Origin of the sequence: Bradyrhizobium sp. HKCCYLRH2015, from assembly GCF_051168215.1 — a bacterium.
Taxonomy (GTDB): Bacteria; Pseudomonadota; Alphaproteobacteria; order Rhizobiales; family Xanthobacteraceae; genus Bradyrhizobium.
Map to the genome: position 1 here is coordinate 286,199 of NZ_JBNPUO010000008.1, position 56,197 is coordinate 342,395.

A 56,197-nucleotide genomic window follows, 5' to 3' on the forward strand; every position below is an offset into this window, starting at 1 on the left:
TCGACGGCCCGCAGATAGGCCAGCGTGGCCGAATAGGTGCCGGCCTGACTCATCGAGGGCACCTTGCCGTTGTTGCGCTTGGCGAACCGCTCAGCGAAGGTCCGTGTCTTGTCGTTCAGATCCCAGTAATAGGCTGTGGTCAGCATGAGCCCGTTGGCCGCCTTCAGGCCGAGCGCATGGATGTCGTTGATGAAGAGCACCAGGCCGACCAGCTTCTGCCCGCCGGCGACGATGCCGAACTCGCCGGCCGTCTTGATCGCGTTGATCGTATCGGTGCCGCCATTGGCGAGGCCGATGATCTCCGCTTTCGAAGCCTGGGCCTGCATCAGGAAGGACGAGAAATCCATCGCGTCGAGCGGGTGCCGGACGGAGCCAAGAACCGCGCCGCCATTGGCTTTGACGACGTCTCCAGCTTCCTTCTCCATGGTCGTGCCGAAGGTGTAATCGGCCGTGAGAAAGTACCACCTCTTGCCGCCGTTCCTGACGATGGCCTCGGCCGTGCCGTGGGAATTGGACCATGTATCCCACGTCCAGTGCAGCGTGTTCGGCGTGCAGGATTTTCCGGTCAGCTCGGAGGTGCCCGCCGTGGTTGCGATCAGGACCTTGTTTCTGTCCTTCACGAGGCCCGCAAGCCCGAGGGCGATGCCGGAGGTCGGGATGTCGATGATCATGTCGACGCTTTCGGCATCGATCCAGCGGCGAGCGATCGCGCCGGCGATGTCGGTCTTGTTCTGCGCATCGCCCGAGACGAGCTCGACGGACAGTTTCTTCGAGCCCGCGTTGAAGTCCTCGATCGCCAGCTTGGCTGCCTCCAGAGACCCTGGGCCGCTGAAATCGGAATAGGGCCCCGACATATCGCTGAGCACGCCGATCTTGACCGGTGTCTGGGCGACTGCGCCCGAAGCGCCGAGCACGAGAGCGAGCAGTACGGCACTTGCCTTTAGAACAGTGTTCATAGGTTTCCTCCTGCAATTTGGTTGTTGGTTGATCTGACTGGGGCCAGCGCCTCGGAGGCGTTCAGTTGAATGCAGCGATGCCCGTGATCGCGCGCCCGACGATAAGCGCGTGAATGTCGTGCGTTCCCTCGTAGGTATTGACGACCTCGAGATTGACGAGATGGCGGGCGACACCGAACTCGTCGCTGATGCCGTTGCCCCCCATCATGTCGCGTGCGGTCCTGGCGATCTCGAGCGCCTTGCCGCAGGAATTGCGCTTCATGATCGACGTGATCTCTACGGGGGCGGCCCCCTCGTCCTTGAGACGGCCGAGTCGCAGGCAGCCCTGGAGCCCGATGGTGATCTCCGTCAGCATGTCCGTGAGCTTCTTCTGGACCAGCTGGTTCGCCGCGATCGCGCGGCCGAATTGCTTGCGGTCCATCACATATTGCCGGGCGCGCAGATAGCAGTCCTCGGCAGCGCCGAGCGCTCCCCAGGCGATGCCGTAGCGCGCGCTGTTGAGACAGGTGAACGGTCCCTTGAGACCGCGCACCTCGGGAAAGGCGTTCTCCTCGGGACAGAAGACGTCATCGAGCACGATCTCGCCGGTAATCGAGGTGCGCAGCCCGACCTTGCCGTGAATGGCCGGCGCGCTGAGGCCCTTCCAGCCCTTCTCCAGAACGAAGCCGCGAATGGCGCCGTCATCGTCCTTTGCCCAGACCACGAACACGTCGGCGATCGGACTGTTGGTGATCCACATCTTCGCGCCGGACAGGCTGTAGCCACCGGCCACCTTGCGCGCCCGCGTGATCATGCCGCCCGGATCAGAGCCGTGGTTCGGCTCGGTCAGGCCGAAGCAGCCGATCCATTCACCGGACGCGAGCTTGGGAAGATATTTTTGCCGGGTCGCCTCGGTGCCGAACTCGCAGATCGGAACCATGACCAGCGAGGATTGAACGCTCATCATCGATCGATAGCCTGAATCGACCCGCTCGACCTCGCGCGCAATCAGCCCGTAGCAGACGTAGTTCAGGCCCGCGCCGCCATACTGCGATGGGGTCGTCGGTCCGAGCAGCCCGAGCTCGCCCATGCTTCTGAAAAGACGGGGGTCGGTCGTCTCATGGCGGAAGGCGTCCAGCACCTGCGGCAGCAGCTGCTCCTGGCAATAGGCATGCGCGGTGTCGCGGACGGCGCGCTCCTCATCGGTGATCTGCCCGTCGAGGGAAAGAGGATCGTCAAACTGGAAGATCTGGCGGGCCGTCATGGACATCGAGCGCTCCTGTCGAATGGAATGGAAGGGATCACATGGCCCAAAGCTAGCGGTGGACGAAGACGGGCTTGCGCTTGTCCAGGAAAGCCTTCATGCCTTCGCGCGCATCCGCAGTTGCAAAGCGGGCGTGGAGTTCGCGACGTTCGAAGAGCGTCCCTTCGCTCAGCGGCTGCTCGAAGGCGCGGTTCACGCATTCCTTGAGCGCCATCAGCGCTGGCGCGGAGAACGAGGCGATGGTCGACGCGAGCCGCATGGTCTCCTCGCGAAGCCGTTCGTCGTCGACGACGCGGGCGACCAGGCCGTAGCGATCGGCTTCGTCGGCGTCGAGGGTGCGGGCCGACAGGCACATGTCCATGGCCTTCGCCTTGCCGATGGCGCGAGGAAGCCGTTGCGTGCCGCCCGCGCCGGGCAGGAGACCGAGCTTGATCTCCGGCAGCCCGAATTTGGCGCTGCGGCCCGCGACGATGATGTCGCAGGCCAGCGCGAGCTCACATCCGCCGCCGAGCGCCAGCCCGGCGACGGCGGCAATGACGGGCTTGCGCACCCGGCGAATGGTTTCCCAGTTGCGCGTGATGAAGTTGGAATTGTAGACGTCGCTGTAGCCCCAGTCCGCCATTGCTGCGATGTCGGCGCCAGCTGCGAATGCCGTTGCCGACCCCGCGATCACGATGGCGCCTATCGCGTTATCGGCGTCGAGATCCAGCAACGCTGCGCCGAGCCTGTCCATCAGCTCGTCGTTCAGCGCATTCATCACCTTCGGACGGTTGAGCGTGACGAGTCCGACACGTCCGTTGCGTTCGATTAGTATGACTTCGTCTTGCACGCGCGTTCTCCATCGCGCCGCCGGCGCGTTTCGATTGACAGATTCGAGAAGTGCAGCCGGGACGCGCGGGGCGCGTGAGCGAGCCTAGAGCTCGCCGGCCTTCAGCATGTCGCGCAGCCTGAATTTCTGGATCTTGCCCGACGGCGTCGACGGCATCGCGTCGCGCACGATGAGCTTCTCTGGAATGTACTGGATCGCGAGCTTGTGCGATTTGAGAAATTCGACCATCCCGGGGAACTCGATGGTCTGTCCGGCCTTGGGTACGATGACGGCGCATGCCCGCTCGCCGAGGCGCTCGTCGGGATAGGCTACGATCGCGACCTGTGCGACTGCGGGATGTTTGTAGAGCAGCGCCTCGAGCTCGACGACGGGAATGTTTTCTCCGCCACGAATGATGACGTCCTTCGAGCGTCCGCTGATCCGGATGTAGCCGGCGGGCGTGATGTAGGCCAGGTCTCCGGTATCGAACCAGCCTTCGGCGTCGGTGCCGTTCCACTGCGGCCGCTTGAGGTAGCCGCCGAAGTTCGAGCAGGCGCGCACGAGGAGCTTGCCGGACTGTCGCGGCGGCAGCGGCTTGCCGTCGGCATCCACCACCTTCAGCTCGACGCCGGGGAGAGGGCAGCCATCGGTGGTCGAGGCGAGCTTGTCGTCGTCATCCAGGTTGATCAGCGTGACCGCGCCATTCTCCGTCATGCCCCAGGCCGAGACGATCTTGGCGCCGAGGCCCGCCTGGGCCTGCTCGGCCAGCGGACCTGGGATCGGCGCCCCCGCGCACAGGAAGCTCCTGAGAGAGGGCACCGGCTTGCCGGTCTCGGTCACGGTGCGGGTCAGATCCGTCAGGAACGGCGTGGATGCCATCGTGAAGGTCGCCTTCTCGGCGCGGATCAGGTCCACCGCCCGGTTCGGCTCCCAGACATCCTGCAGGACGGCGCTGGCCTTCAGCATGATCGGCATCATCAGGCCGTACATGAAGCCGGTCTGATGGGCCATCGGGGAGGCCATCAGGACCACGTCGTCGGCGCCGAGCTTCAGGCGCTGGGCATAGGGAATGATGTTGGCCATCAGCGTGTTCGCGCTGTGCATCACGCCTTTCGGCTCGCCCGTCGTTCCCGACGTATAGATGAGCTGCGTGATGTCGTCCGGGCCGGGGCGGGCCGAGCCGAGGATGGCCTTCGCATCCGTCGCCGTCTCCCATTCCGGCAACGTCAGCAGCGCGTCGAAATCGTCGGCACCGCCGCCGCCGATGACGACGAGGCGCGTAAGCGACGGAAGCTCGGGCATGAGGCCCCTCAGCATCGCCTCATGGTCGAAGTTGCGGAACGCCTTAGGGACGATCATCACCTTGGCTTCGCCGTGCCGAAGCATGAAGGAGAGCTCGCGCTCCCGGAAGATCGGCATCAGCGGGTTGATGACGGCGCCGATCCGGCTGCAGGCAAGGTAGAGCAGCGTGAACTGCCACCAGTTGGGAAGCTGCATGGCAACGACGTCGTTGCGGCCGACGCCGAGGCGCGACAACCCGATCGCCATCCGGTCCGCCAGCGCTGCCATCTCGCGATAGGTGAAGCGACGCACGGTGTCGGTGTCGGTGTCGAGGCGGACTGCGGTCAAAGCGATCTTGTCCGGGCACGTCGCCAGACAGGCGTCAAGATCGTCGTTGATGGTTCGGTCGTGCCAGTGGCCATTGGCAATGCTGGCCGCGCGGCGCGGCCCGAGCAAGACGGCATCGAATTCCATGGCTTCCCCTCCCGTTCGTTCGTTGTTTGATGTCAGGCAGGCACGGCCGAGCGTCCCGCGCGCGCGCGTGCGATGATCGTTTTCATGATCTGCGCCGTGCCGTCACCGATCTGGAAGCCGAGGACGTCGCGCAACCGCTGCTCCATCACGCCACGGTCGTAGCCGCCATGGCCGTGCATCAGCAGGCATTGATGGATCACGTCGTAGGCGAGTTTCGGCGCCCACCATTTGCACATCGCCGCCTCGGCGCTGTGGGGGAGGCCCTTGTCCTTCAGCCACAACGCTTGCAGGCAGAGCAGTCGTGCAGCCTCGACCTGCGTATCGAAATCGGCGAGGGGATGCGAGACGCCTTGGAAGGCCGACAAGGTCTTGCCGAACGCCTGCCGCTGCGCGACATACTGCCAGGTTTCGTCGAGCGCCGCGCGCGCCACCGCCAGCACCTGCAGTCCGATCAGCGCGCGCGAGAAGTCGAACCCCTGCATGACCTGCACGAAGCCTTTGTTCTCGTCGCCGAGGCGATGCGCGCCGGGTACACGCACGTTCTCGAAGAACAGCGACCCGCGTCCGATGGCGCGCTGGCCATGACAGTCGAACCGCGAGCGCGTGATTCCGGGCAGGTCGAGCGGGATCAGCAACGCGGTGATGCCATGTGCGCCGGCTTCGACCGTGCCGGTCCGTCCGAATACGACGGCCGCATCGGCCTGGTCCGCAGCCGAGATCGAGGTCTTCTCGCCATTGACGATGTAGTCGTCACCATCGCGCTCGATCCGCAGCCGCAGATTGGCCGCGTCGGATCCGCCGCGCGGCTCGGTGAGCGCAATCGCGAACAGGGCCTCGCCGGCCATGAGGCGCGTGAGCCAGGGTGTCACGATCTCTGGCTTGCCGTGCTGTGACAGGATCTGTCCGTTCAGCGAGGCCAACAGATTGATGTAGGACATCGAGAGGTCGGCGCGGGCAATCTCCTCGTGGATGACGCCGGCCGCGAGGGTCGCCATGCCGAGGCCGCCATATTGCTCGGGTAGTTCGGGGGCGATGAAACCCATCGTGCCCATCTCCTTCATCAGGCCGCGATCGAGAACGCGGGTGCGGTCGCGCTCCTGAAATCCCGGAACCAGCCTGTCTGTCGCGAAGCGGCGCGCCTGGTCGCCAAGCGCAACGAGGTCTTCGTCGAGATACGGATTCATCGGCACGTCCTCCCGGATCTGGTCACGTTCGCATGGCTGCCCCTCGGAGACGTCTCCGAAGGGCAGACGGCACGGCATCGCCAGCAGCGATGCCGCCTGTGCTGCTACTTCACGAACTTCCGGAATTCCGGCTTCCGCTTCTCGGTGAGCGCCTTCACGCCTTCGCGGGATTCTTCGGTGTCGTAATAGAGCTTCAGGGCATACATCCCCATGCCGGCGATGCCGGCCTGGTGGGCGGTGTCCATGTTGAAGGAGCGCTTGGCGATGGCGATAGCGGTCGGGCTGCGTTCACAGAGCTCCTCGCCCCAGGCCTGCACCGTCCGGTCCAACTCGTCGTGCGGCACGCAGAGGTTTGCAAGGCCCATCGCCTCGGCTTCCTTGCCGGAATAGCGCCGGCACATGTACCAGATCTCTCGCGCCTTCTTCTCGCCGACGACGCGGGCGAGGAAGGCGGTGCCGTAACCAGGATCCACAGAGCCCATCTTGGGACCGACCTGGCCGAAGATGGCCTTCTCCGAGCAGATGGTCATGTCGCAGATCGTCGCCAGCACATTGCCGCCACCGATCGCAAAACCCTGCACGCGGGCGATGACAGGCTTGGGAACGTCACGAATGGCCGTATGCAACTCCTCCATCGGCAGGCCGATCGTGCCGCGCCCGTCGTAGTTGCCGTCGTGCGCCGATTGGTCTCCGCCGGTGCAGAAGGCGCGGTCGCCGGCGCCGGCGAGCACGATGCAGCCGACATCCTTGTCGTACCCTGCCTTGTAGAGAGCCTTGATCAGCTCGTCGCAGGTCGTGCCGCGAAAGGCGTTCATCTTGTCCGGACGGTTGATGATGATCCAGGCGACGCCGTTGCGGACCTCATAGATCAGATCCTGAAACTGCATGGTATTCCTCCCGTCTTTTCCTGTTCAGCCGTTCATTGTCAGTCCGCCGGACACGCTGAGCACCTGTCCGGTCACGAATGCAGCGTCATCGCTGGCGAAGAAAAGAATGGCGCCGGGAAGATCATCCGGCTGGCCAATGCGGCCGAGCGGGATCGAGCGCGTGAAGGCCTCGACCAGCTTCTCCGGATTGCCTGCGCCCCGCTTGTAGTCGGCGAACAGAGCCGTATCCGTCGGTCCCGGGCACACCACGTTCACCGTGATGTTGTGGCGGGAGTGCTCGCGCGCGATCGTCTTGGAAAACGCGACGAGCCCGCCCTTGCACGCGGCATAGACCGCCTCGCCCGACGAGCCGACGCGCGCAGCGTCCGATGCAATATTCACGATCCGGCCGGACCGGCGGGCCGCCATGCCGGGCAGGACGGCATGGTGCATGTGCAGAGCGCCGGTCAGATTGATCGCGATCAGGCGCTCCCAGTCCTTCGGCTCGGTCTTGGTGAACGGCTTGAAGATATCCCAGCCTGCATTGTTGACGAGGACATCGATCGGGCCGAGCTTTGCCTCGGCGGCAGCGAGCGCGGCATCGACGCTCGCGCGGTCGGTGATGTCGCAGCGAAAGGCCTCGGCGGTCTGTCCAGCGCCGCGAATGCCGGCCGCGACCGTTTCGGCGGCTTCCGGGTTGAGATCGAACACGGCGACCCTTGCGCCTTCGGCCGCAAACCGGCGGCATGTCGCGCCCCCGATTCCACCGCCGCCGCCGGTCACGATGACCGTCCTGCCGTCGAAACGTGCCATCCTCGCATCCTCCCTGTCGAAATTGCCGGAGTCGCCTTTTTGAGCGATCTTCGCTTGAGCAGTGACTATTTATGCAACATATTGTCTTAAATAGCATGCGATGACCGAGGATGCAAGTGGAGCAATGATGGAAAACCCTGTGCTTTCAGGCGAAAAATCTCAAGACACCAAGATTCAGCTGGCTAACCGATTGTTTTTTAGGCTCTATCAATGTGCTAATATGTTGCATAAAACGGGGTCGAGGGCCGTGCAGGAGGAGGGGCTGACGACCCAGCAATGGGCCGTGCTGGGCGCGCTGTCCCGCCCCAAGGCGCAGAGCGGGATGAGCATCGGCGACCTTGCCGAGTACCTCATGGTCAGCCGACAGAACCTCGCGGGACTCGTCGGCCGTATGGAGCGCGACGGACACGTGACAATCGCTCAGGACGAGCGCGACCGTAGATCAAGGCTCGTCACGATGACGGAGACCGGGCGCCATGTCTGGCAGACGCTCGCGCTGCCGAAGATTCATACCTATTACGATCACGTGCTGGCGGATTTTTCCGTCAACGATACGGTGCACGCTCTGCACTATCTGCTGAAGATTCTTGAAAGCATGAAAAGGCTCGATGAGGGCGACAATCAATCCGAAGACGAGCAGGCCTGAGACAACATGGATCGAACCGCTGCGCTATCCTTCAGAGCCCGTCGGAGACAAATGCGGAGAAAAAACGATGAGCCTCGCTAGGAACGCGGAACCTCTGAGCGAAGCTGCTAGTAGTCATTCGGCTGGGTCTGCTCATAGCACCCAGCTTCCGGTCCTCAATTCCGCGATGGGGCAGAGCGACCTTCCTGCTCTCGCACCACTCAATTGCGCTTGAAATCCGGGATCGGACGCCCTGGCCATACCCTACGGGTCCGTATCGAGGCACAAGCGGCCATTGCGCCGCAGGACCAGGTTTAGGTTCGTGTTGTCAGCGTCGATAACTGGTCGGTATCGTAGCGGTCTCGCAGCTCGGAAAGCGCCTTCGGATCGGGGGCGCCGTGAGCAGTGAGCTTCGCAAGCTCTTCGAAATAGCGCTCGTGACCAGGCGGAGAGACGGTCATCAGCACCCGGGCCGGTTTGTCGCTCACATTGGTGATATTGTGCGGTACGCCCGGAGGGATGAACAGATAGGTTCCCGGCGTTGCACGGATGGTATTTTCACCGGCATGCCACTCGCATTCACCTTCAAGCAAGTAGAAGGTCTCCTCCTGCACTCGGTGAACATGCAGCCCGGTGGCGAACCCCGCCGGGATTGTCCAGTCAAACATGCTCGTGTGTTTTGTATCCTCGCCGGTGACGAGGAATACCATCGGATGGCCACGCAACATGACGCCCTTGGTCTCGCCGACCATGCGGATGACTGGTTTCGCGCTCATTTGTGCTCCCTCCGCGGGCCGCGCCCTTGCGCCGGCAACCGCCGCGACAATCTGCCGGGTCTGCCCCGGAGTCGTGAAACAGCTGCCAAAAATTTGCTAAAAGCTTCGCATGGCAGTGAGCGACGACGTCTACAAATTCGGTCCGTTCCGCCTCGATCCGGAGGCTGGCATCCTCTCGTATGGAAGCGAGCCGATCATGCTCGGGCAGCGCTCCGTCGCGCTGCTGCGGCTGCTGCTCGACCTGGCGGGCGCGCCTGTGTCCAAGGATGCGCTGATCGAAGCCGGCTGGGGCGGACGAGCGGTTGCCGACAACAACCTCACGGTTCAGATCGCGGCCCTACGCCGGGTGTTGGCCGAGGCGGCGGACGCCGAGAGCTGGATCGAAACGCTACCGCGCCGTGGCTATCGCTATATCGGTCCCGCGGTCACACGCAGCGACCCGCGCGGTGGGCAGATAGGTCCGGCGCTCGTGCCGCCCGAGAAGGCATCCGTGGCCGTGCTTCCATTTTCGAACCTGAGCGGCGACCCCGAACAGGGATATTTCGCAGATGGCATGGTCGACGACATCATCAGCGGTTTGTCGCGCATCAAATCGCTGTTCGTGGTCGCTCGTAATTCAAGCTTCACCTATCGGGGGCAAGCAGTCGACATCGAGCGGGTTGGGCGCGAGCTCGGCGTGCGCTATGTGCTCGAAGGCAGCGTGCGGAGGGCCGGCGGCAGCTTGCGCGTGACCGCTCAGATGATCGACGCATCGACCGGCGCGCATCTGTGGTCCGAGCGCTACGACCGCCGCTTCATCGATATTTTCGCGCTGCAAGACGAGATCGCGCTGTCGGTTGTTGGGGCGATCGCACCGAGTGTGCGGCGTGCCGAAATTGATCGAGTGAAGCGCAAGCGTCCCGAGAACCTCGATGCCTATGACCTCGTATTGCGGGCCCAGTTGGACGTCGATTCCGGGATGCCCGAGCGGGTGACGCGTGCGCTCGTGCCGCTCGAACGTGCAATCGAACTCGATCCTGCGTACGCACTGGCATACGGTAACGCGGCAATGTGCCACCATTGCCTCTTCCTACGTGCCGGCCTGCAAGAAACAAATCGTGCCGCCTCAATACGCCATGCTCGTTCCGCGATCCTCCACGGTCAGGATGATGCGACAGCGCTGACGCTTGCAGGATTTTCGATCGGCATGGATGGGCATGATCGAGGCGCTGCTTTCGCCGCCTTCGAAGCCGCGCTTGCCATCAGTCCGTCATCGGCGCTGACCTACATTCTCGGTAGCGTGATTCTCGGATGGAGCGGAGAGGCAGAGCGGGCCATCGAGTGGAGCGAGCAGGGCATGCGGCTTAGTCCGTTCGATCCATGGGCTTTCGCCGCCTTCGATGCGCAGGCGATGAGTTATCTATTGCGGGGCCACCACCAGGAGGCTTGTCGCGCTGCCTACAAATCCGTTCAGGCCAATCCAGCACACAGCATCACCTATGTGCAGTTGGCTGCTGCGCTCGTCAGACTCGGTCAACTAGAGCAGGCGAGGGTCGCTGCTGCGCGAGTGCTCGAACTTCATCCGACCTTTCGCTACAGCCGCCAGTTTTCCGGCGTGAACTGTGCACCAGAGCTGGCGGACGTTCTTGGCGCTGCATTGCGGGCCGTAGGGCTGCCTGAGTAGTGCGACGTTGACGCTCACCATTCTGATCGACAAGCATGTAAATGCCTGCTCGACATCGAACCATCGCCAGGGAACGGCAAGCAAGCCGACCTCGTAGACAAGAGCGGGCCTTGCGGGCGTCAGGTCGATCTTTCTTCCAGTACCTTCCCATCGCGGACACAGAGCCGGCGATCTGGTTTAGAGCTCCGATCAAATAGCGTCCATTGCGGATCTCCGTCGGCGGTCATGAAGGAAACGATTCTATGCCCATTTGAAAGACCGATCGCTATCTCGGCAAGCTGTCCAAACAGCTGAAGTTCGATTGCCTTGGCATTCTTGAGGCCGAAGAAGATCGGTTCCCAAAGGGAGTCGTCATTCGAACTTCCGCACAGGATAGAGTTGCCCCGTTCAATCCTCCAACTCCACTGGATCATGACGCCAAACTCGCCCCGCCTGGGCTACGTGGTTCGCCGTTTCTATGTGTCCGCTCCCGGAGTTCGCCGAACTCGAGAAAGATCGCCGAGCCGTAGCCGCGCCACACGTGGGCCAGATCCAAGCCAATCAACCGGCATCGGTAGTGCTCGATCAACGTATGCATATAGACTCATCGGTCGAAAATGGATCCTGATAGGGTTGCACCGAATTTCGCAATCAGACAAGAGATCGCTCATCATCATGATGATCCCGGAATAGGCGGTCTCGCGGCTGGCATCTGACGAGTGGAGATGTGCTCGGGACTTGTCTTCAGGTCAATCATCGCGCCGCAGAAGCAGCGCGAGCGGCCTGACTTGGTCTGGGTGGGCAGAGGACATCCGGCCTCCCACATCTGATCCTTCCAGGCGACGAAGGCCTGATGCTGGCGCCATTCGTCGAAATTCTTGCTGTGACCGATTCGATAGGAAGACGTTCCATGCGGCCTGGAACGCGTCGCGCGCCTGCTCATAGGTGCCGGCGCGGCCGAGTTGTTGCTCGCCTGGATGACTGCCTGGATAGAAGCCGCAGAACCCTGCCAGACGGGCGAACCGGAGGAGCTTCTGGCCGCTCCGCGATCGTTCCTGCCTCGGCTTCGCCGAAGCATATGCGCCAGGTCTCGTTTGGCGAGCGCGGATCGCGGCGACGGGTGAGTATGGGCATGGCGCATTGATTCCAGTCCGGTGGCTGAAAGGAAAGCCGCTACGCCTTGGGTGCAACTACATCGCCGTCCTCAATCTCTGGGCCGGGCGGTTCGGGAACCTGAATGGCAGCGCTTGGTCTTGAGCTCGATCGATAGCTTGGATTGCACGGCGGTGTGCATTCCTGCCCGGCGGCGAGAGATCCGGGCTATTCTGCCGCTCACGGAACTCGCACTTGGGTTTGCGGTTCTCAGATACCGATCGCCAGTCCTCTGTGGTGTGGGAATTCGACGCGAGCGTCCCGCGCGCTTTGGCACCATCGGCCGTGAGTACTATTCTCGGGATGAAATCTGGACCTGCGTCGGCTACACGAATGCAGGCTACGAGCCAAGCGTGAGCGAGCGCTTGCAGCAAAACGCCTTGAATTAGACGCAAGCGCTTCATGGTGGCGGCAAAGACGCGTCGAATTGTCTTCTCAAACAGCTCCGGCTTTGCCGGCATTTCAACACGGACATCTTTCTCTCATGCGGGAGCGACAGCTGAAGACGTTTGGAAAGCGGTCTCGGGCCCGGATCTCGACGGGGTCCGTGCGGCTTTTTCAGGTCGACAGGTTGTGTTCGCTCCGAACAGGTTCTGACCAATGCCCATTCCGCCGCTCGATCCCACTGTCGCCGACCTCGCGCCGACTGATTCCGTTCTGACAGCCTACGATGAAGAACATGCTGTGACCTATCTCCGCCTTCTGGATGCAGCATCCGAGGGGGCGGACTGGGAGGAGGTTGCCCGCCTCGTCTTGCACATCGATCCGGTCAACGAACCCCAGCGTGCCCGCCGCGCCTTCGATAGCCATCTGGCGCGGGCGAGGTGGATGTCTGAGAAGGGTTATCATCATTTGCTACGCGGATCGGATCAGACGTAGCTCTGAGCTCCTGAGACTACGGCAGTCCCGCTTGGCTTGGAAACGAGCCGCGGTCCGTCGCGAGCATGGATTGAGCGGGCTTGCGAGATCAGGCAACCGAACTCAAGTTGCGGTAGAAGCGATCGAATATGCGGCGCAGCTTTAGCAAGCTTCGAAGCCGCCTTGCGGCATGCGCCGCGATCCACGGTCTTGGCCGTCACTCAGATCGTTCTCCAGGCGACTGAGGGCGTGGACAAGAGATCAGGGCGGAAGCCGCACGCGGAGCGTTCCTGGGCCGCGCCTGAGGCGTCATCTGGCTGCCGCTCGCACTTGATCCTGCCGGTGGTCTGCGAGTTCGCCCAATGGCAGCGGGCGGGCGATCGCTAACAAAGAATTTTCGGAACTGCCCTTGAGCGCGGCATTCAGCATGCCACCGATCGGCCTCCTATGCCCAGCCGCACCAGTCACCGGTGAAAAGACGGCTCGTGGCCGATAGGGGCTGTCACTGAGGCTGTGCCCGCCGCGGCAAAGACGAGTCGCTTCCTTGAGGCGAGGGGGTGCCGAAATCGTGCCCCTCGATCTCCGGCATCCCCCCCGGCTCCCCTGCGCGTCGATCATGTCCGTCGACGCGCCGAACGACCCGTGAGGGCGCGAACCTGTCCCGGAGGATGCTCGATGCCCGATCAGATAGCCGGTCCCCCGCCGCGCTTTCTTCGTACACCCGAAGCTGCGCGTTACCTTGGACTGTCCGGCCGCACCCTGGAAAAGCACCGCACCTACGGCACCGGCCCCTTATATCGCAAGATCGGCGGCCGCGTCGTGTACGCGCTCGACGATCTGAAGGCCTGGGCCGATCGCGGTACCAAGACGTCGACGGCTGATCCTGGCCAGGGCACCGTTCTGCCGGCGAAGCGACATCCAGGTCTCATTCCCTATGCAGGGCAGGAGCGTCGCGCGTCGCGGGCTGGGCGGGCTTGAACGTGCGAGGTTTGCGCAAATCCGAGCGCGATCAGCTCGATCTGTTTCGCGCGCTGCCTGGCGACCTGGCGCCGCGCGATGCGCAGGATCTGATGGCCTATCCGTTCTTCTCACTGGCCAAGAGCAAGCGAGTCGTGCCGATCGACTTCCGCGCGGGGCCTGTCGCCATTCGGGTCGAGGCCGTCGCCGAACATGGCATGGCGACGATCTGGGATGCGGATGTTCTGATCTGGGCGGCGTCACAGATCGTCGAGGCTCGCGACGCCGGACTGAAGACGTCGCGCCTGATGGCCGCCACGCCGTATGAGATCCTGACGTTTGTCGGTCGCGGCACCGGCGTGCGTGACTACGACCGTCTGAAGGCAGGACTCGATCGGCTGCAGTCGACGACCGTGCTCACCTCGATTCGTCAGCCGGCTGAGCGGCGGCGGCACCGCTTCTCCTGGATCAACGAGTGGAAGGAGACGGCGGATGCCCATGGCAGGCCGTCCGGATTGCAGCTGATCCTGCCGGACTGGTTCTATTCGGGCGTCATTGACGATGCGCTCGTGCTGACGATCGATCGGGCTTATTTCGCGCTGACAGGCGGGCTGGAGCGCTGGCTTTATCGGCTCGTGCGCAAGCATGGCGGTCATCAGGATGGCGGTTGGAGCTTCGATCTCGGCTATCTGCATGCCAAGTCCGGCAGCCTCTCGCCGCTGAAGCATTTCGCCTACGACCTTCGCGAAATCGTCCGCCGCCAGCGCCTGCCGGGCTACGAGCTGGTCCTCACCCGCGATCCAAACGGCACCGAACGGCTGAACTTCGCAGCCGCCGTTACTGACCCGGTCGCGAGGCGTTTCGCCAGGCATCGCCCGTCGAGCTCCGCAGGGGACAAGCTGTGAATTGTCTCGTGCTATCGGGGACTGGAGGACGCGTGCCATCGAGGACCGGATCATCGTGCCATCGGGGACCGAAATCGACCCTAAGCCTTTGCTCTGGCGCGTCCTTTCCGCCTTCTAACTTACCTAACTGCAAAATCCTTCGGATTTTGTCTAACGGGCCCGCGCTTTGGGGCGCCGGTGCACGCTGGCTTCTCCTGCTGTCGACAGCGGAGACCGCTCAACACGCCTCCGGGTTCCTCATTCCCGGCCCGCAGAGCCGTCCAGATTTCGTCAACCTCAGAGTTTGCCAATGAGCGAGCTGACGCGTGTCCAATTGCTATGGCTGCAGGGAAAGATCGAAAACCGCATACGCTTCGGTCGAACCGTGCGGGAGCTCCGCCTCGACCAGTATCGCCGGGAGGTCGCGTTCACGCCGGGAAGCATCTTTGCCTTCGTGCGCTGGTCGTCGAACGACTACGGCACGGTTCTGTCGCGGATCAACGTTCTGCAGGCCGTTGGCCCCGGAGAAGCCTGTGCGACCGTGCCCTTCGTCGCTCCGGGAGCAGCGATCCTTTTGCAGGTGTTTGGCTGGCCGAAGGTCGAGCGGGTGCTGAAGCAGATCGACGCGATCGAGGCGCTCGGCATCGATCCGGCGGATGTCGCACCGGATCATTGGTGGCACGTTCAGAACCGCATGGCCGCCGGACAACCGCCGCGTCCCTACACGGATTTGCGCCATCGGGCCTGGCTGCATCGAAGGACGATCATGCCATGACGAAAGGGCTTGCCATTGGCGTCGCGATGCTCGCTGGGGTTTGGCTCGTGACGGAGGTCGGGCGACCAAGGTTGCGTCCGCTGCTCATCTGGAATGTCTCCGGCAGCGTTCCGATCGGCCTCTATCTGGTTCGGCCGGTCCGGCAATGGGTCACCAACGAGATCGTCGTTGTCCTGCCCCACGGCGTGTTGGCCGGATGGCTTGCGGATGAAGGCTACCTGCCCAGGGGCGTACCGATGCTGAAGCGCATTCTTGCTCTTCCAGGCCAGGCCGTTTGTCGTCGCGAGCATGTCATCCTGATCGATGGAGTCGAAGTCGGCATCGCGCAAGAGAGCGACAGACGGGGCCGGCCGCTGCCGGATTGGCGTGGCTGCCGCATCATCGGCGGGGACGAGCTCTTTCTGATGAACAGGCAATCGGATAGTTCGCTGGATGGACGCTATTTCGGTCCGACGGCGACATCGGACGTCATCGGGCGTGCCATTCCCGTGTGGACGAGGCAGCCGTGATGATGCACGCATTCTGCGCACGACCTGCGAACGTCATGCCGACTTTGATGAGCAGCCGCTGCGATCGGAAACGGTCGTCATTGAGGTTGGCACGAGAGGCTTTGAATGACAAAGCCGACCGCAGCGGAGTTCCTCGTGACGTTGTCGTGCGGTGCGATGCGTCGGCCTCGATGATGATTGTCCGTCGCAGTCCTCACGGCCGCCGCTGCTTCGCTGTTGTTTCCGGCACGCCGGCGCGGGGCGTGAAACCAAGAGCCGAGGCGAGGGTCCAAAGTCAGCCGCAAGCTGCCGACGGTCGATCGCAAGATAAAAGCGGCTCGCCTGTTGATCAGCAAGCCATTGACATGGCTCGCGTTCAACCGTGCCGTCCGGTCGGAGCGCGTGTCGCGCTGATGCTCTTTCTCAACAACATCAATGCTGCCTTCGGCACTATAGCCTCAATCCTTGCCGCGGGATGCCGCGCATGAGCACCAGAGAGCGCGAATTCCGCATCCGCCCGGGGCGCATACGCCAGGCGCGTGAGAGGAAGGCCAGGAGCTTCATCAATCGCGTCCTGCGCGCGGCGAACGCCGCGGGGCACGTCACACTGCCCTCGGTGATCGACGGACGCCGGCCGGCCCGCACCCATTCGACCTTCGGCCGCGGCCGTCTCGGCTTCAGTCGCGAGCGCCTCTTTGCCTCGGGCCGCCGCGTCACGGTGAAGGCCCGCATCGCAAGGCACAAGGGCCACGCGTTTCGGTCGGCGCCGCTGGCGATGCATCTGACCTATCTCAGGCGGGAGGGGGTCACCCGCGACGGCGAGCCGGCAAGGATGTTCGATGCGCGAGCTGATCACGCCGACGAGGCCGCCTTTGGGGCGCGGAGCAGCGACGACCGGCATCATTTCCGGTTCATCGTCTCGCCGGAGGATGCAGCCGACATGGTGGACCTCAGAGCGTTCACGCGCGATCTGATGCGACAGATGGAAGCTGATCTGTCGACGCGTCTCGAGTGGATCGCGGTTGATCATTGGAATACGGACCATCCGCACGTTCATCTGCTCGTCCGTGGCGTCGATGAGACCGGTGCTGATCTCGTCATCGCCCGCGACTATATCGCCCGTGGCCTGCGCTCTCGGGCCGAGGAGCTGGTGGCGCTCGAGCTCGGTCCGAAGCCGGAGCATGACATCCGCAACGTCCTCGAACGAGAGATCACGGCAGATCGCTGGACACGGCTCGATCGTGAAATCCGCATGGCGTCCGATGAGGTGGGTGCCATCGATCTCCGTCAGCACGTGGCAGGCCGTCCAGATCCCGAGGTCCACCGCCTGATGCGAGGGCGCCTGCAATATCTCGAGCGCCTGGGACTGGCAGCGGCGGCCGGACCCAACGAGTGGATGGTCGAGCTTGGCGCAGAGCGACAGCTTCGCGAGCTCGGCACGCGTGGTGATATCATCAGGACCATGCATCAGGCGTTCGCTCGCCGTGGTGAGGAGCGGAGCGCTGCGGACTACGTCATCGATGGGATCAACGGTTCATCATCGATCATGGGGCGGTTGGTCGACCGTGGACTCCACGACGAGCTGACCGGCGAAGCCTATGCCGTGATCGATGGCATCGACGGCCGCGCCCACCACGTTCGCTTCCGCGGGCTCGAGGCCTTTGCGCAGGCGCCTCAGCTTGGCGGCATTGTCGAGATCAGGCGCTTTGGCGCTGCGGACGAGGCGCGGCCGACCCTGGTCCTGGCGACGCGCTCGGACCTGGCCCTGGTCGATCAGATCAAGGCCGAGGGAGCGACCTGGCTCGATCATCGGCTGGTCGAGCGTGAACCTGTCTCCCTGGCCCTCGGCGGATTTGGCGCGGAGGTGAGGAGCGCGCTGCGCAGCCGGGCAGAGTATCTCGCGGACCGGGGACTGGCGCAGAGACATGGCCAGCAGATCGTCCCGCAACGCGATCTTCTGAAGACGCTGCGCAGGCAGGAGCTTGAATCCGTGGGCGCGCGGCTGTCGGCGACCAACGGCGCGCCGCAGCTGAAGGTCGACCCCGGCCAACAGATTGCGGGCATCTACCGCCAGCGGCTTGTCCTGGCCTCCGGCCGCTTCGCCATGATCGACAATGGTCTCGGTTTCTACCTCGTCCCGTGGTCGCGCGACATCGATCATCGCCTCGGTCAGAAGGTCACGGGCCTCGGCAAAGCCGGTGGCATCGAATGGCAGCTTGGTCGCAAGCGCGATCTCGGTCTTTAGCAGTCGGGAGACACCACATGCCAGCGACGCGAATCCAATGGACCCAATTGCTCACTGTCTTGCTGATCAACCTGCTCGCGATCTGGGCGGCGACCGAGTGGACGGCCTGGCGACTCGCCTTCCAACCGCGATTGGGGATGCCGTGGTTCATGCTGGCCGGCTGGCCAATCTACTTCCCACCGACGTTCTTCTGGTGGTGGTTCATCTACGATGCCTATGCGCCCTCCATCTTTGCCGAAGGTGCGGCTATCGCGGTCGGTGGCAGCCTCGTGTCCATCGCGGTTGCGATCAGCATGTCGCTCTGGCGATCACGGGAGGCGAAAGCCGCAGCCACCTACGGGTCCGCGCGCTGGGCCGAGCTGGGCGAGGTGCGCAAGGCGGGGCTGCTCGGTGCGGATGGCGTGGTCCTGGGACGCTTGGGAACGCGCTACCTGCGCCATGACGGACCCGAGCATGTGCTCTGCTTTGCGCCGACGCGGTCGGGCAAGGGCGTCGGTCTCGTGGTCCCTTCGCTTCTGACATGGCCGGGCTCGGCCATCGTTCACGACATCAAGGGCGAGAACTGGCAGCTCACGGCGGGATTCCGCGCGCGGCACGGCCGCATATTTCTGTTCGACCCGACCAACCCGAGTGCCTCAGCCTACAATCCGCTGCTCGAGGTCAGGCGAGGGCCCTCCGAGGTGCGTGACGTCCAGAATGTCGCCGACGTGCTGGTGGACCCCGAGGGATCCCTCGACAAGCGCAATCATTGGGAAAAGACCAGCCATTCGCTTCTGGTCGGTGCCATCCTGCACGTTCTCTATGCCGAGCCCGACAAGACCTTGGCCGGCGTTGCCGCGTTCCTCTCCGACCCCCGGCGCACGATCGAGGCGACGTTGATGGCGATGATGGCGACGCATCATCTGGGCGCAGCCGGGCCGCACCCGGTGGTGGCATCGACAGCGCGCGAGCTTCTGAACAAATCCGAGAATGAGCGCTCGGGCGTCCTTTCAACCGCGATGTCATTCCTCGGTCTTTACCGGGATCCGGTGGTGGCTGCTGTCACGGGGAGATGTGATTGGCACATTGCTGATCTGGTTGCAGGGGAGGAGCCCGCGACGCTGTATCTCGTCGTGCCGCCATCCGACATCTCACGTACGAAGCCGCTCATTCGTCTGGTTCTGAACCAGATCGGCCGGCGTCTGACCGAGGATCTCAAGGCAAAGCAGAGCCGTCATCGCGTCCTGATGATGCTGGACGAGTTTCCGGCGTTAGGCCGGCTCGACTTCTTCGAATCCGCTCTCGCCTTCATGGCTGGGTACGGCATCAAGAGCTTCCTGATTGCGCAATCGCTCAATCAGATCGAGAAGGCCTATGGGCAGAACAATGCCATTCTGGACAACTGCCACGTCCGCGTCAGCTTCGCGACCAACGACGAGCGAACCGCCAAGCGCGTCTCGGACGCGCTCGGCACCGCAACCGAAATGCGGGCCGTGAAGAATTATGCCGGGCATCGCCTGGCGCCATGGTTGGGTCACCTCATGGTGTCGCGCCAGGAGACGCCGCGTCCGCTCCTGACGCCGGGCGAGGTGATGCAATTGCCGGCGGCTGATGAGATCGTGATGGTCGCCGGCGCACCACCGATCCGCGCCAGGAAGGTGCGATATTTCGAGGATGAGAGACTGGTCTCGCGCATCCTGCCGCCGCCGGACATCGCCAGGACCAGAGCGTCTGTGGGTGCGGATGACTGGTCATCGCTTGCGCCCCTGACGCCCGTGCTCGCCGGATCCCGGCTGACGGTGCCCACCGAGACAAGGGACGAGCAGGCCAATGGCGGCTTGCGACGCGAGCCGGAGCTGCCGCCGCACGAAGCGATCGCGAGCGAAACCACGAGCGTAGATCCGGCGGACGAGTTTTCTGTCGTGTTCGATGACGATGATGGGACGCCGCAGCTGGTCGGCTTACGCGATGCCAGCACGACGAGGATTGCGCGTCAGGCTGCGCTCGACCCGCGCGATGACATGGGCTTGTGAGGACAGACCAATGCGGGATCGAATGAATGTCTACTTCCCGCCGGAGCTGCTGCGGCAGATCGTAGAGCTCGCCGATCGCAGGAAGCTTTCGCGCTCGGCCATCGTCGAGGCGGCGGTTCAGTCGTTCCTGTCGCCGGATGCGGCTGATCGGCGCGAGGCGGCGCTCACACGCCGGCTCGACAGGCTGTCGCGGCAGATGCAGCGGCTCGAACGTGATGTCGGCATCCTTGCCGAGACGCACGCATTGTTCGTTCGCTTCTGGCTGACCGTGACGCCCCCGCTGCCATCCGAAGCGCAGGCCACAGCGCAGGTCAAGGGACGCGAGCGTTTCGAAGGCTTTGTGGAGGCGCTCGGCCGCCGGCTGCAGAAGGGGCAGAGCTTCCTGCGCGAAATCCCGGAGGATTTCGTCAGACCGCCGTCGAGCGAGCCCGGCTCCTGACGCGGAGGAAGCGTCGATCGGGACCGTTCCAGCGCGCGGGGGGCTGAGCTTGGAATCTACGCCAGAGTTTCTTTTCGCGCGCTGGGCTGCGAACGATCGAATCTTGCGCGTGCCAGGCCAGGGAAGCTGACCTAATCGGCGGACCAGATGAGGTCCGAACGATGAAGAACAAAGTCACTTTCCAGCTCTCCAGCGAAATTCTCGCTCGCCTCGCCGGCGCGGCCGAGGAAAGATGCGTGAACCGCGCGATCGTCGTGGAAAAGGCGCTCGAACGCTTTCTGGCCCAGCCGCTGGACGGACCGATGCCGGCGCAAGATCGCCTGCAGGGCCTGGAACAGCAGCTGCAGACGATTCAGCGCGACATTGCGGCCCTCAATGAGACGGTCGCCCTTCATGCACGATACCATCTGGCGTTGACGTCGCTGGCGGATCAGGAGAGCACGGCCGCAGCAAGGGGCGGCGATCGTGATTTCGACCAGGCGATGCGGATTGGCGCGATCCAACAGCTGCAGCGTGACTTGTCGGAAAGGCAGCGACAGACGCGACCCGACGGCGCTGCGCGAGCCAGTCAGGTGAGCCAGCCATCTCCGGCTCAACTTCGCCGTGCCGAGCCTCCAATCGCCGAGGTGTCTTGGGGCGTGCCTGCCGCCGGGGAGGGCGGCGAGGATCCCTTTCGCCTCCCGGCTCAATCAAGCCGTTGAGCGATCCCGCGAGCACGCAGATCACGGCAGTTCGTTGTCGGCCTATGCGTTCGGCCGAAAGGGCACCCAAGCCGGAGACCAAGGCCATCCCGAGATCGCAGGCTGGCGGCTCGCCGCCCTGGTGTTTGTGCCCTTCGCAATGGGCTATTTCCTGTCCTATCTGTTTCGCACCATCAATGGACTCGTCTCTGCCAGTCTTGCCTCAGAGCTCGGGTTGAACGCGGCCGATCTTGGTCTGATCACGGCGGCCTACTTCCTGGTCCTTGCGGCTGCCCAGATCCCGGTCGGCATGATGCTCGACCGCTATGGCCCGCGCCGGGTTCAGAGCGCGCTTCTTGTCGTCGCGGCCTTTGGCGCGGAGGCCTTCGCAAGGTCGTCGGGGCCGCTCTCGCTGCTCCTCTCACGCGCTCTGATCGGGCTCGGGGTCGCTGCGGCTCTGACGGCGGGCCTGAAGGCCATTGTTCTGTGGTTTCCGCGCGAGCGGGTGGCATTGGTCAATGGGTACATGGTCATGCTCGGGGCGCTTGGCGCTGTCAGCGCGACGCTGCCCGCCGAAGCGATCCTGGTGAAGACCGGATGGCGCGGCCTGTTTGACATTCTGGCGATCGCGACAGCTGCAGCGGCGATCCTGATCTATTGCCTGGTGCCGGAGCGCGAAACGCAGGGCTCGTCCGCGTCGGAAGCAGGTGGCTTGCGGAGCATTCTTCGCGACCTCCGGTTCTGGAGGGTCGCGCCGCTATCCGGTGCCTGCATCGGATCGGCGTGGTCGCTCCAGGGCTTATGGGCATCGGCGTGGCTGGCCGACGTGGAGGGCATGACCCGCGCCCAAGTCGTGACAGCGCTGTGTCTGACCGCCCTGATGCTCAGCGTCGGTGCGTGGATGCTCGGTGCGCTGGCCAACTGGACACGACGCAGGGGAGTAGGTCCAGAGCATTTGCTGGCTTTGATCGCAGTGCTCTCCATGGCGGCGCAGCTGGCCCTGGTATGGCGGCTGCCATTGCCGGCGATCGCGCCATGGCTGATCATCGCGATCGTCGGCGCCGCCACCGTGCTCAGCTTTGCGATCATCTCGGACTATTACCCAAAGGAATTGGCTGGCCGCGCCAACGGGGCCTTGAACGTGGTGCATTTCGGGTGGGGGTTTCTGGCCCAGTACGGGATCGGTGTCTTGCTGGCCCAATGGCCGCAATCCAATGGGCACTATCCTGTCGTCGCCTATCAGGTTGCCTTCGGAGTGAACCTCGCGCTGCAGGCAGCAGCGCTGATTTGGTTTGCCGCTCCACGAGAGCAGAGGCCGCGATCATCGGAGGCGAGCAGCGGGACCGAATTTGTCATGGCCGACCTCGCCGCGACCTCAAGCGATCGCCCGGCTCTCTCCCGCGAGCCGCCAAGCCATGCCAGATGGTGAGCCGACGCCGCGGCGCCGGTGGCGACCTCCGCCTTCGCTAGAGCAGAGTTCGCCGTCGCTCTCGGCAGCGAGGGGGCGGTGCTGCGGGCCCACGACCCGCGCTCTGAAAGCTGCTGCCCCGCCTTGGTGATCTGCTTGTCCCGCCCGAAAGAGCCCTCCTGTCTCTACGCTTTCCTGCGCCAGGCTACACCCGAAGCTCCGTTGGTCTTGCTGCTGCAGGAGGTCTGCATCTTTGATCATCACAAGCGTTGCTGACCGCGCTTCAATGATCGGAGATGAGAGTGACCGGCTTCGTCCAGACACAGCGCATCACGCGTGGCGCCCGCATGCTGCGGACGGCATTGGGGCCTGCCATCGCGCGTCATCTCGACGATCGATCCGTCGTGGAGATCATGCTCAATCCGGATGGCCGGCTCTGGGTCGATCGGCTCGCGTCTGGCTTGGCCGATACCGGTGAGAGCCTCGCTGCCGGTGATGGCGAGCGCGTCGTCCGGCTGGTCGCGCACCACGTCGGGCTCGAGGTCCACGCGGGCTCTCCGCGCGTGTCGGCGGAGCTGCCGACGACGGGCGAACGTTTCGAAGGCCTGCTGCCGCCGCTCGTTGCAGGCCCGACATTCGCCATCCGCAAGCCGGCCATCGCCGTCTTCACGCTCGACGACTACGTGGCTTGCGGGATTGCGACCGCTGAACAGGCCGGCGTGTTGCGGCGGGCTGTTGCCAACCGCTGCAACATTCTGGTGGCCGGCGGCACCTCGACCGGCAAGACCACGCTGGTCAATGCCTTGCTGGCTGAAGTGGCGATGACCGGCGATCGCATCGTACTGATCGAGGATACGCTCGAGCTGCAATGCTCGGCGCCCAACCTCGTGACGCTTCGAACCAAGCAGGGTGTCGCGTCGCTTTCGGATCTGGTGCGCGCCGCGCTTCGGCTGCGCCCAGATCGCATTCCGATCGGCGAGGTCCGCGGGCCCGAGGCGCTCGATCTCGTCAAGGCCTGGGGCACCGGCCATCCCGGCGGCATCGGCACCATTCATGCCGGGTCCGCGCTCGGCACCCTCCGGCGGCTGGAGCAGCTGATTCAGGAGGCCGTCGTGAGCGTCCCACGTGCTCTGATTGCCGAGACGATCAACGTGATCGCCGTTCTCGCCGGGCGCGGCTCGCAGCGGCGGCTCGGCGAGCTCGTGCGTGTCGAGGGGCTCTCACCTTGCGGAGACTACATCCTCGTTCCTTTGGGAAATCAGCGATGAAGGCGCGACTGTCCTGCTGGTCCGTCGCCACGATTGCGATTGCTGCAGCCGCAGTGCTCGTGGCGGTGGCGCCGGCGCATGCGGCGGGCTCGAACATGCCTTGGGAGCAGCCGCTCAACAAGATCCTGCTTTCGGTCGAGGGACCGGTCGCCAAGATCATCGCCGTGATCATCATCATCACGACGGGTCTGTCACTGGGGTTTGGCGAAACCTCCGGTGGCTTCCGGCGGCTCATCCAGATCGTCTTCGGTCTCTCCATCGCCTTTGCCGCCTCGAGCTTCTTCCTGTCGTTCTTCTCCTTCGGCGGCGGCGTGGTGTTCTGATGGATGGCGAGATCAAGGGCTTCAGCGCGCCTGTGCATCGCTCGCTGACCGAGCCCATTCTGCTCGGGGGCGCGCCGCGATCGGTCGCGATTGTGAACGGCACCGTGTCGGCGGCGCTCGGCCTCGGTTTGCGGCTCTGGCTCTTCGGCCTGCTGCTCTGGTTCGTCTGCCACATGGTCGCGGTCTGGGCGACACGGCGCGATCCGTCCTTTGTCGAGGTCGTGCGCCGCCACCTGCGGATTCCCAATCATCTCAGCCAGTGAGGCTCTCATGTTCAATTTGGCCGAATACCGCCGCACCAATATCCGGCTTGCAGACTTCCTGCCCTGGGCGGCGCTGGTGGACGAGGGCGTCGTTCTCAACAAGGACGGCTCGCTGCAACGGACGGCGCGTTTTCGCGGGCCTGACCTGGAGAGCTCGGTCGCATCCGAGCTCACGGCAGTCGCCTTCCGTCTCAACAACGCTTTGCGGCGCCTGGGGTCGGGCTGGGCGATCTTCGTCGAGGCGCAGCGGCATTCGGCCGGAGCCTACCCAACTTGCGTGTTTCCGGATGCCGCGTCCGCCCTGGTCGATGCCGAGAGAAAGGCACAGTTCGAGGAGCAGGCGGCGCACTACGAGTCGAGCTATTATTTGACGTTTCTGTACCTGCCGCCGCGAGAAGACGTCGCCCGCTCCGAACGAGTGCTCTATGAAGGCGCGCCGCAGCCGGAGGGCTCGCGCGGCCGCGACATCCTGCGCAGCTTTGTCGATCGCACCGACCGCATTCTGCAGCTCGTCGGCGGCTTCATGCCGGAATGCGGCTGGCTCGGCGACGACGCCGTGCTGAGCTATCTGCACTCGACCGTCTCGACCAAGCGCCAGCGGGTCCGCGTCCCTGAAATCCCCATGCATCTGGATGGGCTGCTCGCCGACCAACCGCTGACCTGCGGCCTCGCGCCGATGTTGGGGGCGGTCAATCTCCGCGTGCTCACCATCATCGGCTTTCCCTCTGCGACGACGCCAGGAGTGCTGGACGAATTGAACGGGCTTGCGTTCGCCTACCGCTGGTCGACCCGCGCCATCATGCTCGACAAGCAGGATGCCGTGAAGCTCGTGACACGGATCCGCCGGCAGTGGTTTGCCAAGCGCAAATCTCTGGCGGCGATCCTCAAGGAGGTCGTGACCAACGAGGCGGCAAGCCTTGTTGACAGCGACGCCCACAACAAGACCGCTGACGCCGATGCGGCGCTGCAGGATCTCGGCTCCGATGAGATCAGCCAGGCCTATGTCACCGCGACTGTGACGGTGTGGGATCCTGATCCGGCGAGAGCTGACGAGAAGCTGCGCCTGGTGGAGAAGGTGATCCAGGGGCGCGATTTCACCTGCATGACGGAGACTGTGAATGCGGTTGAGGCCTGGCTCGGCAGCCTTCCGGGGCACGTCTATGCCAATGTGCGCCAGCCGCCGCTGTCGACGCTGAACCTTGCGCATCTCGTCCCGCTCTCGGCGGTCTGGGCAGGCGAGGTGCGTGACCATCATCTGAGGGCGCCTGCGCTGCTGTTCGGCCGCACCGAGGGCGCGACGCCATTCCGGTTCTCGCTCCATGTCGGCGATGTCGGCCACACGCTGGTGGTCGGACCGACCGGAGCCGGCAAATCGGTGCTGCTGGCGCTGATGGCGCTGCAGTTCCGCCGCTATCCGAATGCGCAGATCCTTGCGTTCGATTTCGGCGGCTCCCTGCGGGCCGCCGCGCTTGCCATGGAAGGTGACTGGCATGATCTCGGTGGAGCGCTGTCGGCCGATAGCGAGACCTCGATCGCGCTGCAGCCGCTGGCAGGCATCGGTGATGTGATGGAGCGCGCTTGGGCGGCGGATTGGATCGCTGGCCTGCTGGCTCGCGAGAAGATCGTGGTGACGCCGGACGCCAAGGAGCATCTCTGGTCGGCGCTGACCTCGCTGGCTTCCGCGCCAGCTTCTGAGCGGACTCTGACCGGCCTGTCGGTGTTGCTGCAGTCGAACAGCTTGAAACGGGCCCTCAAGCCGTATTGCCTCGATGGCGCTCACGGACGACTGCTGGATGCCGATCATGAGCTCGTCGGCGATCGGGCGGTGCAGGTGTTTGAGACCGAAGGGTTGATCGGGACCGCTGCAGCTCCGGCTGTCCTCGCTTATCTGTTCCACAAGATCGCCCGGCAGCTCGACGGCCGCCCGACACTTCTGATCGTCGATGAAGGATGGCTGGCGCTGGACGACGCCGACTTCGCGGGCCAGCTCAGGGAGTGGCTGAAGACCCTGCGCAAGAAGAACGCCTCCGTCGTTTTCGCGACCCAGTCGCTATCCGACATCGACGGCTCGCCGATCGCACCCGCCATCATCGAGAGCTGCCCGAGCCGCATCCTGCTGCCGAACGAGCGGGCGCTCGAGCCACAGATCATGGGCATCTATCGTCGCTTCGGTCTCAATGATCGTCAGATCGAGCTCGTCAGCCGTGCGGCCCCCAAGCGCGACTATTACTGCCAGTCGCGCCGCGGCAACCGCATGTTCGAGCTCGGTCTCGGCGAGGTCGCGCTCGCCTTTGCCGCGGCGTCGTCCAAAGCCGATCAGGCCGCGATCTCGGACGTTCTGAAGTCCGCCGGCAGGGACGGCTTTGCGGCAGCGTGGTTGCGGCACCTCAAGCTTGGCTGGGCAGCCGACCTCATCCCCGGCCTGGACAATCTGGAAACGCGGCAATGATCTCTGGCAAGCGATGGGCCGCGGCGTTGGCGCTGCTGGTTCTGACCTCGGCGGGTCCGGTGCGGGCCCAGCTCGTCGTCTTCGACCCCAACAATTATGCTCAGAACGTGGTGACCGCAGCGCGCGAGCTGCAGCAGATCAACAATCAGATCCTGGCCCTGCAGAACCAGGCCGAGATGCTGATCAATCAGTCGCGCAACCTCGTCAGCCAGCCGTATTCGTCATTGACGCAGCTGCAGCAATCCATCGAGCGGACCCGGGAACTGCTCAAGCAGGCTCAGCGCCTGGCCTACGACGTGCAGCAGATCGAGCAGGCGTTCAAGACGATCTACGCGCCGGCAGCCGCCGGCGCCAGCGCCGCTGACCTCGCAGACAATGCGCGCTCACGCTGGCAGACGTCCGTAGCCGCTCTGCAGGATGCGCTCAAGCTTCAGGCAGGCGTGGTCGGCAATCTCGACACCATCAAGAGCCAGTCCGCCGCGCTGGTTGCCGCGAGCCAAGGAGCCGCCGGCGCCTTGGCTGTCAGGCAAGCCGGCAACCAGATCCTGGCGATGCAGGCGCAACAGCTTGCGGATCTGACGGCGGTCGTGGCCGCCCAGGGACGGGCCCAGAGCCTCACCATGGCGGAGGGCGCGGCGGCAAAGGATCAGGCACGCGAACAGCTTCGCCGCTTCCTGACGCAGGGTCAGGGCGACCAGCCCTCCAACGTACGAATGTTTCACTGATGATGAAGAGAGTTCTGGACAAAACCTGCGGATTCGCTGCTGCCGCGCGGCAGCTCATCGCTGAGATGGCCCGATGACAGGAACGGGGATCATCGATCAGTTCCTGGAGACCTTTACCCGGACCATCGACAGCGGCTTTGGTCTGGTGGGCGGTGAGGTCGGATATCTCGCAACCACGCTCGTCGCCATCGATGTCACGCTGGCTGCGCTGTTCTGGGCTTTCGGCGGCGAGGACGATGTCATCGCCCGGCTGGTGAAGAAGACCTTGTTTGTCGGCGTGTTCGCCTACCTGATCGGCAATTGGAACAGCCTCGCCCGCGTCGTCTTCGAGAGCTTCGCAGCACTTGGCCTGAAGGCGGCTGGCTCGGCGCTGTCGGCAGCGGACTTCCTGCGCCCGGGCAGGATCGCGCAAGTCGGTCTCGACACCGGGCGGCCACTGCTCCAGGCGATCTCGGGCCTCCTCGGCTATGTGAGCTTCTTCGAAAACTTCCTGCAGATTGCGATCCTGCTGTTTGCGTGGGTGGTCGTGCTGCTCGCCTTCTTCATTCTGGCCATTCAGCTCTTCGTCACCCTGATCGAGTTCAAGCTCACGGCGCTTGCTGGATTTGTGCTCATCCCGTTCGGTCTGTTCGGCAAGACCGCCTTCGCGGCCGAACGTGTGCTCGGCAATGTCATCTCCTCCGGTGTGAAGGTCTTGCTGCTCGCCCTGATCTCAGGAGCCGGCTCATCGCTGTTCGGGCAGTTGACCCAGGTGACGGCTGCCGATCCTCCAACGGTGGAGAGCGCCATGACCCTGGTCCTGGCGTCCCTGTCGCTGCTCGGCCTTGGATTGTTCGGGCCCGGGATCGCCAATGGTCTTGTCAGTGGCGGACCGCAGCTTGGAGCAGGGAGCGCGGTCGGAGCGTCGCTTGCAGCGGGCGGTCTCGTCGTTGCCGGCGCCGGCATGGCCGCTGGTGCAGCGGGGCTCGCAGGCGGCGCGATCTCTGGTGCGAGCCGTGCAGTCGCGCCGCTTGGCGCTGTGGCGTCCGGCGGAGGGCGCGTCGGTGGCGCTGCCGTCGAGGCCGCAGGAGCGAACGCGAGTCCCCTGCGTCCAAAGGCGAATGCCGAGGCCGGCGGCTCGGATCAGCCGGGTCAGGCCGACGGCCCTGGCTCTCCAATGTGGGCGCGGCGCATGAAGGCTGCGCGCGCCGTCCATCAGGGCGCATCTACAACGGCACAGGCCGTTCGCCATGCCGAGCACGGCGGGCAGGGAAGCGCGGTCGATCTCTCCGAGGGGAAATCCTGACATGTTCAAGCGATCATCTGTTCATTACGGCCGTACGCCCGAGCCGGTGACGCCCTATCAGAAGGCAGCACAGGTCTGGGATGAGCGCATCGGCTCTGCGCGCGTGCAGGCCAAGAACTGGCGGCTGATGGCGTTCGGCTGCCTCACACTCGCCGCAGGCCTCGCGTCCGCCCTGATCTGGCAGTCGGCCCGCGGTACGGTGACGCCCTGGGTGGTCGAGGTTGGCCATCTCGGCGAGGTCCAGCGGGTGGCGCCTGCGGTGGCTGACTACATGCCAACCGATCCGCAGGTCGCCTTCCATCTTGCCCGGTTCATCGAGGACGTGAGAGGTCTGCCAGCCGATGGCATCGTACTGCGCCAGAATTGGCTGCGCGCCTACGACTTCACGACCGATCGCGGCGCGGCTGCCCTGAATGACTATGCCCGCTCCAACGATCCTTTTAGCAAGCTCGGGAAGATCCAGGTCTCGGTCGAGGTCTCCAGTGTGATCCGCGCCTCGCCGGACAGCTTCCGGATCGCCTGGGTCGAGCGTCGCTACGAGAACGGCGCCTCGGTTGCGACCGAACGCTGGAGCGCGATCCTCACCCTCGTGCTCGCCATGCCGGACGATGCCGACCGCCTGCGCAAGAACCCGCTCGGCGTCTACGTCCAAGCCATCAACTGGTCGAAGGAGCTGTCGCAATGAGCAAGCCAATGGTCCGGAGGGCTGGAGGGCCAATGATGGCGGGGGCCGCCGTTCTGGTTCTGCTCTGCAGCTGCACAACGACCAATCTGCCGAAGATCACCTATGACAGCGAAGCACCACCCTTGCCGGCGCCGCCAGCCGCGCTGGATGGAAAGGTTCAGCCGCTTCATCTTCCGCCGCCCTGGAAAGTGTCCCTTGGTGGCAAGGCGGGAGCCCAGGAAGAAGCGGAGCCGCTCGACCGCGTCGAGATGGCCAATAGCGCGGCGCGGGTCGAACCGCGCAAGAAGGGCTACTTCAACGCGACGCAGATCTATGCCTACAGTCCCGGCGCGCTCTATCAGGTCTATGCGGCGCCCGGGCAGATCACCGACATCATGCTCGAGGAAGGTGAACAGCTCACAGGGTCGGGACCCGTGTCCGCCGGCGACACCGTGCGCTGGGTCGTCGGCGATACCGAGAGCGGTGCGGGCGAACGCCGCCGCGTTCACATCCTGGTCAAGCCGACGCGTGCCGCGATCGAAACCAATCTCATCGTCAACACCGACCGGCGGACCTATCTGCTCGAGCTGCGCGCTCGTGACAAGCCGTATATGCCCGCCGTGGCCTGGTACTATCCCCAGAATGCCGAGACGAGAGCGCGCCAGCTCGTCTTGAGGCCGGAGCTGCCCAATCCGGCGCTGCGACGCTTCCGCTATCGCATCGAGGGGGATGATCCGCCATGGAGGCCGGTCAACGCCTATGACGACGGTCGCAAGGTCTATATCGAGTTTGCCCCTGGCATCGTGCAGGGTGAATTGCCGCCCTTGTTCGTCATCGGGAGCGATGGTGCGCCCGAGATCGTCAACTACCGTGCCTTCCGCAACATCATGATCGTCGATCGGCTGTTTGCCGCAGCCGAGTTGCGCCTCGGCGGCGAGGAGCAGCGCAAGGTCAGGATCGTCAGAACCGATGGAGCCTCAGGGTGAAAAACGAGGAGGATGAGGCTTCTGCGTCTCAGGCTCCGTCTGCAGCCGAGAAGGCTGAGCGGCGCACGAAAAGAATGCACCTGAACGGAGATCTTCCCCCCGTCACGCGGCTGTCGCGCAATGTCCTGGCCGGCGGCAGCGCAGTGGCGCTCCTGTTGATGGGAGGCGCCGTCGTCTGGACATTGCAGACCAACAGGCCGAGCAAATCGGGCCCATCCGAGCTCTACAGCACCGATCATCACGACGTCGCGGACGGGGTTTCGGCCCTGCCGCGTGACTACGCCAGTCTTCCCAAGAATCTCCCGACAAACGTCCCAGTGATCGGACCGCCGCTGCCCGGGGATCTCGGCAAGGCGATTGTCGCTGCGCAGGGCCAGGCACTTGCGGTCACCCCCGATCAGGAGCAGCTCCGCCATGAGCAGGAGCGGGACGCCGCTCGCTTGAGCCGCCTGTTCGCGACAGTCAATGTTCGTGGCACCGAGGCCGCGGCGAGCGGGCCTCAGACCAGCCAACGCGGGGGCGCGATGTCCAGTCCCGACGACGCGTTCACCCAGAATGGCCAGGACCGCAAGCTCGCCTTCGTCAATGCCGCGGTCGATCGCCGGACCACGAGTCCCGACCGTGTCAGCCGGCCGGCCTCCCCCTATGTGGTTCTGGCCGGGACCGTCATTGCGGGGGCTCTGATCACGGGCATTCGCTCCGATCTGCCGGGACAGATCACCGCTCAGGTCACGGAGAACGTCTTCGATTCCCCGTCAGGCCGCTTCCTGCTTGTCCCGCAGGGAGCACGGCTGATCGGGATATACGATAGCCAGGTGACGGCCGGGCAATCGCGCGTGCTCCTGGTCTGGACCAGGCTGATCATGCCCAATGGCCGGTCGATCGTCCTGGAACGGCAGCAGGGCGCCGACGCTGCCGGTTATTCGGGTCTCTCGGACGAGGTCGATAACCACTTCAGGCAGCTGGTTGGCGCAGCGCTGCTCTCGACGCTGCTCTCGATGGGCAGCGAGGTCAATGCGGGCGCCAATCAAAATACGAACAATGCCGCGATCATCCAGGCGCTCCGCCAGGGCTTCGGCAGCTCCATGAGCCGCACAGGTCAGCAGCTGGTTGCTCAGCAGATGAACGTCCAGCCGACTCTGACAGTGAGGCCGGGCTTTCCGGTCCGCGTGATCGTCAATCGTGATCTCGTGCTCGAGCCGTATCAGGGGTAGCAGTCATGGCGAAGCTGAAGATCTCGGAACTTCCCGATGAGAAGCCGGTCAAGATCACGGTCGAACTGTCAGCGAACGTGTTTCGCGATCTGCAGGCCTACGCCGAAGCTGTCGGCCGCCATTCGGACCAGCCGGCCAATGATCTTGGTCGCCTGGCCTCGGCCATGGTGGCACGTTTCATGGCGACTGATCGGGCGTTTGCCAAGTCGAAGCGAGCACTCGCCATCAAGGCCAGATAGACCCGGAGCCGCGCATCGCGTCGGCTTGCTCCGCAATGCATACAAACCAGGACCGCCTGGCGCTCAAAGTTGATACATTCGGCGTTCATGAAGCAGGAAGCTTGTGAGCGCCAAATCCAGCGTGGCGGGCTTTCTTGAGCGAAGGAGCCGACGCGTTGATCGCCACCGATTGCGGTGATGCCGCATCTTCTTCAGAGACCGTCAATCGCGCTTAGGCCCAAAGCCTGATGCAAGCGCTGATCGGCCCTCGCTGGCGGGCCCTACGGCGGCAAGATGGTCGAAGGTTCGGGATCGCGCTCATCCAGCCTCCACGAGCCCTTCCAACTCCGGGCTGCAGGCCAGTCCTTTGGTCTCCGATGGAGCATCCTCTGCCAAGCGCGGGGACAGTGCTGATGCGGCAGGTCCAGGAGAAGGGCTCTCATGCAGCGCCTTCGGAAGGCCGGTATGCTGGCGAACCAATTCCAGCACGGCTGATGATACCCCGATATAGGCTGCCCCAATGTCATGCCCCGGAAACGGCAGCTTCGCTCCCAGTGGCCTCACCGGGCAGCCATGGGCAGCGATGACATTCTTGAAGATCCAGCTGGGCATGACGCCAAGATAGGACGAGATGCCGTTGGCGAGGCCGAATTCCTGACAGGCCTGTATGAGCTGCCCGATCACTCGGCGCCGTCCGCCGGCGCTCAGCGCACGATCGCAGCCGAATCGCGATGCTTCCCAGATTTCGTCCGAATGCGGCAGCAAGCCTTCAACCAGGTTGGGCCACAAGGACTTGACCATGTAGGGGCGTGTGGTCGGAATCAGCCGTGCAGTTCCAAGCGCCTGATCTTGCTCGTCCACGACCAGGATGTAGGTGGCTGCCGGTGTGTCGAACTCATCATATTCCATGCCCTGATAATGAGGCACGGACCAGCCCTGGCGCTCGACGAACATCCGGTACCGCAACCGATGATGCGAAATCCAGGCTTCGCCATATCGATGGACGGTTTCCCACCTGATCAAAAGGGTACGCATGAGCATCTTCCAATGTGCCACGTGACGGGAAGATGCAGACTAATCGGCACAGCGCCAGCGAGGCAGCTACCCAGTCGAGTAGTTCATGCGTCTATGGAGCGGCTGCGGTCCTACCGGCTGCTCAGAGGAAGACAACTGTCAGACATCGCCCCAATATCACCTACAATCGGACGCAATTCTGGGTTGTATTGGGGTGTAGTTCTTGGCTTTTGCAAGGCTCGTCCAGGCCCGTTTGAACGGGTTCAGTGTGGGATGGCCGCGAGGCCTGACTTGCGCGTGCTGCGTGCCGGGAAGAATGTCCCTAGTGCGCATGATCCGATCGAAACTTAAGCCGGCAATCTCATGCATGCTGACACACGTGCCGAGGAGCGCTTATCAAACAGGCACTTTGCTGCGCGATCTGGTTGCCTGAGTCGGCAAGACCGTCAGGGCCGCCGCTTCCGGAGGAGGGCGATGTTGATGACATCGCGACTTCTGAAAAGATCAATCGAATATGATCGTCAATTGCACGGCGAAGCGTATCATGGTACGGTCTACCTCAGGTTGGGTCGGGGTTTGGACAATCGAGCGCCTGCTTCTCGCCTTGATAGAGGCAGACGAGGGGGCCGAGGGGGCAAGGACGGACCGTCGGCAATCGGGACATTCAGACGGATTCGTTTTCACGATTACATCTGGGCCGAAGTTTGCGCAGCTTTGTCTGCCGTGAGGTAGCAATGGACCTCTTCAGCTTCATCGATTGTGCAAACCGCACGCAGTCGCTGTCCGACCTCTTCGATCTTCTCGTCGGTTCTGCAGCCGATGAGGGGTTTGGCCAAGTGGCTTATGGCGCCCTGAACTATGAAGAGACGGTACGGCTGCCAGAGCATCCTATGCCGGCCGTCGCTCTCAACTTTCCGCTCGATTGGCGAGAGCACTATTTCGAGCGCAAGTATCACGAGATCGATCCGGTCGTCAGGCGAACCCCGTTTCATAGCAGTCCATTCATGTGGGATCAGCTGCTCGAGCAGAAGCAGCTGCAGGACGGTGAGCGGTTGGTCCTTCGTGAGAGCCGCGAAGCCGGTCTCAAGCACGGGGTGAGCGTGCCGCTGTTTGGGCCGTCGGGGCGCATCTCCGTTCTATCCTTTGCATCCAGCTTCGACGATGCCGAGCCGATCCGGCACATGAAGCATCTTCACGCCTTGGCGTGTCAGTTCCATGTTGCTTTTGGCGAGCTTGCCCAGCCAGCGATGGGTAAGAAGGCGATTGGGCTCTCGCAGCGCGAACGCGAATGCCTGAAGTGGACCGCAGAGGGCAAATCCTCCTGGGATATCGGAATCATCCTCAAGATCAGCGAAAACACGATCAATTTTCACCTCAAGAAGGCGATGAGAAAGCTTGGCACGAACAGCCGGACGGTCGCCGTCGTGAGGGCAATAAGGCTTGGTCTCATTGAGATCCCTGGATTATCCGGCTCATCCGTGTCGGCGTGGACCGATACGCCACCGACTGAAGCCGACGCCGCCCAACCGTTGCCGCTTTGACACTCACGAAGAAGCGCCGGTCCTGCGCGGCGCGCAATTGGCGAGACGGCGCGATGGTCGCGCGCAATCGCTAGCTTTGAGATCGATCGCTTCCGTAAGCCAACCACGGCGCGTTCTCCGCCGATGCGCGCGGCGGTGTGGCGGCACTCGGTTCCGCGTGCCGCCTGTGACGGAGCTATGCTCATGCTCTCGTGCGGGGCCGTTCCGGATGGAGGCGGCGCGCTCCGGGTAGACGATTCGCCGGGTCTGCAGTCACTGCCGCCGCCTGGATCCTGGTACTCGAAATTTCCTGCCGCGGTTGAGCTTCGCCGTTAGCCCATAACGCCCAAGAATAGGTCTCCTTGATTTCGGACTTTGACAGAGACGCGGGACTCTTCCAGCCTGACGCGTGGGCAACGGGCGAGGCACCGGATGAAGTACGTCTCTATGAAGTACGTCTCTATTTTGGCTTTCTGCATCGCCGTCACGGTGCATGCGACCAGTGATGTGTCTGCAGCGGAAGCCCCGGGGACCACCCTGCAAATCGGGGCCGGTGGATCAGACATTACCACGCTTGACCCCCATCGTGCGACGACCAGCACCGACAAGCCGCTGATCGGCCTGATGTTCAACGGCCTGGTTCGATTCAAGCCAGGGAGCGCGGACCCCAAGGATCTCGAACCCGATCTCGCCGAGCGCTGGGAAACGTCTCCAGACGGACGAGTCTGGACCTTCTTCCTCCGGAAGGGCGTCAAGTTTCACGGCGACTGGGGCAGCCTCACCGCAGATGATGTCGTCTACTCGCTGACACGTGCCGCAGACCCCAGCCGATCGAGTTTCGCTGCAGACTTCTCCGCGGTGGATAGCATCGCCAAGGTAGACGGGTCCACCGTTCGCATTGCCCTGAAGTATCCAGATCCGAATTTCCTCGGCCGCTTGTCCAACTATCACGGTGGAAACATTGTCTGCAAAAGAGCAGTGGAGGAGCTCGGAGACAAGTTTGCCTCCAACCCCGTTGGTACGGGTCCGTTTGCGTTTTCAGAGCATGAAACGCAGCGGCATGTGAAGCTGGTCGCAAACGAGGGCTATTTCCGCGGCCGGCCGCAGATCAGCAATATCATGTACCGTACGATCCCCTCCGACAGCGCCCGCGAGCTCGCCTTTGCGTCCGGAGAGCTCGACGTCATCCAAGGCCGGCGCGAGCAACGCTGGGTCGATATGACCCGGCAGCGCGGCAACATGGTCGTTGATGTCTTCCGTCCAGGAGAGTTTCGAACGCTTCACATCAACAGCAGTATTCCGCCGCTCGATGACCTGAAGGTCCGACAGGCAATCGCCGCTGCGGTCAATCTCGACGATCTCGTGCAGTTTGTCGGTAAGAGCGTGAGTCTGAAAGGCTGCTCGGTCGTGCCCCCGGGCTACATCGGAGAGGATTGTTCATCTGGGGCTTATGCTTACGATCCGGTGAAGGCCAAGGCGCTTCTGGCCGAAGCGGGCTACCCAAATGGCCTGACGCTCAAGGTCGTGGTGTCCAATATCTCGGCTATCCTGCCGACAATGGAAATTATTCAGCGCCAGCTCGCAAAGGCCGGTATCAAGCTGGATATGAGCGTTGTCGATCACGCCACCTATCAGAGCCAAATTCGCGGCAATGCCAGTGCTCTGGTGTTTTATGGCGCCGCCAGATTTCCGGTCGCCGACACTTATCTGACCGAGTTCTATCACTCGAGCTCGAGCATTGGAAAGCCGACGGCGGTTGCAAATTTCTCCCATTGCGACGTTGCGGACGCCGACATACAGGCGGCGCGGGTGGAAGGCAGTGTGGAGCGGCAGCAGGAGCTGTGGAAGGAGGCTCAGCGCAAGATCCACGACGCCGTCTGTTCTGTTCCGCTGTTTGAGCTTCAGCAGGTCTGGGGGCACAGCAAGCGTGTCAACTACGGCTATGAGCTCAAAGGAGCCATGAATCTCGCTCCGCCGATCACCGAGGCGACGACGCTTATGCCGCGCTGAGCGACTCCTGGGAAAGCCGTGCGGCCGTCGTGCGCGCCTGCTGCAGGAAGGCGTCGACCAGACTTGCATTGCGGCTGTCGCGCATTCGACAGAGCTGGAAGTCGTAAGACAAAGCGGGCTCGAAGCGTCTGATGGCCAGACGATCCTGAAGCCCGCTGAACATCAAAGGGTGCACCAGCGCGACGCCGAGGCCGGCTGCCACGAATTCGCACAGCGTCGGCGAGACATTGGCAACGAGCACGGTGTTGGGTCTGACGTTGTAGGCGTCGAACATCGTCGCAATGCACTGACCGGCCTGGCTCTCAGGATCGAAAGACACGAAGGGAATGTTGTCGAGATCATCCGGCTCCACAACGTTCTTCATGGCGAGGGGATGATCGGTCGGCATGATGCAGACGAGCGGGTGCTGGGTCAGCGGTTCGGCGATCACATAGGGATTGTCGATCCGCGAGCTGACAAGGCCGACATCGAGCTTGCGTGTGACCAGCCAGTCCACGATCCATTCCGAGCTGCGTGACTTGACCGAGCAGAACACGTTGGGATGCTGCTGAAGGAAGCCCATCGTCGCCTGCTGGATGAACGAACGCGACAAAGCCGGCATGACTCCGACAAGAAGCTGCCCCTGCTCCTCGCGGCGGATGGCCTCGACGGCATTCTCCACCTGGCGGACACCTGAAAAAATCCGATCAATCTCCTTGTAAAGCCGCATGCCGCGTTCTGTCGGAGCAAGGCGCCCCTTGACGCGATCGAACAGGCTGAGCCGGGTATCCTCTTCGAGATGAGCGATCAGTTTGCTCATCGCGGGCTGGGAGATGTTGAGGATCAAAGCGGCTCGGCTGATCGAGCCGCTCTCGATCACCGCTTTGAACGCCTCAACCTGTCTGAGATTGATCTGACGAGCCATCCCATAACCCTGAAGAATACAGCCAGAGATTTTCGACTTTGACCAAATATCTCTTTTTGTCGTCATATTGGGCAAGAGGAAATCTGATGCATCCTGAGATAATAGTTATCGGTGCGGGCACGGTTGGTGCTGCGATCGCTTATGGACTTGCGCGAAGACAACGCCGAGTACTCGTGCTCGACGGTGACGATCGCGACCATCGTGCGGCGCGGGCCAATTTCGGCCTTGTTTGGCTACAGGGCAAAGGCCAGAACATGCCCGCCTATCAGCAGCTGTCACGCCGTAGCGTCGGCATGTGGTCCGACTTTGCGTCGGAACTCACTGATCTGGCCGCGTTGGATCTCCAGTATGAGCAGAATGGCGGTTTGGCGTTCTGCCTCGGAGATGACGCGTTCGAGAAGCGCCGCTTGGACCTTCAGCGGCTGCAGAATCAGCTCGGCGGAGCGGAGGCGGATTGGCGGATGCTCGATCGCGCTGAACTGGGCAAACTGCTTCCGAAGGTTCGATTGGGGCCCGACGTGGCCGGCGCCAGCTTCGGCCAGCGGGACGGGCATGCCAATCCGCTCCAGCTCCTTGCGGCTCTTCATGCCGGAATCCTGCGTCTGGGTGGGGATCTGCGCCGAAACGCTGCGGTGCGGCAGATCGTGCCCAGCGAGGCGGGCTTTACGGTGACGTTCGGAAACGAGACCGTCAGTGCGCCGCGCGTGCTGATCGCTGCGGGTCTCGGGTCTCAGGCGCTTGCGCGGCAAGTGGGTCTTGAAATCCCGCTGCGGCCTCAACGCGGGCAGATCCTGGTGACCGAGCGCCTCGAACCATTTCTGCCTCTGCCGACGAGTGGCTTGCGTCAAACCCGGGAAGGCACTGTGATGATCGGTGCTACCCATGAGGAGACCGGTTTCGATAGTTCCGCGACCGCGATCGCGGCGGCAGATCTCAGTCGGCGGACGCTTCGCATCGTGCCCGGGCTTGCTGAGGCTAAATTGGTTCGGCAGTGGGCTGGGTTGCGCATCATGACCCCTGATGGGTGTCCCGTCTACGCCCAGTCCCAGAAGCACCGGGGAGCCTTCGTGGCGTTGTGCCATTCAGGCGTCACGCTTGCAGCTCTGCATTCCACCGTCTTGGCCGATGCCATCTCGGCCGGCCAGTTGCCGGATTCGCTCGATATCTTTCATCAGAGTCGCTTTGATGTTCCGAAAGCTGCATGAGCCCGCTGAGACCGTGACTGTCTATGTCGAAGGCAAACCTGTCACGGCGGAGCCCGGCGAAAGCTTGGCAGCTGTGCTGCTCCGGCAGGCTGTCGTCTGGTCGCGCCCCACGCCGGTCAAAGGGAGCGGGCGAGCTCCCTATTGTATGATCGGCGTCTGCTTCGACTGTCTCGCTCAGGTGGATGGAATCGCCTCGGTTCAGACCTGCATGACCCCGGTTCAGGAGGGCATGAAGGTTGAGCGCCAGCAGCGTAAGCGGTGCTTGCCGTCATGAGCACGACCGACCTTCTCATCGTAGGGGCTGGCCCTGCTGGCATGACAGCGGCCATCACAGCGCGCGGCCATGGAATTGACGTCCTGGTTGTGGACGATCAAAGTTCGCCTGGCGGGCAGATCTGGCGCTCGGTCGAAACCCAAGCGGCGACCCCGAGGGGAGCCATCCTTGGAAGGGCTTATCAGGACGGAAAGGCTGCGACCGATGCATTCCGCGCAAGCGGCGCGCGGTACGAGCCTCGTACACAGCTTTGGCAGGTCGAACCTGGTTTTCGTGCCTTCGTGACCCATGATGGCAAAGCCCGGACGATCGAGGCGCGCGCCATCATCCTCGCAACCGGCGCCCAGGAGCGGCCTGCTCCCTTCCCAGGCTGGACACTGCCGGGAGTCCTCACGGTAGGTGCCGCTCAGGTCCTGTTGAAGACCGCCGGGCAGATCCCCTCCAAGCCAGTCTGGGTCGCTGGTTGTGGCCCGTTGCCGCTTCTCTACCTCGTTCAGTTGCTCAACGCCGGAGGTCAGATCGCCGGCTATCTGGACACGACACCGGCCGGGAGTCATTGGGCGGCGCTCCAGCATCTGCCGAAGGCCCTGCGTGCCAGTGGGGCGCTCCTCAAAGGACTCGCGTGGAAGGCCGTCCTTCGACGCCGGCGTGTGCCCGTCGTCCGTCATGTCGTCGACCTCGTGGCGCACGGATCGGACCGGATCGAATCCATCAGCTATCGAGCGGCCGATGCACAAGAGAAGACCGTTTCCGCGGATAATCTGTTTGTGCATGAAGGTGTCGTGCCGAACGTTCATGCACCGCTGGGGCTGGGCTGCGCGGTTGAATGGCGTGACGAGCAGGATTGCTACGTTCCGGTTCTCGATCAATGGGGTGAAACGACCAAGGCCGGTATCTTCATTGCCGGGGATGGCGCGGGTATTGCTGGCGCGAAGGCCGCGCAATATCGTGGGGCGCTCGCAGCACACAGGCTGGCGGTCAAGCTCGGCTATGCGGGCGAGCAGGTCGTGCTCAAGGAAGCGTTGCGCGTTCAAAGGAGTTTGGCTCGCGAACTTGCCTTGCGGCCCTTTCTTGACACCATGTTCAGACCCCACGGCAGGATTTTTAGTCCGTCCGATGAGACTGTCATATGCCGCTGCGAGGAGGTCACGGCAGGAGAGATCCGGGCGATGGCGCAGATCGGCGGCTCCGGCCCGAACCAGATCAAGGCCTTCACGCGTGCAGGGATGGGCCCCTGCCAGGGGCGGCAATGCGGTTATAGCGTCACCCGCATCCTCGCGGAAATCCAGGATTGTCCCGCAAAGGAGGTCGGCTTCTATCGCGTCAGGCCCCCGCTCAAGCCCGTGACGCTTGGAGAGCTGGCCACACTCGATCAAAAGGAGGAGGTGTTGTGAGGCACTTTCCTTGTCTGGAGAGAAGAGTTCAGTCCGAACATTCTGGTTTCTGTTCGCGAATGTGCTGGGTGGTCCAATGATCAGCTTTGCCTTCAAGCGGCTGTTGCTGGCCATCCCCACCTTGCTGGTGATGCTGACAGCAATCTTCGTGCTGGTGCGTCTCGTTCCGGGTGATGCGGCATCCGTCATCCTTGGCGACCAGGCAACCGAAGCCTCGCTTCGCGCGATGCGAGCCCGGCTCGGGCTCGATCAGCCGATCCAGGTTCAATATCTTCACTTTCTCGGTGAGGTGCTCACTGGAAATCTCGGGCAATCGCTCAGCAGCGGCCGGACTGTCGTGCAGGAGGTCCTGCTGGTGTTGCCCTCCACGATCCAACTCACCTTGGCGGCCATCGTGATCGGAATCGTCCTGGGTCTGCCGCTCGGAATTCTCGCCGCGCTCGGCCGCAACAGCTGGATCGACTACGTCTCGCGGCTGGTCTCGTTGGTCGGGCTATCGTTCCCAGCGTTTGTGTCAGGCATTCTGTTGCTCATCGTATTCGCGATCCAGCTGGGATGGTTCCCCGTTCTCGCGTCCGATAGCACTGATCCGATCGAACGGTTACGAAGCCTTGCCTTGCCTGCGCTGAATCTCGGCTTGATCCTGATGGCCTATGTGGTGCGTGTCACGCGGTCATCCATGCTGGGAGTTCTTGGCGAGGATTACATCCGCACGGCGCGCGCGAAGGGAGTGACTCCCACGCGCCTCGTCATGCGACACGCTCTGCGCAATGGCCTCATTCCAGTGGTGACCGTTGTTGGCCTCTACTTCGGTACGTTGATCGGAAATTCGGTGCTCACGGAGATCATCTTCAACCGACCCGGCCTCGGCAAGCTGATCTTCGGGGCACTCAACGCTCGCGACTATACGCTGCTCGAGGGGCTGATGATCATCTTTGCCATCTGCGTCATCGTCGTGAATACGCTGACGGACATTACCTATGGGCTTATCGATCCGCGGGTGAAATACAAATGACGATCGGGGTTGCATCGGTTGCAGTGTCGCAGCCTAGTCGATTGTGGCTGGCCTTCTCCAGAAATCCTCTCTTCTGGCTGGGGGCGCTGCTTCTTGCAATCATCATCGTGGTGGCGGTGCTCGCGCCGCTGATCGCGCCTCATGACCCGCTGGAGCAGAATATCGTGGCCAGGCTCGAGCCGCCGTCAGCGGAGTTCCTGTTCGGAACGGACAATTACGGCCGAGATGTCCTGTCCCGTCTGATCTATGGAGCCCGCATCTCCCTGATGGTCGGCTTCGTCGCCATCCTGATTGCGATGACAATCGGCTGCACGATAGGAATCGTTGCGGGTTATGTCGGAGGAGCGCTGGATCAGCTCGTGATGGGAGTGCTCGATGTCATGCTTTCGTTTCCAGCTCTCCTGCTCGGCCTCATGATTGCGGCGATGCTCGGCGCCAGCCTTCAGAACCTGATCATTGCAATCGCAATCACGGAGATCGCGCCGTTTGCGCGAGTTGCCCGGGCGCCTACGATCGCCTTGAAGCAGCAGGACTTCGTGATCGCCGGTCGAGCGCTTGGGTTCGGACCCGTCCGGATCATGGGGGTTCATATTCTCCCCAATCTCATCTCGGATGTCGTGGTGATGAGTTCACTATGGATGGCTTCCGCGATTCGCACGGAAGCATCCCTGAGCTTCATCGGGTTAGGAGTTCCGCCTCCGACCCCGACCTGGGGCAGCATGATCCGAGAAGGGTTCGACAACATCCTCGACGCCTGGTGGCTCGCGGTCTTCCCGAGCCTTGCCATCTTGGTGACCGTGCTTGCCCTCAATCTCCTGGGAGACGCTCTGCGAGACGCCATCGATCCAAAGTTGCGGGGGGAATAGCAGGCATGACATCGTTTCCTAGGCCAGCTCTCGACCTGCGCAATCTGCGGACCGAATTCCGAATCGGCGGCCATTGGTACCCCGCAGTACGAAACGTCTCGGTATCGCTGATGCCAAACGAGACGCTCGCGGTCGTCGGCGAGTCGGGCAGTGGCAAGAGCGTTACGGCCCTGTCCATCCTACGGCTGCTTCCGCATGCCGGTGCTCGCATCCAAGGCGGAGAGGTGTTGTTCGAGGGGCAAGATCTGGTGACCTTGTCCGAGCGGGACATGAGCGCGATCCGGGGCAATTCGATTGCGATGATCTTCCAGGAGCCGATGACGAGTCTCAATCCGACCATGACCGTGGGAGACCAGATCGCGGAGGCGATTCTCATTCATCGCGGAGGGTCGCGCATGGAGGCCAAGGCCGAGGCGCTTCGGCTCTTGGCGGAGGTCAAGATTCCGTCGCCGAAGAGCCGTCTGGATGAGTATCCGCATCAATTTTCGGGAGGGATGCGCCAACGCGTCATGATTGCCATGGCACTTGCCTGCCATCCGAGGGTTCTTCTGGCCGACGAGCCGACGACGGCACTCGATGTGACGATCCAGGCGCAGGTGCTGACTCAACTCGAAGAGCTCAAACAGGCCTACGGAATGTCGATGCTGTTCATCACGCACAATCTTGGCGTGGTTGCGCAGATCGCCGACCGCGTTGCCGTGATGTATGCAGGCGAGATTGTCGAGCTTGCGACTGTCGACGCGCTGTTCGCAAAGCCAATGCATCCTTATACGGCGGCGTTGCTGCGCGCCATGCCGCGAGCTGACCGGGCCAGCGAGAGTCTGGAGCCGATCCCCGGCAGCGTTCCGGCCCTGTCTGCTGTTCCAGCAGGCTGCGCCTATGCGCCCCGCTGCCCGTTCAAGGACCGCAGCTGTACCGAACTGCACCCAGAGCTCATATCATCAGGTGATCCCGGACATTTGGTGCGCTGTCCCGTCAGACCGGTCGGAGGAGTGCATTGATGACGACATCCCTGGGAAGCGGCGACTTTGTTGTACGTCATCTTTCGAAGACCTTCGTGAGACACGGAGGTTCAGGCGCTAGACGCGTCCGGGCGGTCGATGATGTGTCCTTCCGCATTCCAAAGGGGGCTTCCCTTGGCCTCGTGGGCGAGTCCGGTTGTGGCAAGTCAACCGTCGCGCGTGCCATCCTGCGGCTCATTGAGCCCGATAGCGGATCAATCCTATTCGACGGCATCGATGTCCGCGCCGCCAAGGGGGCCACCTTGCGCGCGTTGCGGCGCCGGATGCAGATCGTATTTCAGGATCCGTATTCTTCGCTCAATCCGCGCCGGACAATCCGCCAGACTCTGGAAGAACCCCTTCGTGTTCATCTGCGACTCTCGTCCAAGGACATCCGCGAGAAGGCGGAAGCCGCCATGCTCGAGGTCGGGTTGCCGCGAGAAGCACTGGAACGTTATCCGCACGAGTTCTCCGGCGGGCAGCGGCAAAGGATCGGCATTGCACGGGCGCTGGTCTTGGATCCCGAACTGGTCGTCGCAGACGAGGCCGTTTCTGCTCTCGATGTGTCGGTCCAGGCGCAAATTCTTCGACTGCTGGAGGGGCTGCGCGAACGCCGCGGCCTGTCGTTCTTGTTCGTTTCACATGATCTCGGGGTGGTCCGCCATTTCTGCGACCGAGTCTCCGTCATGTATCTGGGGCGCATCATCGAAGAGGGGCCGACGGCAGATGTTCTTGACCGTCCGTTGCATCCTTACACCAGGCTTCTGCGCGACAGCTATCCAGTGCCGGATCCGCGGGCCCGCCGGCCTCTGATCCAGATCGTGGGAGAGGTTCCTTCTGCAGCCAATCCGCCTCCGGGCTGTGGCTTTCATCCGCGTTGCGCGCGAGCGGAAGGCCTGTGTTCCGTCGAACAGCCGCAGTTGGAGACGTCGGGGGACGGCCGATTCCGGGCATGCTACTTCCCGGAAACAAGCGAGATCGCGTGGGGAAGCTTGCGCATCGGAGCGCGATGATCAAAGCCCCGCCAAAGAAGTTCATTGGCGAGTATGCCGTGATCGTAATCCGGTCGCCCAATTCCTTGGATTGAAGTCGACCGAGCGGAAGCTTCGCTGGAGGCGAGCGCCAGAGTCGCTCCCTGATCAGCGGCGAGCGGGGTTTATCCGATCCGATCGGTGCAGCATTCGCGCGTTGCTGACCGGCTCAGGTCGGGGAAGGTAGGTGGCAGGTCCGTCCGGGGCGAAGTCGAGCGAATAGCCCAATCCTCGCACCGTACGGATATAGTTCGGCTCGCCACGTTCGCAAAGAGCCTTGCGAATGCGGCTGATATGAACATCGATCGAGCGAACGGCGTTCTCCTGAGTATGTGCTCGGATGCCGGATAGGATCTGCTCCCGAGAAAAGACCTTTCGGGGGCATTCGAGGAGCTGTTGCAAGATCCGATACTCGACGGGGCAGAGGCGAATGCAGCGCGCGCCTCGGGAGACGCGATGCGCGTCGGCCTCCATGACAATGTCGGCAAATCGAAGCACTTTGGGACTGGGACAAGTCGATTCGCGCAGAAGACCATGCAGCCGGTCGATGAAGATGTCCGGAAGAAACGGCTTCAATATATAGCTTGTCCGATCCGTATGGACGCACGCCTCCTCGAGGTGAGGCGATACGCTTGCCATGATCAGCGTCGGGACATTCTGCGTTGCGGGGTCCCGGTGCAACTGTTCGAGCGCGAAGGCCACGCAATCCCCGCACGATACATCGTCCAGGGCAATCAAGCCGGGGCGCGCGGCGGTGGCGGAGGCGATCGCATCTGTCAGGGTGTCTGTCAGCATGCAGTCGAAGCCGTTGCTCTCGAGAATGTATTTGAGCAGGCTCGTAAATCCCTTGTCGCCGACCAGCAGGACGCGTGGTCTCGAAGGCACGGAGACGGAGCGTCCTCCGTCGCGGGCTGCAGGAGCAGACATCTGGCCGCATCCCGCCGCGGGTTGGTTGGCCCCCGAATCCGGTGTCCAGCCGGTCGCGAATGCAAGGCTCTTGTCCTGATTTTTAGCTGAGTTTGCGACACCGCAGAACTCTTCTGCCCGCTCGTCACTGCCAGCTAGGATTGCCCTGTGCACCATTCCCATCTCCATCATGTGTCTGCATCGTCAGATGCAGTAGAGCAGCTTCCGGCGCGCGCGGAAGCTACCAAGCCGGATAGGGGGCCGGACGTGTACGGCTGCCGTCGGCAACCTTGGGACGGGTACGGATCCGTCAATGGTGATGCAATTCGGCATATGCGGTCGTCGCTGCGGAACAAGAAGTCTCCGCTCCGGACCGCGGACCTCTACCAGGGTTGGTAGTGGCAGTGTGTGGTCGGTCGCCCTATGTTTGCGGTGCAGGCTCTCCGTGCCGCAGCCGGTCGCAAGTCATCAAGCTTTGGCGCGTCCAGTCGAAGGATCCATGATATGATTTTCGGAGAGGCGCAGATGGTCAGCCGCATCGGATTCATGCAGGGTGATCTGATCGAGCCGGCTGACAAGAGAGGACGAGGCTTTCTCACGGACTGCTGGCGCGAGGAATTCTCGGTTGCCCAAAAAGTCGGCTTCGAATTGATCGAGTGGAGGATTGGTGAAGAGCCGATCCTGATGAATCCTGTGATGTCTTCCACTGGACGAGATCAGATGCGGCAGCTTAGTCGCGAGTGCGACATCTGCATTCCATCGCTGTCCGCCGACTTCATGATGCAATCCCCCTTCTACAAGGTCACCGGCCGTGAGCATTGGGCGAGGCTCGATCTGCTCGGTGCCGTGATCGAGGCGTGTGCTGAGATCGGCATCAAGCTCCTGGTGATGCCACTCGCGAACGGCGGGCAGCTTTCCTCCCGCGAGGCAGCGGCACTTCGATCCGGACTGGATCGGCTTGCGCCGCTCCTCGAGGCTTGCGGCGTCGTCCTCTCCCTTGAGTCTGATCTCGATCCGCCGCTCTTGGCATCGCTGATCGAACCATGCCCGGCAGACCGGTTCGGCATTACATACACGGTTGGATGTCGACCTTCGACGAGCGCTGATGCGCATGAGGCCCTTGCCGCTTGCGGCAACCGGATCGTGAACGTCCACCTGAAGGACTGGAATCTGCACGTCAACCGCGCTTCGCCGTCTCGTCAGCGAACCAACCTCGCCGGCGCGCTCAATCAGCTGAGACTCGCGGGTTATCGGGGCGATCTTATTCTTCAATCGAGCCCCGGTCACTGTCGAGCAGCATTGCTCGCCCAGTACGGTGCCATGGCTGCGACCTGGTGGAGCTTCGGTGGGCCGGATCATCTCAGTCTTGCTCCAGGGATGGTCGAGGCGAACGAGAACCTGCAACAGCTGTCGCATACGCGGTGAGCTTGGAGCTCGACGCCACGCCCAGACGAATTCCCTGCAGGTTGTGACTTCGCACCTCTCTGCATGAATTGGTGCGTCCCAGAGCTCGCTTTGGACGAAGCAGGATCCTGGCGGTTGTCCTTGGCCGAGCGGAGGATGACGCCTCCGCGCGCGTGAGCCAGTCGTGCAAGGATAAAGGCGATCTATTGCCTGCACAGGCAAGTCAATGCGCGCATCTTTGTGTGTCCTCGCCAGCCCATTATTAGTGTCCGAGGCGCGTACGTGAGCGAGATGCTTCCGTATGTTTACAGGATTATTATGTTGACCGGATCGCGCTGCTCCAAGAATACTTATCTACGTTAGGTTGCGTCATGGAGCAGCGACATGCAGACGTCGGTTTCGATCATTGGTGCCGGGAATTGCGGATGTGCCTTCGCGGCCGATCTTGCCAGTCGAGGAGCGAACGTACTGTTGTACGCGCACCCCGAACATCGCCGGCACGCGGAGACAATCGACCGCAACGGCTATCTGGAAGCAGGCCTCAAGATCGAGGGGCGCTTCCATCCGGATGTCAGCTCGGACATGGCCGACGTCGTCCGGTTCTCCAAGTTCATCATCATCACGGTCCCGTCATATGGCCATGAGGCCGTCCTGAGCGAACTCGCAAAGTTCGACCTCAGCAAGCATGTCGTCATTTCGATCACGGGCAACTTCTTCGCTCTCATGGCGCGCAGACAGATCAATGCGCGGTACATCCTCGAAACCGCCACGGCGCCCTACGCCTCGAGAATGCAGGATGGCAAGGTGACGGTGATGGGCATCAAGAGCATCATGCCGATCGCAGCGATGCCGGTCGATGTCAGTGAAGCGTTGCGCGATGAGATTGGCGCGATCTTCCCGATGCCGCTGGAGTGGCGCAGCAATGTTCTCGAGATCGGCATGTCTTGCATTACCGGCGTGATTCATCCGACGCCGGCGCTGATGAACGCCGGATGGATCGAGACGCGAAGGGGCGACTTCTATTTCTATCGTGAAGGCATGTCGACGTCGGTCGCCCGCGTCATCGACGAAGTCGACAAGGAGAGAATGGCGATCGCCAGGGAATTTGGCTTCAAGCCGCAGCCTGTCGTGGCGATCATGAACAGCTACTACGACAGGGCCTTCACCAGTTTCGGCGAGTTCGCCAGAGAGACGGTCGAGCACAACACGACCAAGATGGCACCTCAGCACATGCGCGACAGGTTTATTGTGCAGGACGTTCCATACGTTCTGGTTCCCTGGTTCGAGCTCGGCGTCAAGGTCGGCCTCTATTCCACCGCGATCAAGTCGATCATCGATCTGGCCTCCATCGTCAACGAAACGGACTATCTGGAGACCGGCCGAAATCTGCGCAGGCTGGGACTGGATGCGGCTTCCAAGGGCCAGGTGATCGAGACATTCAGCGCACCGCTTGCGCCCTGGGACGATGAGCTTCGCCGTATCGCGTAGATCTTGGCCGCTTCTCGACCATGAGGCTTGTATGACGATCGTTAGCAGCCGGCAGGACGTGACAAACAGCTCGGTGTCATCTCACCTGCCGGCAATCGGCTATAAGGTGCTCTCGGCAGCGGTGCTCGCCGTCATGTTCGCCTTGATCAAGAAGCTGGGCGGCGAGTACCCCGTGGGACAGATCGTCTTCGTTCGGAGTTTCTTCGCTCTGCTGCCGATTCTCTGGCTTGTCCGGCGTCTCGGAGGTTATCACCTGCTTCGCACCGAACGGCCGGGCGCTCATCTGCGCCGCTCCGTTGCCGGTCTTTGCTCCCTCTTCTTCAGCTTCACGGCGGTCGGGATGCTGCCGCTCGCGACTGCGACGGCGCTGGGCTACGCGGCGCCGTTGTTCATCACGCTGTTTGCCATTCCCTTGCTCGGGGAGAGCATTCGCCTCCATCGTCTTGTTGGCGTCGTTTTCGGATTTGGCGGCGTGCTGCTGATGGCCCATCCCGATGGCCGGGGGCTCTCCTCGGGAGTCCTGTTCGCGCTGGCCGGTGCGGTGGCTACGGCCCTTGCATTGATCTCCATCCGCAAGATGCGGGACACCGAGACGAGCATGGCCATTGTTTTCTACTTTTCGCTCTCGGGCACATTGGTGAGTGCAGCGACGCTGCCGTTCTCTGCAGTCTGGCCGAGCGTGACTGACTTGCCGATCCTCGTCGCAATTGGCGTTCTGGGCGGCGCTGCCCAGATTCTGCTCACCAAGGCCTACCAGATGGCGCCGGCGAGCGTCGTTGCACCCTTCGAATACGCCACCTTCGTCTTTGCCTTTCTGCTTGGTCTCCTCGTCTGGCGTGAGATGCCGGTCCCGATCGAGCTGGCCGGGATTGCCGTCGTAATCGCCTCAAATCTCTTCATAGCGATGTACGAGCAGCTGGCCGGAGTTTCGTCAAAGCGTCGCCTGCCCGGCAAGTGGCACGACACCGCGACGGCCCGCGCCAAAACCGACTGAAAGGATCGGCGCGGATCCGGCTCAACCCCATAACTCCGACGAATAGGTGCTCACAAAATTCGACTTTGACTTCCTGCTGCCATTCGCGCGGAAGATGCTCAAGGCCAGCTTCGTGCCACTTCGATAGAGTTCGGTTTGCCAATCATGGGTCGGACGGATGCGCTAGCTCACCTCGTCCGATCTGCACACATGTTGAAGAATCCCTGGAGGCCCGCATGACATACACCGCTGCCGAGCTGTTGGCCGAATGGGTCAGCGCGAGCAAAGTTCCAGAAGAAGCCCGGATCAGCGCGGCGAAATGCGTGCTCGATTTGATGACCGCCGCGATAGCCGGCCATGAGACGCCAAATGCGGTCGCCGTGCGCCGAATAGCGAGCGCGACCTGGGGCCATGGACCGGCGGCGATGTGGTTTTCAGGAGAGCGGTCGACCGCTGCGGGGGCAACCTTCGTCAATGCGGCCTGCGCGTGCTCGCTCGACCTGGATGATGGCCACCGCGCCGCTTCGGGGCACCCCGGCGCAGCGATCATTCCGGGGGTATTGTCACTGCTCGGCAGTCCGTCCTTGGATGGGCAACGGGCGCTTGCAGCCATTGCCATCGGATATGAGATCGGCGTTCGTATTTCTGCTGCCCGGGATCTGCGAAGCGTCCCGACGGTGAACAGCGGCCTCTGGAGCGGTCAAGCCGTTGCGGCAGCGGTGGGCTGGCTGAGAGGGCTGTCGCGGAGCCAGATCGCACACGCGATCTCGATCGCTGGGACAACGGCACCGAGCCAGTCGGCTACTCCATACACCCGGTTCAGAGGCAACAGCGTCAAGGAGGGCATCCCATGGGGAGCTGCCAATGGCGTCCTGGCGGCCGATCTGGCCAAGCAGGGCTTCACCGGACCGATCGACATTCTGGACAGTTCAGAACGTTACGATCGCGCGCGGCTTCTCGACGGGCTCGGAACGAGTTGGCTCATCAACAGCACCTATTTCAAGCCCTATAGTTGCTGCCGTTGGATTCACGCGCCGATTGACGCGCTGATCACATTGCTGAACGATCATGACATTCATCCGAAAGCCATCATCAGCATCGATGTGGAGACCTTTGGGAGGTCGTTGACCCTGAGCAACGAGGCGGCGCCGCGTACGCTGGAAGGAGCGCAATACAGCCTTCCGTTCTGCCTCGGTGTCGCCGCGATCAGCGGCGCACCAGCGTTGCTCCCCTTGAGCAACGAGTCGCTGACAGACCAACGAGCCATCGAGATCGCTGGACGCGTCCACATGACGGTCAATCCCGAATTTGAGCTGATGTTCCCGGCTGCGGTTCCTGGGCGGGTTCGCATCACCACGGCTTCGGGCACCTTTGAGCGGACCGTGTTGGCGCCGAAGGGAGAACCTACGAACCCCATGAGCTGGGACGACATCGGGTACAAGTTCCAAGCCATTGCAGCTGGTCGCGCCGATGCTCGTGTCGCGGCTGGGATTCCAAATGCGATCGGCGCGTTGCGAAGGGGAGACGTTGCGCCGTTGCAATCGATGCTGGAAGCAAGGCTGTTCGCCAGCTCGAATGACGCGTCGCCCGTCGAGCGGCTTGCGGTCGCCCAGTAGGCCCAGCGGGCGATGAGACGGCGGCAAAGGTATTCCTGGCAACAGGCCTATACAGATGGCTTTGTCCCATCCCCTGGACGGGAGCGTACGTGTGAAGCCGGCGAGGAGGGACCGGCCACTCAGCTTCTGCATATCGGGAAATCCTTCAGTGCGGTGAAGACGACGCTACGGTCGCCGTCGACGTGAAAGCGCCATACGTCAATCGGATCGACCTTTAGTCTCTGTTTGAAATCTTGTTTTGAGCAGCGAGAAGGCCGGCATGGTCAAGACACCTGTTTTCATCGGACCGAGCGTCGCAATGGATGCTCCCGCCCTTGCACGAGCGGATACTGCCGGTCTGCTCTGTCCCCATCGGGCAGATTGCGGGACGAACTGGCGGGGATCAAAGGCCAACCTTGTGTTCGCAGCAAAGCTGCTCGGCTGCTTGCGCACGGGAACGTCACCGCCACCATCCGCGCTCGAATGGTCCGGGTTTGTTGAGCACTGGACTGTCATCGTTCGCGACGACATATGTGTGCTTGAGGGAACGGTATGGCGTCTCCCATTCTGCCAGGGCAGCTTGGCTGCACCTCTTTTGGCCATTGATCCTGCCGCAGGGTGGGCGCGCGCGCTCGGGGAATGGCTTACGATAGGGGCGCCTCACAGGAGCACCGGCGTAGCCGGACTTCGTCCGGAGCTGATCTCTGATCGTGCGGCACGATGGCTGGAACATCAGCTCGCCCCCGCAGATTGAGCTGCGGCCAGATCGCTTGACCGAAATTGCCAAGGTCGGACGAAGCACTTCTCAAACGGATGTGAGCGCCATTTGAGAGCGCGCGTGAGCTTCGGGCGTAAGCAAACTTGATAGAGTCGCGCGACGGCCGTCGATTCTGCTGAAATCCTTGGCAAAGTGGACCCGAGGCAAGGCCAGTATGGCGCAGACAGCAGCGGGGCCTCATCATCGCTGCCCGGAATCGCGCGATTTGAGTGAAACCGAAAGTCCCAGGAATACGCAAAATCCACCGTGTTGCGCTCGATCGGTGCCAACTCCGCAGATTGATAGCCCCGTGCAGAAGCCCTCGTTGCTAGCCTCTGCAAACGTTGGTGAGAGAGCGGAAATGGCAGGGACGAGTGTGTAATGAGCGAGTTCAACTGGCGGTCGGCCGAGTCCTACAAGAAGCTCGAAACAGCCGATGCGGCCGATTTTGCCTGGGAATGTCTACGTCGTAATCCAGACTATCGGCGAGATTACAGCGATCTGCTTGCACAAGACAAAGACGGCCCGACCCATCCTGAATTCCGGCAGCGATGGGGGCTTTCTTTTCGCGGCTGACCCAATGCGCCGGTTTGATGCTCAGGCCATATTCTGGGCGCCGGAGGTGCTGCCGACCGTGCTTCGCCTTGCTCCAGCCTCGCAAGGCTCGCTTGCGCCATTCTCTCATCTCGACCTTCGCGGATCGCCCGGCGCCGAGCTGAGACGGGCGTCCGATGGCTGGTACGCGGTGCTGCAGTTGGGCGGCGCCACGCACCGGCTGCTGCTCTCCCGGCTTCCGGCGAAGGGGACGGCCGTGGCTGTCGAGCTGCCGCTCGACCGTGATTTCGATTTGCAGACGCGCGCGGCCTATCGGCTTTGGACGGCGCTGAGACGAGGTCCGATCCGGCTGCCGGCTCACACCGGGCCCGTTCAGCAGCGCCGGCGCCTCGTTCTTGCGCTGCGCGCCTTGGATGGCCGCCTCGCGGGCCAGAATTATCGGGCGATCGCCACGGCTCTGTTCGGGGCCGAGCGAGTTGAAGATCGGGGATGGAAAACGCACGACCTGCGCAGCCGGACGATCCGGCTGGTTCAAACAGGTCAGACCCTGATCCGAGGCGGCTATCGAAATCTGCTGCGTAGCCAGCGGCGATCAGCATGATCGGCGCGCTGGTCCGTCTCGCAGCCGCCGCGGACGTCGACCCTTCTGGCAAGGACTGCATGAGGGATGCGAAAACTCAGTCATTCGGCTTGGCCGATGTCCTGAGCGCATTACTCGTCGTCGCGCGAGCGGAGAAGTTCAGCCATCTGCAGCACCTTTCGGCGAAGCCGCTCGTCGGATATGCCGAAATAGAGCTCGAGCAGTTGGCGAGATTCGCGCTTGGTCACAAGCTCACTGAAGTCCGCGGTCTGCTCATGAGACGCCTCTGGCACAGCGGCGCCTGCCTTGACGTCAATCTCGTCAAAGAACCAGGTGATCGGAACAGCGAGCTGGTTTGCGATTTCGTACAGCCGAGATGCGCTGATCCGGGTCTCGCCCGCTTCATACTTCTGAATGAGTTGAGCTGTCACGCCGAGGCGTCTTGCCAGGTCATCCTGGCTGAGATCGAGCAGGTTCCGTCGCAGGCGCAAGCGCGTTCCCACATGCTGATCGACATGATTGGGCTTCTTGGATGACCTCCTGAGCCGCTTGCCTTGGTTTCGGGACACAGCGGGGCGGCCGTCAGGGAGCTGTTTGGAAGTCGCCACGTCCGCTTACCTCATGCCGTATCCAAGATGTTCGTCCATGAAGCATCAATCTCAGCTTGAAACAATCAACCAGAATTATGTCATTCGCGCTACAACTACAGAGGATAGATCAAATGCAATCGTCGCCAGCCACGGTTTGATGTGCGTGACGTAGCAAAGGGCAAGGAATGTCGATGCAGGATTGCTGTCCTCAATCTGGCCGCGTGCCTTCCAATCTGAAGATCGATCATGGTCCGATCGGCCTCCTGGGACGCTTCTTCCTCGCCGCTGACACCGCCGCCCAAAAGCGCGGCGTCAGCGTCTATTTTGCGAGCCTACAGGATTTGCTCGACGTCAACAGCGCAAATTCCGACAGCTGGCGACCGCTGGTGCCGATCTTCCAGCCCGACCTCGGCGGCGCGACAGCTGAGAACACCTTCGTTATGGTCGGAAAAGACAAGAACGGGGAGGTCGTCGCGACACAGGCGGGTCGGTACTACGACTGGACAGCCACGACGCTGTTCGAGGAAGCCATCTCGCTTCGTATGTTCTACGCAGATCCGGCAGCCGCCTTGGCGCGCGGCGACGGTTGTATGATTGCGACCCCGGTGGCGTCGACGATTGCGGGCAGGGTCGTGTTTTCCGGCGCCGGCTGGTACCGGCGCGATTTTCGCGGCAGAGGGTTGGCGCGAATCCTGCCCCGGATTTCGCGTGCCTATGCTCATGCGCGCTGGAATACGGATTTCACGATCAGCATGATGGCCGACGCTGTGATTGCCGGCGGCATGGCGGATCGCACCGGCTACACCCGGATCGAGCGGTCGAGCGTCGAACTGGTCGTATCTCCGCTCGGATCGATGCGCTGTGGTCTTGTCTGGATGCCGGTGCAGGAGATGCTGGCCGATCTGGAGGCCGCCATGGGCGTAAGCTGGCGCGAGGAATCCGATCCGCGCGCAGCGGCGATGTGAGCAGAGCCGGCTCTCAATGGCGGGGGAAAGCATGCAGGGACCGCTGGGTCACCGGGAAGCCGAGGCATATGTCAGGCACCTGTTCGCCTGTATCGACGCTCACGACTGGGCAGGCTTGTCCAGCCTGCTGGATGACGGTGCCGTCTATGAGCGTCCAGGATATGAGCCCTTTGTCGGCAAGTTGGCCATCATGCAGTTCTATCGCCACGAGCGCATCGTGGCCTCGGGAGAGCACCTGCTTGAGCAGGTGCTGAGCAACGGCAAACAGATCGCCTGCTGGGGCAGCTTTGCGGGCCAGGACAAGAATGGGCGTCCCTTGAAGGCCAGATTTGCCGATGTCTATCATCTCAGCGGTGGCCGCATCGGCCTGCGGCGGACGTTCTTCGACAGTCCGGCGCTCTGATCAGCACAGTGGCCACGCGCTCTCGGCAGCAGTGAACAACTGCTCTGCCCAGGGGGCATCGACAGGATGGGGTGCCGCGGTGCAGCCGTCGGGCATTGGCCACAGATGGTTGGTTGGACATCGTTTGGGCCAATGCGTGTACAGCGCGGGCGTCAGGCCGTCATGGCGCGCGTCTCGGAACGCCAGGCTGCCGCCTGCAACGCCTCGCCGTCCATCCCTGTGCGGGGCAGCCCGAGATGGGCCAGCACTGTCGGCGCGATGTCGATAACGCGCGCGGGCGGCTTGCGGATCCGACCCGGACTGAAGCCTTCGCCCCATGCCATCAGGAACGGAGCCTGCTCGTAGGTCCCGAGTCCTCCATGCTGTCCGCATCCAAGTCGGTCGGGCTTGCCAAGGGCAGGCTTGGCCGCGAGGCTCGAACCGCGGATTCCGAAGCGGTTGGGGACGTCGCTGGACCGCATGGACACGGCAAACGCAAGGCCGCCGGTGTGAGCTTGTCCAACGCGGTCGAGCTCGTCCGGCCCGAAGACCTGCCCGGCCCAATCACTGCGTTCCAGAAGCGATCGCACGCTTTGCAGCGGGGGGCCGCGCTGGGAATCGACATAGATCAAGGCCGAGGTCCCGTTCGAGATGGCCAGAATCTCGTCGGACATGGGGTTGGCTTTGAGTCCCGCGGTGATCAGCGCCGCATCGATGTCGACGATGTCCTCGACCGTTTGATGACCATGATCCGATCCGATCAGAAGCAGGATGTCCTCGCCCTGGTCGCGCTGTCTTTCGACGGCTGCGATCACCTCGACCGCCCGACGATCCGCCTCCGCCAGCACGGCAAGATGGTCAGGAGAACCGAGCGGTGCGTTGTGTTGAATATGGTCCGGTTCGCCAAGCCACAAAATGCCGACCGCCGGGCGACGCTTCACCACCACGTCGTCGATGAAGCGGGCTGTCATCCTGGCGTCACCGCCGCTGTCCAGCGTGACGTCCAATCGATCGCCGGCCGCGACTTCGATGCGGCCAGGACCGAACGAGCCGGCCCGGTGATAGACAAATCCATGCCCGTCGGGATCATGGGCGTATGCCGCCCCCGGGGACACGTTGCTGAAGACGATCTGGCCACCCACGGTCTTGACGCGTTCCGCCAGGGTCGGCACTTGCAGTGAGGATCCAGTGACTCGGCGCTTGTGTTGCAGAAACTGCGGATCTCCGGCGTCGCGCAGCACCAACCTGCCGGATTCGATCAGGGCAACGGAATTGCCTTGCAGTCCATGTCTTGCCGGAGTGCATCCGGTCGCAATACTCGCCGACACGACGCGTGTGCACGAAGGAAAGACGGTCCGGTAGTCCTCGAACCATTCGGCGCGCGCGGCGAAATCTGCGAGATGGGGCGTGGTCGCAGGCGAAATGAGGTCCCGTCGAAGTCCGTCGAGGATCATGATGACAACACGCTTCATGGTCAAAGGTCCACCTCATTGAGTGCGACACTGAAAATATCGAAATTGCGCAAAGTGCGCCCATCGGGCGCGCCCGGGCTCGCGCGAAGCCGATGAGACAGGATGAAGGGGACGCGCTGCTCGGCGAGACCGCCATGCGAGCGCAGCCTCGCGCCCGCCAGGTTGGAAAGCTCGTGGTCGCATGCCCGGGCGCCCAGGGCTATTCCCTTTGCTGCGATCACGCAGACGTCGCCCTCGCGGTCGCGCGGCAGCTCGAAGCGGGCGGCCGCATCGTCTCCGGTCAAGGCGAGACCGACGCCCGGAAGCCCCGCGAGAAACGAAACGACGTCTGAGGC

Annotated in this window: 54 protein-coding genes (2 of these 54 cut by a window edge); 39 read left to right on the forward strand and 15 right to left on the reverse strand. The window is 62.7% G+C overall.

Features of this window, described 5'->3' with window-relative positions:
• The 7 genes from ACQR1H_RS22210 to badH all read right to left on the reverse strand — a co-directional run.
• Window positions 1-956 carry the 5' portion of an ABC transporter substrate-binding protein gene (locus tag ACQR1H_RS22210; RefSeq protein WP_434899777.1) on the reverse strand. It extends 253 nt beyond the left edge of the window, so 956 of the gene's 1,209 nt are visible here — the first part of the coding sequence; the start codon lies at window positions 954-956; its stop codon lies off the left edge, out of view.
• 61 nt (window positions 957-1,017) lie between these two features.
• Window positions 1,018-2,199, reverse strand: a complete 1,182-nt coding sequence (locus ACQR1H_RS22215; RefSeq protein ID WP_434899864.1) for an acyl-CoA dehydrogenase — start codon at window positions 2,197-2,199, stop codon at window positions 1,018-1,020.
• A 52-nt stretch (window positions 2,200-2,251) separates the two neighbouring features.
• Entirely contained in the window at window positions 2,252-3,028 is a 777-nt protein-coding gene (locus tag ACQR1H_RS22220; protein WP_315801466.1) for an enoyl-CoA hydratase, read from the reverse strand.
• An 84-nt stretch (window positions 3,029-3,112) separates the two neighbouring features.
• On the reverse strand, window positions 3,113-4,762 hold the full coding sequence (gene aliA, locus ACQR1H_RS22225) for a cyclohexanecarboxylate-CoA ligase (RefSeq protein ID WP_434899778.1): 1,650 nt from the start codon (window positions 4,760-4,762) through the stop codon (window positions 3,113-3,115).
• A gap of 32 nt (window positions 4,763-4,794) precedes the next feature.
• Window positions 4,795-5,946, reverse strand: coding sequence for a cyclohexanecarboxyl-CoA dehydrogenase (gene aliB, locus ACQR1H_RS22230; RefSeq protein WP_315801464.1), 1,152 nt, complete (start codon window positions 5,944-5,946; stop codon window positions 4,795-4,797).
• 104 nt (window positions 5,947-6,050) lie between these two features.
• A complete protein-coding gene (gene badI, locus ACQR1H_RS22235; RefSeq protein ID WP_434867960.1) occupies window positions 6,051-6,833 on the reverse strand; it encodes a 2-ketocyclohexanecarboxyl-CoA hydrolase in 783 nt (260 codons plus the stop codon).
• A gap of 24 nt (window positions 6,834-6,857) precedes the next feature.
• Entirely contained in the window at window positions 6,858-7,625 is a 768-nt protein-coding gene (badH, locus tag ACQR1H_RS22240) for a 2-hydroxycyclohexanecarboxyl-CoA dehydrogenase (RefSeq protein WP_434899780.1), read from the reverse strand.
• 124 nt (window positions 7,626-7,749) lie between these two features.
• On the opposite strand from badH, the gene ACQR1H_RS22245 reads away from it, so the two are divergent.
• A complete protein-coding gene (locus ACQR1H_RS22245) occupies window positions 7,750-8,271 on the forward strand; it encodes a MarR family winged helix-turn-helix transcriptional regulator (RefSeq protein ID WP_434899865.1) in 522 nt (173 codons plus the stop codon).
• Between the two features lie 293 nt (window positions 8,272-8,564).
• On the opposite strand, the gene ACQR1H_RS22250 is transcribed toward ACQR1H_RS22245, so the two are convergent.
• Window positions 8,565-9,026 carry a cupin domain-containing protein gene (locus ACQR1H_RS22250; protein ID WP_434899781.1) on the reverse strand — a complete coding sequence of 154 codons (462 nt, stop codon included), beginning with the start codon at window positions 9,024-9,026 and terminating at the stop codon, window positions 8,565-8,567.
• A 109-nt stretch (window positions 9,027-9,135) separates the two neighbouring features.
• On the opposite strand from ACQR1H_RS22250, the gene ACQR1H_RS22255 reads away from it, so the two are divergent.
• Complete coding sequence (locus tag ACQR1H_RS22255) at window positions 9,136-10,689, forward strand: winged helix-turn-helix domain-containing tetratricopeptide repeat protein (RefSeq protein WP_434899782.1); 1,554 nt, start codon at window positions 9,136-9,138, stop codon at window positions 10,687-10,689.
• Between the two features lie 119 nt (window positions 10,690-10,808).
• Here ACQR1H_RS22255 and ACQR1H_RS22260 read toward each other — a convergent pair whose 3' ends face one another.
• Window positions 10,809-11,102, reverse strand: coding sequence for a hypothetical protein (locus tag ACQR1H_RS22260; protein WP_434899783.1), 294 nt, complete (start codon window positions 11,100-11,102; stop codon window positions 10,809-10,811).
• Between the two features lie 1,318 nt (window positions 11,103-12,420).
• Here ACQR1H_RS22260 and ACQR1H_RS22265 point away from each other — a divergent pair.
• The 20 genes from ACQR1H_RS22265 (at window position 12,421) to ACQR1H_RS22360 (ending at window position 31,982) form a co-directional block, all read left to right on the forward strand.
• Window positions 12,421-12,699 carry a DNA -binding domain-containing protein gene (locus tag ACQR1H_RS22265; RefSeq protein WP_434899784.1) on the forward strand — a complete coding sequence of 93 codons (279 nt, stop codon included), beginning with the start codon at window positions 12,421-12,423 and terminating at the stop codon, window positions 12,697-12,699.
• Window positions 12,700-13,353: 654 nt separating this feature from the next.
• Window positions 13,354-13,656, forward strand: a complete 303-nt coding sequence (locus ACQR1H_RS22270) for a helix-turn-helix transcriptional regulator (RefSeq protein WP_015664043.1) — start codon at window positions 13,354-13,356, stop codon at window positions 13,654-13,656.
• A 2-nt stretch (window positions 13,657-13,658) separates the two neighbouring features.
• The gene (locus tag ACQR1H_RS22275) at window positions 13,659-14,540 is read left to right on the forward strand and encodes a replication initiator protein A (RefSeq protein ID WP_434899785.1); all 882 of its coding nucleotides are present in this window, start codon (window positions 13,659-13,661) and stop codon (window positions 14,538-14,540) included.
• 289 nt (window positions 14,541-14,829) lie between these two features.
• Window positions 14,830-15,294: a DUF2840 domain-containing protein gene (locus ACQR1H_RS22280; RefSeq protein WP_434899786.1), complete on the forward strand. Its 465-nt coding sequence runs from the start codon at window positions 14,830-14,832 to the stop codon at window positions 15,292-15,294.
• A complete protein-coding gene (locus tag ACQR1H_RS22285) occupies window positions 15,291-15,803 on the forward strand; it encodes a S26 family signal peptidase (RefSeq protein ID WP_434899787.1) in 513 nt (170 codons plus the stop codon). The genes ACQR1H_RS22280 and ACQR1H_RS22285 overlap by 4 nt, the downstream gene beginning before the upstream one ends.
• 463 nt (window positions 15,804-16,266) lie before the next feature.
• On the forward strand, window positions 16,267-18,027 hold the full coding sequence (locus ACQR1H_RS22290; protein WP_434899788.1) for a relaxase/mobilization nuclease domain-containing protein: 1,761 nt from the start codon (window positions 16,267-16,269) through the stop codon (window positions 18,025-18,027).
• Between the two features lie 17 nt (window positions 18,028-18,044).
• Window positions 18,045-20,039 carry a conjugal transfer protein TraG gene (locus tag ACQR1H_RS22295; protein ID WP_434908228.1) on the forward strand — a complete coding sequence of 665 codons (1,995 nt, stop codon included), beginning with the start codon at window positions 18,045-18,047 and terminating at the stop codon, window positions 20,037-20,039.
• Window positions 20,040-20,049: 10 nt separating this feature from the next.
• On the forward strand, window positions 20,050-20,478 hold the full coding sequence (locus ACQR1H_RS22300) for a CopG family transcriptional regulator (RefSeq protein WP_315716450.1): 429 nt from the start codon (window positions 20,050-20,052) through the stop codon (window positions 20,476-20,478).
• Between the two features lie 161 nt (window positions 20,479-20,639).
• A complete protein-coding gene (locus ACQR1H_RS22305; protein WP_434899789.1) occupies window positions 20,640-21,179 on the forward strand; it encodes a hypothetical protein in 540 nt (179 codons plus the stop codon).
• Between the two features lie 34 nt (window positions 21,180-21,213).
• Entirely contained in the window at window positions 21,214-22,587 is a 1,374-nt protein-coding gene (locus ACQR1H_RS22310) for an MFS transporter (RefSeq protein ID WP_434899790.1), read from the forward strand.
• Window positions 22,588-22,862: 275 nt separating this feature from the next.
• Window positions 22,863-23,834, forward strand: coding sequence for a P-type conjugative transfer ATPase TrbB (gene trbB / locus ACQR1H_RS22315; RefSeq protein ID WP_434899791.1), 972 nt, complete (start codon window positions 22,863-22,865; stop codon window positions 23,832-23,834).
• Window positions 23,831-24,157, forward strand: a complete 327-nt coding sequence (locus tag ACQR1H_RS22320) for a TrbC/VirB2 family protein (RefSeq protein ID WP_315801451.1) — start codon at window positions 23,831-23,833, stop codon at window positions 24,155-24,157. Before trbB ends, ACQR1H_RS22320 begins: the two co-directional genes overlap by 4 nt.
• Window positions 24,157-24,420, forward strand: coding sequence for a VirB3 family type IV secretion system protein (locus ACQR1H_RS22325; protein ID WP_315828470.1), 264 nt, complete (start codon window positions 24,157-24,159; stop codon window positions 24,418-24,420). The genes ACQR1H_RS22320 and ACQR1H_RS22325 overlap by 1 nt, the downstream gene beginning before the upstream one ends.
• 7 nt (window positions 24,421-24,427) lie before the next feature.
• A complete protein-coding gene (gene trbE / locus ACQR1H_RS22330; protein WP_434899792.1) occupies window positions 24,428-26,869 on the forward strand; it encodes a conjugal transfer protein TrbE in 2,442 nt (813 codons plus the stop codon).
• The gene (gene trbJ, locus ACQR1H_RS22335) at window positions 26,866-27,594 is read left to right on the forward strand and encodes a P-type conjugative transfer protein TrbJ (protein WP_434908186.1); all 729 of its coding nucleotides are present in this window, start codon (window positions 26,866-26,868) and stop codon (window positions 27,592-27,594) included. The genes trbE and trbJ overlap by 4 nt, the downstream gene beginning before the upstream one ends.
• A 73-nt stretch (window positions 27,595-27,667) precedes the next feature.
• Entirely contained in the window at window positions 27,668-28,879 is a 1,212-nt protein-coding gene (trbL, locus tag ACQR1H_RS22340) for a P-type conjugative transfer protein TrbL (protein ID WP_434899794.1), read from the forward strand.
• Window position 28,880: 1 nt separating this feature from the next.
• Window positions 28,881-29,564 (forward strand): conjugal transfer protein TrbF, encoded by a 684-nt coding sequence (gene trbF, locus ACQR1H_RS22345; RefSeq protein WP_315801446.1) that lies wholly within the window; start codon window positions 28,881-28,883, stop codon window positions 29,562-29,564.
• Window positions 29,565-29,596: 32 nt separating this feature from the next.
• Entirely contained in the window at window positions 29,597-30,529 is a 933-nt protein-coding gene (trbG, locus tag ACQR1H_RS22350; protein ID WP_315801445.1) for a P-type conjugative transfer protein TrbG, read from the forward strand.
• Window positions 30,526-31,743, forward strand: a complete 1,218-nt coding sequence (locus ACQR1H_RS22355; RefSeq protein ID WP_434899795.1) for a TrbI/VirB10 family protein — start codon at window positions 30,526-30,528, stop codon at window positions 31,741-31,743. Before trbG ends, ACQR1H_RS22355 begins: the two co-directional genes overlap by 4 nt.
• A gap of 5 nt (window positions 31,744-31,748) precedes the next feature.
• Complete coding sequence (locus tag ACQR1H_RS22360; RefSeq protein WP_434908187.1) at window positions 31,749-31,982, forward strand: DUF2274 domain-containing protein; 234 nt, start codon at window positions 31,749-31,751, stop codon at window positions 31,980-31,982.
• Between the two features lie 297 nt (window positions 31,983-32,279).
• On the opposite strand, the gene ACQR1H_RS22365 is transcribed toward ACQR1H_RS22360, so the two are convergent.
• On the reverse strand, window positions 32,280-32,996 hold the full coding sequence (locus ACQR1H_RS22365) for an acyl-homoserine-lactone synthase (RefSeq protein WP_434899796.1): 717 nt from the start codon (window positions 32,994-32,996) through the stop codon (window positions 32,280-32,282).
• 713 nt (window positions 32,997-33,709) lie between these two features.
• Here ACQR1H_RS22365 and ACQR1H_RS22370 point away from each other — a divergent pair.
• Entirely contained in the window at window positions 33,710-34,516 is an 807-nt protein-coding gene (locus ACQR1H_RS22370) for a helix-turn-helix transcriptional regulator (protein WP_315801442.1), read from the forward strand.
• Window positions 34,517-34,927: 411 nt separating this feature from the next.
• Entirely contained in the window at window positions 34,928-36,505 is a 1,578-nt protein-coding gene (locus ACQR1H_RS22375) for an ABC transporter substrate-binding protein (RefSeq protein WP_434908188.1), read from the forward strand.
• Here the strand turns inward: ACQR1H_RS22375 and ACQR1H_RS22380 are convergent.
• On the reverse strand, window positions 36,492-37,409 hold the full coding sequence (locus ACQR1H_RS22380; protein ID WP_315801440.1) for a LysR substrate-binding domain-containing protein: 918 nt from the start codon (window positions 37,407-37,409) through the stop codon (window positions 36,492-36,494). The two genes, ACQR1H_RS22375 and ACQR1H_RS22380, sit on opposite strands and share 14 nt — an antisense overlap.
• A 38-nt stretch (window positions 37,410-37,447) precedes the next feature.
• Here ACQR1H_RS22380 and ACQR1H_RS22385 point away from each other — a divergent pair, with 38 nt between their 5' ends.
• From ACQR1H_RS22385 to ACQR1H_RS22415, 7 genes are all read left to right on the forward strand, one after another.
• A complete protein-coding gene (locus tag ACQR1H_RS22385; protein WP_434899798.1) occupies window positions 37,448-38,614 on the forward strand; it encodes an NAD(P)/FAD-dependent oxidoreductase in 1,167 nt (388 codons plus the stop codon).
• Window positions 38,595-38,888 (forward strand): (2Fe-2S)-binding protein, encoded by a 294-nt coding sequence (locus tag ACQR1H_RS22390; protein ID WP_315716423.1) that lies wholly within the window; start codon window positions 38,595-38,597, stop codon window positions 38,886-38,888. Before ACQR1H_RS22385 ends, ACQR1H_RS22390 begins: the two co-directional genes overlap by 20 nt.
• The gene (locus ACQR1H_RS22395) at window positions 38,885-40,282 is read left to right on the forward strand and encodes an FAD-dependent oxidoreductase (protein ID WP_434899799.1); all 1,398 of its coding nucleotides are present in this window, start codon (window positions 38,885-38,887) and stop codon (window positions 40,280-40,282) included. Before ACQR1H_RS22390 ends, ACQR1H_RS22395 begins: the two co-directional genes overlap by 4 nt.
• A gap of 76 nt (window positions 40,283-40,358) precedes the next feature.
• Entirely contained in the window at window positions 40,359-41,297 is a 939-nt protein-coding gene (locus ACQR1H_RS22400) for an ABC transporter permease (protein WP_315754288.1), read from the forward strand.
• Window positions 41,294-42,163: an ABC transporter permease gene (locus tag ACQR1H_RS22405; RefSeq protein ID WP_434899800.1), complete on the forward strand. Its 870-nt coding sequence runs from the start codon at window positions 41,294-41,296 to the stop codon at window positions 42,161-42,163. Before ACQR1H_RS22400 ends, ACQR1H_RS22405 begins: the two co-directional genes overlap by 4 nt.
• Before the next feature lie 5 nt (window positions 42,164-42,168).
• The gene (locus tag ACQR1H_RS22410) at window positions 42,169-43,164 is read left to right on the forward strand and encodes an ABC transporter ATP-binding protein (protein ID WP_434899801.1); all 996 of its coding nucleotides are present in this window, start codon (window positions 42,169-42,171) and stop codon (window positions 43,162-43,164) included.
• Window positions 43,164-44,177, forward strand: coding sequence for an ABC transporter ATP-binding protein (locus ACQR1H_RS22415; protein WP_434899802.1), 1,014 nt, complete (start codon window positions 43,164-43,166; stop codon window positions 44,175-44,177). Before ACQR1H_RS22410 ends, ACQR1H_RS22415 begins: the two co-directional genes overlap by 1 nt.
• Window positions 44,178-44,303: 126 nt before the next feature.
• Here ACQR1H_RS22415 and ACQR1H_RS22420 read toward each other — a convergent pair whose 3' ends face one another.
• Window positions 44,304-45,293 carry a response regulator transcription factor gene (locus tag ACQR1H_RS22420; RefSeq protein ID WP_434899803.1) on the reverse strand — a complete coding sequence of 330 codons (990 nt, stop codon included), beginning with the start codon at window positions 45,291-45,293 and terminating at the stop codon, window positions 44,304-44,306.
• A gap of 312 nt (window positions 45,294-45,605) precedes the next feature.
• Here ACQR1H_RS22420 and ACQR1H_RS22425 point away from each other — a divergent pair, with 312 nt between their 5' ends.
• The 6 genes from ACQR1H_RS22425 (at window position 45,606) to ACQR1H_RS22450 (ending at window position 52,474) form a co-directional block, all read left to right on the forward strand.
• Window positions 45,606-46,526 (forward strand): sugar phosphate isomerase/epimerase family protein, encoded by a 921-nt coding sequence (locus tag ACQR1H_RS22425; RefSeq protein WP_434908189.1) that lies wholly within the window; start codon window positions 45,606-45,608, stop codon window positions 46,524-46,526.
• A gap of 363 nt (window positions 46,527-46,889) precedes the next feature.
• Window positions 46,890-47,993, forward strand: coding sequence for an NAD/NADP octopine/nopaline dehydrogenase family protein (locus ACQR1H_RS22430; RefSeq protein WP_434899805.1), 1,104 nt, complete (start codon window positions 46,890-46,892; stop codon window positions 47,991-47,993).
• A 31-nt stretch (window positions 47,994-48,024) separates the two neighbouring features.
• Window positions 48,025-48,987: a DMT family transporter gene (locus ACQR1H_RS22435; RefSeq protein WP_434899806.1), complete on the forward strand. Its 963-nt coding sequence runs from the start codon at window positions 48,025-48,027 to the stop codon at window positions 48,985-48,987.
• Window positions 48,988-49,202: 215 nt separating this feature from the next.
• Window positions 49,203-50,582, forward strand: a complete 1,380-nt coding sequence (locus ACQR1H_RS22440) for an MmgE/PrpD family protein (RefSeq protein WP_434908190.1) — start codon at window positions 49,203-49,205, stop codon at window positions 50,580-50,582.
• A 1,117-nt stretch (window positions 50,583-51,699) separates the two neighbouring features.
• Window positions 51,700-51,894, forward strand: a complete 195-nt coding sequence (locus ACQR1H_RS22445; protein WP_315801428.1) for a transcriptional regulator domain-containing protein — start codon at window positions 51,700-51,702, stop codon at window positions 51,892-51,894.
• Window positions 51,895-51,898: 4 nt separating this feature from the next.
• The gene (locus tag ACQR1H_RS22450; protein ID WP_434899808.1) at window positions 51,899-52,474 is read left to right on the forward strand and encodes a DUF2285 domain-containing protein; all 576 of its coding nucleotides are present in this window, start codon (window positions 51,899-51,901) and stop codon (window positions 52,472-52,474) included.
• A 110-nt stretch (window positions 52,475-52,584) separates the two neighbouring features.
• On the opposite strand, the gene ACQR1H_RS22455 is transcribed toward ACQR1H_RS22450, so the two are convergent.
• On the reverse strand, window positions 52,585-53,061 hold the full coding sequence (locus ACQR1H_RS22455; protein WP_315716414.1) for a helix-turn-helix domain-containing protein: 477 nt from the start codon (window positions 53,059-53,061) through the stop codon (window positions 52,585-52,587).
• A gap of 167 nt (window positions 53,062-53,228) precedes the next feature.
• Between ACQR1H_RS22455 and ACQR1H_RS22460 the strand changes: the two genes are divergently transcribed.
• A complete protein-coding gene (locus tag ACQR1H_RS22460) occupies window positions 53,229-54,008 on the forward strand; it encodes a hypothetical protein (protein ID WP_316182294.1) in 780 nt (259 codons plus the stop codon).
• 31 nt (window positions 54,009-54,039) lie between these two features.
• Complete coding sequence (locus tag ACQR1H_RS22465) at window positions 54,040-54,411, forward strand: nuclear transport factor 2 family protein (RefSeq protein ID WP_434899809.1); 372 nt, start codon at window positions 54,040-54,042, stop codon at window positions 54,409-54,411.
• Between the two features lie 152 nt (window positions 54,412-54,563).
• Here ACQR1H_RS22465 and ACQR1H_RS22470 read toward each other — a convergent pair whose 3' ends face one another.
• Window positions 54,564-55,862: an alkaline phosphatase family protein gene (locus ACQR1H_RS22470; protein WP_434899810.1), complete on the reverse strand. Its 1,299-nt coding sequence runs from the start codon at window positions 55,860-55,862 to the stop codon at window positions 54,564-54,566.
• Between the two features lie 2 nt (window positions 55,863-55,864).
• Window positions 55,865-56,197 carry the final stretch of a phosphonoacetate hydrolase gene (phnA, locus tag ACQR1H_RS22475; RefSeq protein ID WP_434899811.1) on the reverse strand. It continues 945 nt past the right edge of the window, so 333 of the gene's 1,278 nt are visible here — the last part of the coding sequence; the start codon falls outside the window, past its right edge; it ends in the stop codon at window positions 55,865-55,867.

What these genes read in the sequence shown, in the direction of transcription:
- ACQR1H_RS22255 (WP_434899782.1), top strand. Translation starts at nt 9,136, where the DNA reads ATGGCAGTGAGCGACGACGTCTACAAATTCGGTCCGTTCCGCCTCGAT.
- ACQR1H_RS22430 (WP_434899805.1), top strand. Translation starts at nt 46,890, where the DNA reads ATGCAGACGTCGGTTTCGATCATTGGTGCCGGGAATTGCGGATGTGCC.
- ACQR1H_RS22445 (WP_315801428.1), top strand. Translation starts at nt 51,700, where the DNA reads ATGAGCGAGTTCAACTGGCGGTCGGCCGAGTCCTACAAGAAGCTCGAA.
- ACQR1H_RS22360 (WP_434908187.1), top strand. Translation starts at nt 31,749, where the DNA reads ATGGCGAAGCTGAAGATCTCGGAACTTCCCGATGAGAAGCCGGTCAAG.
- ACQR1H_RS22420 (WP_434899803.1), bottom strand. Translation starts at nt 45,293, where the DNA reads ATGATGGAGATGGGAATGGTGCACAGGGCAATCCTAGCTGGCAGTGAC.
- trbE (WP_434899792.1), top strand. Translation starts at nt 24,428, where the DNA reads ATGTTCAATTTGGCCGAATACCGCCGCACCAATATCCGGCTTGCAGAC.
- ACQR1H_RS22285 (WP_434899787.1), top strand. Translation starts at nt 15,291, where the DNA reads ATGACGAAAGGGCTTGCCATTGGCGTCGCGATGCTCGCTGGGGTTTGG.
- ACQR1H_RS22300 (WP_315716450.1), top strand. Translation starts at nt 20,050, where the DNA reads ATGCGGGATCGAATGAATGTCTACTTCCCGCCGGAGCTGCTGCGGCAG.
- ACQR1H_RS22460 (WP_316182294.1), top strand. Translation starts at nt 53,229, where the DNA reads ATGTCGATGCAGGATTGCTGTCCTCAATCTGGCCGCGTGCCTTCCAAT.
- trbB (WP_434899791.1), top strand. Translation starts at nt 22,863, where the DNA reads ATGAGAGTGACCGGCTTCGTCCAGACACAGCGCATCACGCGTGGCGCC.
- badI (WP_434867960.1), bottom strand. Translation starts at nt 6,833, where the DNA reads ATGCAGTTTCAGGATCTGATCTATGAGGTCCGCAACGGCGTCGCCTGG.
- trbJ (WP_434908186.1), top strand. Translation starts at nt 26,866, where the DNA reads ATGATCTCTGGCAAGCGATGGGCCGCGGCGTTGGCGCTGCTGGTTCTG.
- ACQR1H_RS22260 (WP_434899783.1), bottom strand. Translation starts at nt 11,102, where the DNA reads ATGATCCAGTGGAGTTGGAGGATTGAACGGGGCAACTCTATCCTGTGC.
- trbG (WP_315801445.1), top strand. Translation starts at nt 29,597, where the DNA reads ATGATGGCGGGGGCCGCCGTTCTGGTTCTGCTCTGCAGCTGCACAACG.
- ACQR1H_RS22295 (WP_434908228.1), top strand. Translation starts at nt 18,045, where the DNA reads ATGCCAGCGACGCGAATCCAATGGACCCAATTGCTCACTGTCTTGCTG.
- ACQR1H_RS22305 (WP_434899789.1), top strand. Translation starts at nt 20,640, where the DNA reads ATGAAGAACAAAGTCACTTTCCAGCTCTCCAGCGAAATTCTCGCTCGC.
- trbF (WP_315801446.1), top strand. Translation starts at nt 28,881, where the DNA reads ATGTTCAAGCGATCATCTGTTCATTACGGCCGTACGCCCGAGCCGGTG.
- ACQR1H_RS22245 (WP_434899865.1), top strand. Translation starts at nt 7,750, where the DNA reads ATGATGGAAAACCCTGTGCTTTCAGGCGAAAAATCTCAAGACACCAAG.
- ACQR1H_RS22375 (WP_434908188.1), top strand. Translation starts at nt 34,928, where the DNA reads ATGAAGTACGTCTCTATGAAGTACGTCTCTATTTTGGCTTTCTGCATC.
- ACQR1H_RS22435 (WP_434899806.1), top strand. Translation starts at nt 48,025, where the DNA reads ATGACGATCGTTAGCAGCCGGCAGGACGTGACAAACAGCTCGGTGTCA.
- ACQR1H_RS22215 (WP_434899864.1), bottom strand. Translation starts at nt 2,199, where the DNA reads ATGACGGCCCGCCAGATCTTCCAGTTTGACGATCCTCTTTCCCTCGAC.
- ACQR1H_RS22425 (WP_434908189.1), top strand. Translation starts at nt 45,606, where the DNA reads ATGATTTTCGGAGAGGCGCAGATGGTCAGCCGCATCGGATTCATGCAG.
- ACQR1H_RS22370 (WP_315801442.1), top strand. Translation starts at nt 33,710, where the DNA reads ATGGACCTCTTCAGCTTCATCGATTGTGCAAACCGCACGCAGTCGCTG.
- ACQR1H_RS22470 (WP_434899810.1), bottom strand. Translation starts at nt 55,862, where the DNA reads ATGAAGCGTGTTGTCATCATGATCCTCGACGGACTTCGACGGGACCTC.
- ACQR1H_RS22440 (WP_434908190.1), top strand. Translation starts at nt 49,203, where the DNA reads ATGACATACACCGCTGCCGAGCTGTTGGCCGAATGGGTCAGCGCGAGC.
- ACQR1H_RS22450 (WP_434899808.1), top strand. Translation starts at nt 51,899, where the DNA reads ATGCGCCGGTTTGATGCTCAGGCCATATTCTGGGCGCCGGAGGTGCTG.
- ACQR1H_RS22465 (WP_434899809.1), top strand. Translation starts at nt 54,040, where the DNA reads ATGCAGGGACCGCTGGGTCACCGGGAAGCCGAGGCATATGTCAGGCAC.
- ACQR1H_RS22250 (WP_434899781.1), bottom strand. Translation starts at nt 9,026, where the DNA reads ATGAGCGCGAAACCAGTCATCCGCATGGTCGGCGAGACCAAGGGCGTC.
- ACQR1H_RS22325 (WP_315828470.1), top strand. Translation starts at nt 24,157, where the DNA reads ATGGATGGCGAGATCAAGGGCTTCAGCGCGCCTGTGCATCGCTCGCTG.
- aliB (WP_315801464.1), bottom strand. Translation starts at nt 5,946, where the DNA reads ATGAATCCGTATCTCGACGAAGACCTCGTTGCGCTTGGCGACCAGGCG.
- ACQR1H_RS22280 (WP_434899786.1), top strand. Translation starts at nt 14,830, where the DNA reads ATGAGCGAGCTGACGCGTGTCCAATTGCTATGGCTGCAGGGAAAGATC.
- aliA (WP_434899778.1), bottom strand. Translation starts at nt 4,762, where the DNA reads ATGGAATTCGATGCCGTCTTGCTCGGGCCGCGCCGCGCGGCCAGCATT.
- ACQR1H_RS22320 (WP_315801451.1), top strand. Translation starts at nt 23,831, where the DNA reads ATGAAGGCGCGACTGTCCTGCTGGTCCGTCGCCACGATTGCGATTGCT.
- ACQR1H_RS22415 (WP_434899802.1), top strand. Translation starts at nt 43,164, where the DNA reads ATGACGACATCCCTGGGAAGCGGCGACTTTGTTGTACGTCATCTTTCG.
- ACQR1H_RS22405 (WP_434899800.1), top strand. Translation starts at nt 41,294, where the DNA reads ATGACGATCGGGGTTGCATCGGTTGCAGTGTCGCAGCCTAGTCGATTG.
- ACQR1H_RS22395 (WP_434899799.1), top strand. Translation starts at nt 38,885, where the DNA reads ATGAGCACGACCGACCTTCTCATCGTAGGGGCTGGCCCTGCTGGCATG.
- ACQR1H_RS22365 (WP_434899796.1), bottom strand. Translation starts at nt 32,996, where the DNA reads ATGCGTACCCTTTTGATCAGGTGGGAAACCGTCCATCGATATGGCGAA.
- ACQR1H_RS22390 (WP_315716423.1), top strand. Translation starts at nt 38,595, where the DNA reads ATGTTCCGAAAGCTGCATGAGCCCGCTGAGACCGTGACTGTCTATGTC.
- ACQR1H_RS22265 (WP_434899784.1), top strand. Translation starts at nt 12,421, where the DNA reads ATGCCCATTCCGCCGCTCGATCCCACTGTCGCCGACCTCGCGCCGACT.
- ACQR1H_RS22380 (WP_315801440.1), bottom strand. Translation starts at nt 37,409, where the DNA reads ATGGCTCGTCAGATCAATCTCAGACAGGTTGAGGCGTTCAAAGCGGTG.
- ACQR1H_RS22410 (WP_434899801.1), top strand. Translation starts at nt 42,169, where the DNA reads ATGACATCGTTTCCTAGGCCAGCTCTCGACCTGCGCAATCTGCGGACC.
- ACQR1H_RS22400 (WP_315754288.1), top strand. Translation starts at nt 40,359, where the DNA reads ATGATCAGCTTTGCCTTCAAGCGGCTGTTGCTGGCCATCCCCACCTTG.
- badH (WP_434899780.1), bottom strand. Translation starts at nt 7,625, where the DNA reads ATGGCACGTTTCGACGGCAGGACGGTCATCGTGACCGGCGGCGGCGGT.
- trbL (WP_434899794.1), top strand. Translation starts at nt 27,668, where the DNA reads ATGACAGGAACGGGGATCATCGATCAGTTCCTGGAGACCTTTACCCGG.
- ACQR1H_RS22270 (WP_015664043.1), top strand. Translation starts at nt 13,354, where the DNA reads ATGCCCGATCAGATAGCCGGTCCCCCGCCGCGCTTTCTTCGTACACCC.
- ACQR1H_RS22290 (WP_434899788.1), top strand. Translation starts at nt 16,267, where the DNA reads ATGAGCACCAGAGAGCGCGAATTCCGCATCCGCCCGGGGCGCATACGC.